The sequence below is a fragment of the Methyloversatilis universalis EHg5 genome (assembly GCF_000378945.1).
Taxonomy (GTDB): domain Bacteria; phylum Pseudomonadota; class Gammaproteobacteria; order Burkholderiales; family Rhodocyclaceae; genus Methyloversatilis; species Methyloversatilis universalis_A.
The window spans coordinates 1,042,383-1,098,354 of the sequence record NZ_KB900539.1 but is presented as its reverse complement, the minus strand read 5'-3'; the positions used below and the strand labels follow the sequence as shown (position 1 = coordinate 1,098,354).

Below are 55,972 nucleotides of genomic sequence, written 5' to 3'. Positions count from 1 at the left end.
CGATTTCGCCCGGCTTCCTGTTCGCCACCCTGCTCTGGCACGAAGTGCTGGCCGACTGGGAAAAGCGCAAGCAGGCGGGCGAAGCGGCGATTCCGGCGCTGTTCGACGCGATGGGCAGCGTGCTCGACCAGCAGGCGGAAAAGCTGGCCATCACGCGCCGCATCGCCACCGACATCAAAGACATCTGGCTGCTGCAGCCGCGCTTCGAACAGCGCGCCGGCAAACGCCCCTACCGGCTGCTCGAACTGCCGCGCTTCCGTGCCGCCTACGACTTCCTGCTGCTGCGTGCCGGCAGCGGCGAGGTGGAACAGGAACTGGCCGACTGGTGGACCGACTTCGCGGCCGCCGACGGCCCGCAGCGCGAAGCCATGCTGCGTCCCGAAGAAGCGCCGAAGAAGCGCCGTCGCACCCGCCGCAAGCCTTCGGGCGGCGGCAACGGCCCGGCTGACGCGGCATGACGCTGGCCCAGTTGCCGGCCTGGGTGCAGGCGGCCGGCCTGCTGGTGGCCTCCAACATTTTCATGACCTTCGCGTGGTACGCCCACCTGAAGGACATGAACCACAAGCCCTGGTGGTACGCGGCGATCTTCTCCTGGGGCATCGCGCTGTTCGAATACCTGCTGCAGGTGCCGGCCAACCGCATCGGTCACACGCAGCTGTCACTCGGCCAGCTCAAAATCATGCAGGAAGTGATCACGCTGGCCGTGTTCATCCCCTTCGCCGTGCTCTACATGAACCAGCCGTTCAAGCTTGACTACGTGTGGGCTGCGCTGTGTATGCTGGGCGCGGTGTACTTCATCTTCCGCTGAATTCTCGGCGAATTTCCCGACCGGACTGATCCATCGATGCTCGACAAGGCACGCTACATCGTCGTCGAAGGCCCCATAGGCGTGGGCAAGACCTCGCTGGCCCGGCGACTGGCCGATCACCTGCAGGCGCCGACGCTGTTCGAGAAGCCGGAAGAGAACCCCTTCCTGGCGCGCTTCTACCAGAACATGGAGCGCTACGCGCTGCAGACCCAGCTGTTCTTTCTGTTCCAGCGCATGGAACAGCTGCGTGAGGTGATGCAGGACGACCTGTTCTCCGGCCGGCTGGTGGCCGATTTTCTGATCGACAAGGACCCGCTTTTCGCGTCGATGAACCTGACCGACGACGAGTACGCGCTGTACCGGCAGATCTTCTCGTCGGTCAAGCTGCAGGCGCCGGCCCCCGATCTGGTCATCTATCTGCAGGCCGACGCCGACACGCTGGCCGAGCGCGTCCGCCGGCGCGGCATCGACGCCGAACGGCGCATCAGCGAAAGCTATCTCGCGCGGGTGGTCGAGCGCTACGCCCGCTTCTTCTACCAGTACGACGCCAGTCCGCTGTTCATCGTCAATGCAGAGGAACTGAACCCGGTCGACAGCGACGAGGACTTCGCGCTGCTGGTCGAACGTCTGGGCCAGATGCGCTCCTTCCGCGAATTCTTCGGTTACGCCTCATGACCTATATGCGCGACACCGACCCGGCTCGCCGCCCGGTCACGCTGAACACCCTGCTGCGCATGCGTGCGAACAGTGAGCCTGTCGCCATGCTCACCTGCTACGACTCGACCTTTGCCGCCGTCTGCGACGCGGCCGGCGCCGAAGTGCTGCTGGTGGGCGATTCGCTCGGCAACGTGCTGCAGGGCCACGACACCACGCTGCCGGTCACGCTGGACGACATGGCCTACCACACCGCCTGCGTGGCCCGAGGCCTTGCGAATGTCGGCGGCCGCGCCTTCCTGATCGCCGACCTGCCCTTCGGCAGCTACCAGGAAAGCCGCGAACAGGCGCTGCGTTCGTCGGTGAAGCTGATGACCGCCGGCGCACAGATGGTGAAGCTGGAAGGCGGCGCCCACATGGCCGACACCGTGCGCTTCCTGGTCGAACGCGGCGTGCCGGTGTGCGCCCACCTCGGGCTCACGCCGCAGTCGGTGCATCAGTTGGGCGGTTACCGCGCCCAGGGCGTGACCGACGAAGCCGCCGCCCAGCTGCTGCGCGACGCCGATCTGCTGGACCAGGCCGGCGCCACCATGATGGTGCTGGAAATGGTGCCGGCCCGGCTGGCGGCCGAAGTGACCGCCAACACCCGCCTCATCACCATAGGCATCGGCGCCGGCGTCGAATGCAGCGGCCAGGTGCTGGTGCTGCACGACGTGCTCGGCCTGTTCCCGGGCCGCCGCCCGCGCTTCGTGCGCAACTTCATGCCGGGCGCCGACGACGTGCATGACGCGCTGTCCCGCTATGTCGCCGCGGTCAAGGACCGCAGCTTCCCCGGCCCCGAACACTGCTACTGATTCCGCGAGCTTTCCCGATGCAGATCCACCCCACCGTCGCCGGCCTGCGCGCCGCGCTCGACGCCGAACGCGCGCGCGGCGCGCGCATCGCCTTCGTGCCCACCATGGGCAATCTGCACGAAGGCCACGCCTCGCTGATGCGCCAGGGCCACGACCACGCCGACGTGGTGGTGGCCAGCGTGTTCGTGAACCGGCTGCAGTTCGGCCCGAACGAGGATTTCGACCGCTACCCGCGCACCATGGAGGCCGACTGCGCCCGCATGCAGGCGGCCGGCGTGGCCCACGTGTTCGCGCCGGCCGAAACCGAGCTGTATCCGCAGCCGCAGACGATGAAGGTGGTGCCGGACCCGGTGCTGGCCGACATCCTGGAAGGCGCTTTCCGGCCCGGCTTCTTCACCGGCGTGGCCACCGTGGTGGCCAAGCTGTTCAACATCGTGCAGCCGCAGGTGGCGCTGTTCGGCAAGAAGGATTACCAGCAGCTCATGGTGATCCGCCAGCTGGTGAGCCAGCTGGCGCTGCCGATCGCCATCGTCGGCGGCGAGACCGAGCGCGCGGACGACGGCCTGGCGCTGTCCTCGCGCAATGGCTATCTCGCGCCGGCCGAGCGGGCGCAGGCGGTCCAGCTGTATCAGGCGCTGTCGGCCGCGCGCGACGCGCTGCGCGCCGGCGACCGCGATTTCGCCCGCATCGAAGCCGACGCCATGGCATTTCTTCAGGCTGGAGGCTGGTCTCCGCAATATATTGCGGTGCGACGACAAGCCGACTTACAATCGCCGGCCGCTCACGAATCCAGCCTGGTGATCGTGGCCGCCGCCCTGCTCGGGACGACGCGCCTGATCGACAATCTGGAAGTGTAGGTCGCCACGATGCGCTCAGGCCGGTGGCGTTCCAGTAGCGCACTGTCGTGCATGCCGTCGCGTGCACGTGTTGTCTGAACAGCGCGATATAGGAGCGCCCATATGCAACGCACCATGCTTCAGTCCAAGCTGCACCGTGTCACCACGACGCACTCCGAGCTGCATTACGAGGGCTCCTGTGCGATCGACCAGAACCTGCTCGACGCCGCGGACATCCGCGAATACCAGGCGATCGACATCTACAACGTGAGCAACGGCGAGCGCTTCTCGACCTATGCGATCAGCGCGGAGCGCGGTTCCGGCATCATTTCGGTCAATGGCGCCGCCGCCCGCAAGGCCGCGGCTGGCGATCTGCTCATCATCGCTGCCTACGCGCAATACACCGAACTGGAGCTGGCCCGTTACGAGCCCAAGCTGGTGTACGTCGATGGCAAGAACAACATCGTGAACCAGCGCGGTCACATTCCGGTACAGATGGCGGGCTGAGCACCACTCTGCTCCACCCCTGAAGGCCCGCCCCGTGCGGGCCTTTTTCATGGGCGCCGTTGTGGAACAATGCGTCATCCCCTGTCCTGCCGAACGCGATGAACCTGCACCTGCTGCGCATCTTCCATACCGTGGGCGAGCACGCGAGCTTTTCGCGTGCGGCCGAACACCTGGGCATCAGCCAGCCGGCCGTGTCCAAGGCGCTGCGCGAGCTCGAGGATCAGCTCGACGTGGTGCTGATCGAACGCGGTTCGCGCATCGTGTCGCTGACCGAAGCCGGCAAGGTGCTGTTCGAATACGCCGGCGGCATTTTCGCGATGGAACGCGCGGCGCTGGAAGCGCTGCAGGCCTATTCCAACCTCGAGCGCGGCCGGCTGCGCATCGGCGCCAGCATGACGGTGGCCGGCTACTGGCTGCCGGGCTATGTGGCAGATTTTTCGCAGGCCCACCCGGGCATAGCGCTCAGCCTGACCAGCGCCAACACCCAGGCCATCGCCGAACGGCTGCTGGCCTGCGAAATCGACATCGCGCTGGTGGAAGGCCCGGTCGAGGACGAACGGATCGAATCCCGCCCCTGGCGCGACGAAACGCTGCTCATCGTGGCGCCGCCGGACAGCGATCTGGCCCGCGCCGGCACGGTAAGCGCGGCCGATCTGTCGGCGGTGACCTGGGTGGTGCGCGAACACGGCTCGGGCACGCGCGAAGTGATGAACCGCTGGCTGGACAGGCTGGGCATCGTGCCGGCCCGCACGCTTGAAGCGGGCAGCACCGAAGCGGTGATCCAGACGGTGGCGGCCGGCGGCGGGGTATCGATGGTGCCGCGGGTCAGTTCGGCCGACCAGATCGCGCTCGGCAAGGTCGCCACGCTCACCCTGCCCGGCGTGCAGCTCACCCGCCAGCTCTACCGCCTGCGCCTGCCGCGCCGCCCGCTCAGCCCGGCCGCACTCGCCTTCGAGGCGATGATCGCGACCGACTGAGCAGGCGTACCGGTTCTCAGGCCAGCGCCCGGCCGACCACCTCGGCCACATCCGCCGACAGACCCGGCAGGTCGCGAATGCTCTCCAGCGCACGGCGCGCATGCGCCTGACGGCTGTCGTCGAAACGGCGCCAGCGGTCGAAGGCGCGCGCCACGCGTGACGCCACCTGCGGATTCACCGGATCCAGCTCGCGGATGACGCCGGCGGCATAGGCGTAGCCCGAACCGTCGGCGGCGTGGAAATGCAGCGGATTGGCGGCGCAGAAGGTGCGCACCAGCGCGTACACCTTGTTCGGGTTCTTCAGGTCGAACGCTGCGTGCACCATCAGTTCGCGCACCCGCGCGCGTGCATCGGACAGCGGCGACGTGGCCTGTACCGCCAGCCACTTGTCCACCACCAGCGCCTCGTCCTTCCAGCGCGCGTAGAACTCGTTCAGCGCCACTTCGCGCAGCGGCGTGTCGCTGTGCGCCAGCAGCGAGAAGGCGGCGAACTGGTCGGTCATGTTGTCGGCGTCGCGGAACTGGCTCAGCGCCTTCAGCTGCAGCGCGCTGTCGTCCAGCGTCATCAGATAGCCCAGCGCGAGATTGCGCAGCGCACGGCGGCCCATGGCGGCGGGCTCGGGCGCATAGGCGCCGGCCACGCTGAAGCGCGCCAGCAGCGCCTCGAACTGCGTACGCAGTCGCTCGGCCAGCGTGCGGCGGAACAGCGTGCGCACGCGGTGGATGGCGTCCGGATCGATCACCGCCATCTGATCGCCCAGCCAGGCTTCGGACGGCAGCGTCAGCGCCTCGGCAGCGAAGGCCGGATCGGCATCCGCCTTCGCCAGTACGGCGGCAAAGGCATCGACGAACAGGTCCGGCACCAGCGCGTCGCCCCCGGCCTGCACCTGCGCCACGCCGGCGAGCATGAGCCGGGTGGCCAGCCGCTGGCCGGCTTCCCAGCGGTTGAACTCGTCGCTGTCATGCGCCATCAGCGTGGCCAGATCGCTGTCGCCATATTCGTAGTCCAGCGCCACCGGCGCCGACAGATTGCGCAGCAGTGACGGCAGCGGCGCCGCCTTGAGGCCATGCGCCGACAGGTCGAATTCGAAACGGCCACTGACGTCGGTCAGCGACAGCACGGTGGTGGGCAGGATTTCGCGGCCGTCGGTATCGAGCAGACCCAGCGCGACCGGAATGTGCAGCGGTCCGCGCTCGAAGCGCAGGCCTTCTTCCTGCAGCCGCCTTTCGTAGGCGGTTTCCGGATTCGACTGTTCGAGCGTGAGCGTCCAGCGGCCGGTCGCGGCGTCGAAGGCGGTGCGCGCGCTCAGCCGCGGCGTGCCGGCCTGTTCGTACCAGCGGCGGAACTGCGTCAGATCGACGCCGGACGCGTCCTGCATGGCCGACACGAAGTCGTCGCAGGTGACCGCCTGACCGTCATGTCTCTCGAAATACAGATCCATGCCGCGGCGGAAACCGTCCTCACCCAGCAGGGTGTGGATCATGCGCACCACTTCGGCGCCCTTCTCATAGACGGTAGCGGTGTAGAAGTTGTTGATTTCCTCGTAACTGGCCGGCCGTATCGGGTGCGCCATCGGCCCTGCATCTTCCGGGAACTGCGCCGCCCGCAGGCCGCGCACTTCCTGGATGCGCTGCACCGCACGCGAGTATTCGTCGGACCCGTATTCCTGGTCGCGGAACACGGTCAGGCCTTCCTTCAGCGACAGCTGGAACCAGTCGCGGCAGGTGACCCGGTTGCCGGTCCAGTTGTGGAAATACTCGTGGGCGACCACCCGGTCGATGTTCATGTAATCGACATCGGTCGCGATGTCCGGCCGCGCCAGCACGTACTTCGTGTTGAAGATGTTGAGGCCCTTGTTCTCCATCGCCCCCATGTTGAAATCGCCGACGGCGACGATCATGTAGCGGTCGAGATCGAGTTCCAGACCGAAGCGCTGTTCGTCCCAGCGCATGGACTTCTTCAGCGCGTGCATCGCGAATCCGCACTGGTCCAGCTTGCCCGGCTCGACATAGATGGCCAGATCGACCGTGCGGCCGGAGGCGGTGGTGAAGGTGTCGTCCAGGCGGTCCAGCTTCGCGGCCACCATGGCGAACAGATAGCAGGGCTTGGGGAAAGGATCGACCCAGCGCGCCCAGTGCCGCCCGCCCTCCTCCTCACCCTCGGCGACCCGGTTGCCATTGGCCAGCAGGTCCGGGAAACGCTCCCTGTCCGCATGCAGGGTCACCGTGTAGCGTGCCATCACGTCCGGCCGGTCCGGAAACCAGGTGATGCGGCGGAAGCCTTCCGCCTCGCACTGCGTGAAGTAGCCATCCTTGGAGCGGTAGAAGCCGGACAGCGTGGTGTTCAGGTCAGGGCGGATGCGCACCCGGGTGCTCAGGCGGCAGCGCGCCGGCAGATCGACCAGTTCGAGCCGGCCGTCGCGCACGAAAGAGGCCGGCGCAGGCAGCGTGCGGCCATCCACCGCCAGAGAGAGCAGTTCGAGTTCTTCGCCATCCAGCTGCAGCGGTGCAGCCGCCACGGCTTCGTTGCGACGCAGCGCCAGCGTCGCGGCAACCTCGGTATGGCCGTCATCGGCGATGGACACATCCAGTTCCACCTCATCCACCCACCAGGCGGGCGCCTGGTAATCGCGCAGATGTATGGCCCGCGAAAAAGAATTCTTCATTTGTTAACTTCCGTGTCGATAACACCCAAGGTGCAGGTTCCGACCGCCCCGTTTCGACGGGATTCCCCGGAAACAGCACGTCCGGCGCGCCGCCGCAGCGGGTTTGCAGGAAAACCTCGAAGATAAGGCAGCGCGTCCGGATACAGGAACCCGGACCATCCGGATTAGGGGTAAACCCCTAGTCCGGGTGACCTAAGTTCCGAAGAATGACACATCGCAGCATTACCATCGAACCAACAACTCAAAAGGTATGCCATGGGTGCAAGTCTGAATGAAGGGGCTGCTGTCGCGCGCCACCCGCGTGCTGACGGCGATAACGCCCCCAGCCGCACGAGAGCCAGCTGGCCGCGCTTTTCCGCGAATGCCGCGCGCCACGACAGCACGAACGCGCAGCAGCAGCCGAAGGCTGCACCCGGCATGCGCAACTGGACAGCAGGCGATCTGTCCGCCCTGCTGTGCGAATTCCTGAAGCGCGAACACGCGGCACTTGCCGCCTGCCACGGACAGAATGTCGAAGCCGACTGGATTCCGCTGGCTCGCGCACTGGCCATCCGCCTGTCCGAAGCACCGGGCATGTCGCTGGCCACCAGCCCGCTGAAAACCCGTTTCCTGCTGCGCGAGCAGATCGGCGCATGGCTGGTCGGCACCGCACTCGAAGCCGATGCGGCCAGCACCGTCCACATCGCTCTGCCCGAAACCTGGAATACGCAGCGGGTACTGGCCTACCTGTTCCGCCACGAAATCGCGCCGATGCATCACGTCACCGCCGCGCTGCGCAGCCACAGCGTGCCGCTGGCGATCGGTGCGGAAGTCATGGTGAGCGAGGAGCGCCTGATCAACGGTTGAGACGGGCAGTCATCAGCCCGGATTCAAACGAAAAAGGCGGCCTTGGCCGCCTTTTTTCATTGTGTCGCCGCCGGTCGCATCCACATCGCTGCGGATGCCGGCGCCCTGCCGCGATGGCCGAGGCCACAAAAGCAAAAGGCCCGTTCCGGGGAACGGGCCTTCACTTGCATCCGGGTGGTGCCGCTGACCGGAATCGAACTGGTGACCTTCGCATTACGAATGCGCTGCTCTACCGACTGAGCTACAGCGGCAACAAAGAGCGCGCATGATAGCCGCTGAAACGGCCAAAATCAATGCAAAAGCACGCTTTCACTGCAGACCCGGGCGCATGCGCACGACGATGTCGATGCCATCGGCCACCATGCCCGGCGGCAGCTCAGGCATGCCCTCCACACGCAGCGTGTGATTGGGTATGTCGGTCAGACAGCCGGTGACCACGTCGTACAGATGATGGTGGGGCTCGGTGTTCGGATCGAAGAACACCTTGGTCGGATCGACGATCACCTCGCGGATCAGACCCGCCTCGCGCAACACTTTCAGCGTGTTGTACACGGTCGCCTTCGACGCCGACGGCGATGTTTCATTCACCATCGCCAGGATCTGGTCGGCCGACAGATGCTCCATGCGCGAAAACAGCACATGCGCGATGTCGATCCGCGGCTGGGTCAGGTTGATGTCGTGTGCGCGCAGCAGATCGATGGTCTGTTCGCGGTTGAGCGGTGATTTCATGGTTTCGAGTATATGAAAGGCCACGCAAGCGCGCAAAGACCTGGATCAAGTCTGTGCAAGTTCCTTCGGCAGCGGGAAGTTCACGTTTTCCGGCGTGCCGTCCAGCGTGCGCACCGAAGCGGCGCCCAGTTCGCGCAGTCGTGCGATCACCGCATCGACCAGCACCTCCGGCGCCGAAGCACCCGCGGTCACACCCACCCGCTTGCGCCCGTCGAGCCACGAAGGGTCGATCTGGCCGGCGTTGTCGATCAGATAGGCCGGCACGCCGAACTGTTCGGCCACTTCGCGCAGGCGGTTCGAATTCGAGCTGTTGGGCGAACCGACCACCAGCACCAGATCGCTGCGTGGTGCCATGAACTTGACCGCGTCCTGCCGGTTCTGGGTGGCGTAGCAGATGTCGTCGCGCTTAGGGCCGACGATGGTCGGAAAACGCGCACGCAGCGCGTCTACGATGGTCTGGGCGTCATCGACCGACAGCGTGGTCTGGGTGACATAGGCCAGCTTTTCCGGATCGCTCACCTGCAGCGTCTGCACGTCAGCCACGGTTTCGACCAGATGCATGCCGCCCTCGGACTGACCCATGGTGCCTTCGACTTCCGGGTGCCCCTTGTGGCCGATCATGACGATTTCGCGGCCAGCGTCGCGCATCTTGGCCACTTCGACATGCACCTTGGTCACCAGCGGGCAGGTGGCGTCGAACACGCGCAGGCCGCGCGAACCGGCGTCGTGGCGGACCGCCTGCGGCACGCCGTGCGCGCTGAAGATGAGGGTGGCGCCCGCCGGCACATCGGCCAGGTCGTCGATGAAGATGGCGCCCTTGGCACGCAGGCTGTCGACCACGAACTTGTTGTGGACGACTTCGTGACGCACGTAGATCGGCGCGCCGTACTGCTCCAGCGCGCGCTCGACGATGGCGATGGCGCGCTCCACGCCGGCACAGAAGCCGCGCGGATTGGCCAGCAGCACTTCCATGCTGTCCTGTTCAGGAGACACCGATCACCTCCACTTCGAAACGCACGGCGCGGCCGGCCAGCGGATGGTTGAAGTCGATCAGCGCGGACTGTTCGTCCAGTTCGCGCACCAGGCCCGGAAACTTGTTGCCGTCGTTGTCGGTGAATTCGATCACCGAATGCACGTCCAGTTCGATATCGGCCGGGATGTCGCGGCGCGCGAAGCGCTCGACCAGATCGGCCTTGTGCTCGCCGAACACCTCGCCCGGTCCGAGATCGAACACGTGGCGGCTGCCCACTTCCAGCCCGGCCAGCCGCGCTTCGAGCGCCGGAGCCAGTTCGCCGCTGCCCAGCTGCAGCGTGGCCGGCGTCGATTCGAAGGTGCTGATCAGCGCCTGGCCGCCTTCGGGCAGCGCCACGCGGAAATGCAGGGTGACCAGACTGTCGGCCTTGATCGTGTTGCTCATGATTCCGTCTCCGCACGGGTGGTGCGCGCCGCCAGACCGAACTGGTCCGCGAGCATCAGCACCACACCTGCCGTGATGGCCGAATCGGCCACGTTGAACGCCGGGAAGCCGCGGCTCCCGGCATGAAAATACAGGAAGTCGACCACCGCGCCGAGCAGCACCCGGTCGATCAGGTTGCCGATGGCGCCACCCAGGATGAGCGCCAGACCGAGCGGCAGCACCACTTCCTTCGCGTGCTTGCGCATCAGCAGGAAGAGCCAGACCGACACGCTGGAGGTGAGCACGATGAAGAACCAGCGCTGCCAGCCGTCATGGTCGGCCAGAAAGCTGAAGGCTGCACCGGGGTTGTACACCAGCACCAGATCGAAAAAGCGGGTGACCGACCAGCTCTGACCGTAGCTGAGCCAGTTCGAGATCAGGTATTTGGTGAGCTGGTCTGCCCCGACCACGAAGGCGGACAGGGCGAGCCAGCCGGCAAGGCGTGCATTCATCGTTTTCAGGCGTGTTCGCGGGCTTCGCCCGCACCGTGCAGATTGGCATCGCAACGGCCGCACAGTTCCGGGTGTTCGGCATTGCTGCCCACATCGGCACGGTAATGCCAGCAGCGGGCGCACTTGGCGTGCGCACTCGGACGCGCGGTCACGCCCTGCTCCGCCTCGCTGCCCACCCTGACCAGCGTGGCCGCCGACGTGATGAGCACGAAGCGCAGGTCGTCGCCCAGCGCAGCCAGATCGTCGTGCAGGTCGCCAGCGGCGCGCACGTCGACCTCGGCCTGCAGCGACGAACCGATACCGCCTTCCGAACGGAGGCTTTCCAGCACCCGCGCCGATTCTGCCCGCAGCGCACGGATGCGGCTCCAGCGGGCCATGAGCGCCGCTTCGCCAGCCTGTTCCGGCAGCGCGTGCCAGGTGGTGAGCATGACGCTGTCGGCCGACTTGTCGCCGAGCACGGTCCAGATTTCTTCGGCGGTGAAAGCCAGCACCGGCGCCATCAGGCGCACCAGGGTCTGGGTGATGTGCCACAGCGCCGACTGCGCCGAACGGCGGGCATGCGAACCCGGTGCGGTCGTGTACAGGCGGTCCTTCAGCACGTCGAGGTAGAAGGCGCCGAGATCTTCCGACGCGAAGTGCTGCAGCGCCTGCACCACGCGGTGGAATTCGTACTGGTCGTAATCGGCGGTTACGCGCGCCTGCAGGTCGCGGGTCAGCGCCAGCGCATAGCGGTCGATGGTGAGCCACTGGTCGGCCGGCAGCATGTCGGCCTGGGCGTCGAAATCGGCGATGTTGGCGAGCAGGAAGCGCACCGTATTGCGCAGCCGGCGGTAGGTTTCGACCACGCGGTCGAGAATTTCCTTCGAGATCGACAGTTCGCCCGAGTAGTCGGTCGAGGCCAGCCACAGGCGCAGGATTTCGATGCCCAGCTTGTTGCCGACTTCCTGCGGCTCGATGCCGTTGCCGAGTGACTTCGACATCTTGCGGCCCTGCGCATCGACCGTGAAGCCGTGGGTCAGCAGCGCGCGGTAAGGCGCCTGGCCGTCGATCGCGCAGCCGGTCAGCAGCGAGGAATGGAACCAGCCGCGGTGCTGGTCCGAACCTTCGAGGTAGAGGTCGGCCACCGGACCGCCGTCGGTGCGCGCCAGATCGGCGTGCGAGCCGCGCAGCACGTGCCAGTGGGTGGCGCCGGAATCGAACCACACGTCCAGCGTGTCGCTGATCTTCTCGTACTGCACCGCGTCGGCACCCAGCAGTTCGGCGGCATCCAGATTGAACCAGGCGTCGATGCCCTCGGCGTCGACGCGCTGCGCCACCGCATCCATCAGTTCGACCGTGCGCGGATGCAGCTCGCCGCTTTCGCGGTGGATGAAGAACGGAATCGGCACGCCCCAGTTGCGCTGGCGCGAGATGCACCAGTCCGGCCGGTTGGCGATCATCGCGGCCAGCCGCGCCTTGCCCCAGTCCGGATAGAAGGCGGTGTTCTCGATCGCGGCCAGCGCCGACTCACGCAGGCTGGGGCCGCCTTCGGGCTTCAGATCCATGCCGACGAACCACTGCGCGGTGGCGCGGTAGATCAGCGGCGTCTTGTGGCGCCAGCAGTGCATGTAGCTGTGCTGGATCTTCTCGTGCGAGAACAGCGCGCCGACCTCGGCCAGCTTGTCGACGATGACCGGGTTGGCCTTCCAGATATGCAGGCCGCCGAAGAAGGGCAGCGATTCGGCATACACGCCGTTGCTCTGCACCGGACTCAGCACGTCGGCCACGGTGAGGCCGTTCTTCATGCAGGAGTTGAAGTCATCCACACCATAGGCCGGCGCGCAGTGCACGACGCCGGTGCCTGCGTCGATGCCCACGTAGTCGGCCAGGAAGACCGGCGACTCACGCTCGTACAGCGGATGGTGGAAGGCGATGCGTTCAAGCTTGTCGCCAGTGGCGGTGGCCAGCACGCGGCCCTCGCGGCCGTAGCGCTTCAGGCTCTGTTCGACCAGCGCCTCGGCCAGCACCAGACAGCCGGCGTCGGTCTGCACCAGCGCATATACGTGCTCCGGGTGCATGTTCAGCGCCTGGTTGGCCGGAATGGTCCAGGGCGTGGTGGTCCAGATCACCGCATGCACGCTGCCGGCAGGCAGTTCGGCCAGGCCGAAGGCGGCGGCCAGCCGGCCGCGCTCGCGCTCAGAGATCGGGAAGCCGACGTCGACCGCCGGGCTGCCCTTGTCCTGGTACTCGACCTCTGCTTCGGCCAGCGCCGAACCGCAGTCGAAACACCAGTTCACCGGCTTCAGGCCGCGATACACCCAGCCCTTCTTCACCATTTCGGCCAGCGCGCGGATTTCGCCCGCCTCGTTGCCGAAATCCATTGTGCGGTAGGGGCGGTCCCAGTCGGCCAGCACGCCGAGGCGGATGAAGCCCTTCTTCTGGATCTCCACCTGTTCGCCGGCAAAGGCACGGCTCAGCTTGCGCACTTCAGAGGCCGGCAGGTTCTTGCCGTGCTTCTTCTCGATCTGGTGCTCGATCGGCAGACCGTGGCAGTCCCAGCCCGGCACGTAGGGCGCGTCGAAACCGGCCAGCGTCTTCGAGCGGACAATGATGTCCTTCAGGATCTTGTTCACCGCGTGGCCGAGGTGGATGTCGCCGTTCGCGTACGGCGGGCCGTCGTGCAGCACGAACTTCGGGCGGCCGGCGGCCTTTTCGCGGATGCGCTTGTAGAGCTGGCTCTGCTGCCACTGCTGAACCCAGCCGGGTTCGCGCTTGGGCAGGTCGCCGCGCATCGGGAAGGCGGTGTCGGGCAGGTTCAGCGTCGTGCGGTAATCAGCCATCTTGATCAGCCAGTTTCAGTCTTCGGAAATCGGGTTTTGCGCGAACCACGCGCGGGTGTTCACCACGTCCTGCGCGATCGCTTCGCGCAGTGCCTCCAGGCCTTCGTAGCGGGCCTCGTCGCGCAGCTTGCGACAGAAGCGCACCGACACGTGCTGGTCGTACAGATCCACGTCGCGGTCCAGTACATACACCTCGCAGGTCGGCTTCAGGCCGTCGGCGATGGTCGGGCGCACGCCCACACTGGCCGCGCCCGGCGCATCGACCAGGCCACCACCGGTCACGGTCACCGCGTAGATGCCGGCCAGCGGCAGCGAACGGTGCTTGAGCTGGATGTTGGCGGTCGGGAAGCCGAGCTGACGGCCGATCTTCTGGCCGTGTTCGACCCGGCCACTGATCGCGTACGGACGACCGAGCAGGCGTTCGGCCCGCGCCAGATCGCCCTGTTCCAGCGCCTCGCGCACGGCGGAACTGGAGGCGCGCTCGCCGCCGATTTCCACCGTATCCATGCTGGCCACGCCAAAACCGTGCAGTTCGCCAGCTTCGCACAGCCGCTGGAAATCGCCCTCGCGGCCACGGCCGAAGCGGAAATCGTCGCCGATGATGAGGTGACGCACCGCCAGCCCGCGCACCAGCAGGTCATCGACGAAAGCATGGGCGCTGAGCGCGGCGAAGCGGGCATTGAAGCGGCACACGTACACCCGCTCGACCCCGGCCTGCCGGAACAGCTCCAGCTTTTCGCGCAGGCTGGTCAGCCGGGTCGGCCGCTTTTCGTGCATGAAGAATTCACGCGGATGCGGCTCGAAGGTCATCACAGCGGCCGGCACGCCCAGCGCGCGCGCCTTCGCGGACAGCTGCGCCAGCAGCGCCCGGTGACCGAGGTGCACACCATCGAAATTGCCGATGGTCAGAACGACCGGCCTGTCAGCGACCGAAGGGATTGCGCGGAAAACCTGCACGGGATGAACGGAAGCGGGATGCGCGTGGGAAACGCGCAAGTATACCTGTGCGCGACAGGCACGCCGATAGAGCGCGGGGAATCCCGCGGGTAAATTGCGGGTAGCGACAGGCTAATTAATGATTGCTCGGCGTTCAAGTTTGGAACGCGACGCCGGAGATAAGCGCCTGATATTTCGCATTGTTTCGCGTTGCGCGAAACCGCAATAAACCCGAGTGGTGCCGGGAGGGGGACTCGAACCCCCACACCTTGCGGCGGCGGATTTTGAATCCGCTGCGTCTACCGATTCCGCCATCCCGGCCGGGAAGGAGGCGGATTATGCGGGCTGCCGCTGCGGTCCGGCAAGGCCGCCGGCGGTACAATGCGCGGTTTTTTCGCGCTTTTCCGCCCCGTTCTACGCCGTGCTCACGCTTTCTGACTTCGATTACACGCTGCCCGACGACCTGATCGCGCAGGCGCCACTGCCCGAGCGCAGCGCCAGCCGTCTGCTGGTACTGGGCGACCGCGCGCCGACTGACGCGCACATCCGCGACCTGCCGCAGTGGCTGAATCCGGGCGACCTGCTGGTGTTCAACGACACCCGGGTCATGCACGCGCGGCTGTACGGCCGCAAGGACAGCGGCGGCCAGGTCGAAGTGCTGGTCGAGCGGCTGACCGGCGAGCACGAGGCGCTGGCCCAGGTACGTGCCAGCAAGACGCCGAAGCCGGGCAGCCGGCTGACGCTGGAAGACGCATTCGAGGTCGAGGTACTCGGCCGCGAGGGCGAGTTCTTCATGCTGCGCAGCCTGAGCGCTGCGCCGCTGCTCGACCTGCTGGAACGCCACGGACGGCTGCCGCTGCCGCCCTACATCGACCGCGCGGCCGCGGAAGCGGACGAAAACCGCTACCAGACCGTGTTCGCGCGCGAAACCGGCTCGGTGGCCGCCCCGACGGCGGGGCTGCATTTCGACGACGCCCTGCTGGCCGCGGTGGAGACGCGCGGCGTCCGCACCGCCCGCGTCACGCTGCACGTGGGCGCCGGCACCTTCCAGCCGGTACGGGTCGAAAACCTGGCCGAACACCACATGCACAGCGAGCGCTTCCAGCTGTCGGCCGACACCGCGCAGGCCATCGCCGACACCCGCGCCACCGGCGGCCGGGTGATCGCTGTCGGCACCACCAGCCTGCGCTGCCTGGAATCGGCCGCGGCCGCCTGCGGCGACGGCCCGCTGACCGCCTGCAGCGGCGATACCCGACTGTTCATCACGCCCGGCTACAGCTTCCGGGTGATCGACGGCCTGCTCACCAATTTCCACCTGCCGAAGTCGACGCTGCTCATGCTGGTGTCGGCGCTGGCCGGACGGCGCCGCATGTTCGACGCCTACGCGCACGCGATCGCGCAGCGCTACCGCTTTTTCAGTTACGGCGACGCCATGTTCATTCCGGCGCGCATGAAGGATGACGATGAAGTTTGATCTGCTGGCCCGCGATGGCCTCGCCCGCCGCGGCCGGCTCACGCTGGCCCACGGCACCGTCGACACCCCGGTTTTCATGCCGGTCGGCACCTATGGCACGGTCAAGGGCATGGACCCGGTGGAGCTGGAAGACATGGGCGCGCGCATCGTGCTCGGCAACACCTTCCACCTGTGGCTGCGCCCGGGCACCGACATCGTCCGCAAGCACGGCGGCCTGCACCGCTTCATGGGCTGGGAGCGGCCCATCCTGACCGACTCCGGCGGCTTCCAGGTGTTCTCGCTCGGCGCGCTGCGCAAGATCACCGAAGAAGGCGTGCGCTTCGCCAGCCCGATCAACGGTGACAAGCTCATGCTGACGCCGGAGGAGTCGATGCGCATCCAGCACGACCTGAATTCCGACGTGGTGATGATTTTCGATGAGTGCACACCCTACCCGGCCGATCACCCGACCGCCGCCGAATCGATGCGGCTCAGCCTGCGCTGGGCGCGCCGCTCGCGCGACGCGCACGACAGTCTGGGCAACACGAATGCGCTGTTCGCCATCGTGCAGGGCGGCATGCATGAAGACCTGCGCGACGAGTCGCTGGCCGGACTGAAGGACATCGGCTTCGACGGCTACGCCATCGGCGGGCTGTCGGTCGGCGAACCGAAGGAGGACATGCAGCGCATCCTGGCCCACACCGGCCCGAAGCTGCCGGAAGGCGCGCCGCATTACCTGATGGGCGTGGGCACGCCGGAAGACATCGTGCACGCGATCGCGCACGGCATCGACATGTTCGACTGCGTCATGCCCACCCGCAACGCGCGCAATGGCTGGCTGTTCACCCGTTACGGCGACCTCAAGCTGAAGAACGCCCGCTACAAGGACGACACCGGCCCGGTGGACGCAAGCTGCGAATGCCACACCTGCAGCCGCTACACCCGCGCCTACCTGCACCATCTGCACCGCTGCAACGAAATGCTGGGCGCGCGGCTGAATACGCTGCACAACCTGCACTTCTACCAGCAGTTCACCCGCGAGGCGCGCGAGGCGATCGAGGGCGGACGCTACGCCGAATGGTCGGCCGCCTTCCTGGCAGAACGCCAGCGCGGCGTGTAATGCGAACCGCCCCCGGGAATTCCTCTGTCCCGGGGCTGTCGGACGCGGCTGATATACTCGCGCGCTTTCCAATAATTACCCGCGGAGACCCCTGTGCTCATTTCCCCCGCCTATGCCCAGGCTGCCGGCGCTGCTGCCGATCCGACCGGCGGCATCATGGGCTTTCTGCCCATCATCCTGATGTTCGTGGTGCTGTGGTTCCTGATGATCCGCCCGCAGATGAAGCGTGCCAAGGAACACAAGACCATGGTCGAAGCGCTGGCCAAGGGTGACGAAGTCGTCACCCAGGGTGGTGTGGCCGGTCGCATCGTCAAGGTCGGCGACAACTTCGTCAGCGTCGAAGTGGCGCCGAACGTCGAAATCACCCTCCAGCGTCAGGCCGTCTCCACCGTGCTGCCCAAGGGCACGCTGAAGGCGCTGTAAGCCCTCGTCGCCGGCGGCATCCATCCGCCGGCCTCCCTCCTCTTTCCGTTCCTGCCTCGCAATGAACCGCTACCCGCTCTGGAAAAACGCGCTGGTGATCGTGGCGCTGCTGCTCGGGCTGATCTACACGCTGCCCAATTTCTACGGCGAGGCCCCTGCAGTGCAGGTGTCGACCGCGCGCACCGGCGTCACGCTCGATGCGAACCTGATGTCCCAGGTCGAGAACACGCTGAAGGACGCCGCCATCGCCCACACCGGCATCACGCTGGACACCAGCGGTGTGCGCGTACGTCTGGCCGACCCCGACACCCAGCTCAAGACCCGCGACGTGCTCGAAAAGGCACTCAACCCGGACGCGGCCGATGCCAAGTACGTGGTGGCGCTGAACCTGCTGTCCAAGTCGCCGTCCTGGCTGTCGCATGCCGGCGCCAAGCCGATGTATCTGGGTCTGGATCTGCGCGGTGGCGTGCACTTCCTGCTGCAGGTGGACATGAAGGGCGCGATGACCAAGCGCCTCGATTCGATGGCCTCCGACCTGCGCATCCAGCTGCGCGAGAAGAACGTGCGCCACGGCGGCATCAACCGTGAAGGCGACACCATCACGCTGCACTTCCGCGACGCCGACGGCCGCGACGCGGCGCGCGGCAAGGTGGAAGACACGCTGCCCGACCTGGCATGGACGCTCAGCGAATCCGGCGCCGATTACGTGCTGACCGGCCGCATGAAGCCGATCGCCGAGAAGGACATCCGCGAATCGGCGATCAAGCAGAACATCCTGACGCTGCAGAAGCGCGTGAACGAACTGGGCGTGGCCGAACCCATCATCCAGCAGCAGGGCGCGGACCGCATCGTCGTTCAGCTGCCGGGCGTGCAGGACGTGGCCAAGGCCAAGGATCTGATCGGCCGCACCGCCACGCTGGAAGTGCGTCTGGTCGACCAGGAAGCCATGATCAGCGGCAACGCCGAAGGCCTCGAGGTCTATCCGGAGCGCGCGCGCAACGGTGTGGTGACCCAGGTGCCGGTGAAGAAGCAGGTCATCCTGACCGGCGAGCGCTTCGAAACCGCCCAGGCCTCGTTCGATGACGCCAACCGTCCGGCGGTCGCGGTGAAGCTGGATTCGACCGGCGGTCGCATCATGCGCACGGTCACCCGCGAAAACCTGAAGAAGATGATGGCCATTCTGCTGTTCGAGAAGGGCCGCGGCGAAGCCATTTCGGTCGCCACCATCCAGGGCGAATTCGGTGACCGCTTCCAGATCACCGGCCAGTTCAGCCCGCAGGAAACCAATACGCTGGCCATCCTGATCCGCTCCGGTGCGCTGGCCGCGCCGATGGACATCATCGAGGAACGCGTGATCGGCCCGTCGCTGGGTGCGGAGAACATCGACAAGGGCTTCCACTCGACGCTGTGGGGCTTCATCGCGATCGCGGTGTTCATGATCGGCTACTACATGGTGTTCGGCTTCATTTCGTCCGCCGCGCTGGCCGCCAACCTGCTGTTCCTGATCGCGCTGCTGTCGCTCCTGCAGGCCACGCTGACGCTGCCCGGCATCGCCGCCATCGCGCTCACGCTGGGCATGGCGATCGACGCCAACGTACTGATCAACGAGCGGGTGCGCGAAGAACTGCGCAATGGCGTGAGTCCGCAGGCGGCGATCTCCGCCGGCTACGACCGCGCCTGGGCCACCATTCTCGACTCCAACATCACCACGCTGATCGCCGGCCTGGCGCTGCTCATCTTCGGTTCCGGCCCGGTGCGCGGCTTCGCGGTGGTGCACTGCCTGGGCATCCTGACCTCGATGTTCAGCGCTGTGGTGGTGTCGCGTGCGCTGGTGAATCTGGTCTATGGCCGTGCCCGCAAGCTCGAGAAGGTGTCCATCGGCACCGTCTGGAAGCCGGGCACCGGCGCGTAACCGCATACAAGGAAAGCTGAACAGCCATGGAATTCTTCCGTATCCGGCGTGACATCCCCTTCATGCGCAATGCGCTGGTGTTCAACGCCATTTCGGTCATCACCTTCCTGCTGGCGGTGTTCTTCCTCGCCACCCGCGGGCTGCATCTGTCGGTGGAATTCACCGGCGGCACGCTGATGGAGGTGAACTACAGCGAAGCACCCAATCTCGAAACCGTCCGCAAGGCGCTGACCGACAGCGGCTTCAGCGATCCGCAGGTGCAGAACTTCGGCACCGCGCGCGACGTGATGATCCGCCTGCCGCTGGTCAAGGACACCGATTCGGCCAAGGTGAGCCAGCAGGTGATGGCCACGCTGGACAAGGCCGAGGGCCCGAAAGCCGAACTGCGCCGGGTCGAGTACGTCGGCCCGCAGGTGGGCAAGGAGCTGGCCGCCGACGGCTCGCTGGCGCTGATGCTGGTGATTTTCGGCATCGTGCTTTACCTGGCCATGCGTTTCGAGTGGCGCTTCGCGGTATCGGCCATCATCGCCAACCTGCACGACGTGGTCATCATCCTGGGCTTCTTCGCCGCCTTCCAGTGGGAGTTCTCGCTGCCGGTGCTGGCGGCGGTGCTGGCGGTGCTGGGCTATTCGGTGAACGAATCGGTAGTGGTGTTCGACCGGGTGCGCGAAGTGTTCCGCAACCCGCGCAAGCGCACGATGAGCGTGCCCGAAGTGCTGGATCACGCGATCACCAGCACCATTTCGCGCACCATCATCACCCACGGTTCGACCCAGATGATGGTGCTGTCCATGCTGCTGTTCGGCGGCCAGGCCCTGCACTACTTCGCGGTCGCGCTCACCATCGGCATCTGCTTCGGCATCTACTCGTCGGTGCTGGTGGCCAGCCCGCTGGTGATGTGGCTGGGCGTGAAGCGCGAACAGCTGGTGAAGCCGCCCAAGCAGAAGCAGGAAGCGGTGGTCTGAGGACCGCTTGCAGACAATAAAAAACCCGGCTTCGGCCGGGTTTTTTATTGGGCGCCCGCCTGGATCAGGGCTGGGCGAACACCTGCTTCACGCGCAGCGTCGTACCGCTGGCGATCAGGTCAATCAGGCGGTCGATGTTCGGATGCTTGCCCGGATTGGCCTGCGCGTCGGCGGTGTGCTCGCCGTAGATGTCCAGCCCCTGCTTGGCCGCGTCGGCATTGATCGCGCCGTGCAGCTGGGCCAGATGGTTGTACACCGCCAGCGAACCGGCCTGACCCGGCTTGTTCTCGATGGTGGCCACCACTTCGCCAGCGGCATCCAGCAGCTGGATAGCGGACAGATGGGACACGCCGGGCAGCGTTTTCAGGGTATCGGCAAAACTCATGAAAGGTCCTCGATGAATGCACCGGAGCGCTGTCCCGTCTCACCGGACGAGACAGCGCCCCGGCTGGATCAGATGGCGCGGGCGAGGCGGACGGCGTCGCCGATGTAGCTGGCCGGCGTCATCGCCAGCAGGCGTTCGCGCTCGGCTGCCGGAATGTCCAGCGTGGCGATGAAGGCGTGCAGGCCTTCGCGGTCGATGCCGCGGCCACGGGTCAGTTCCTTAAGCTGTTCGTACGGATTGGGCACGCCATAGCGGCGCATGACGGTCTGCACCGGCTCGGCCAGCACTTCCCAGCAGGCGTCGAGATCGGCCGCCAGCGCTTCCGGTGCAGCCAGCAGCTTGCCCAGGCCGCGCGACAGCGAATCCAGCGCCAGCACGCTGTAGCCGAAAGCCACGCCCATATTGCGCAGCACGGTCGAATCGGTCAGGTCACGCTGCATGCGCGACACCGGCAGCTTTTCCGACAGGTGGCGCAGCACCGCGTTGGCCAGACCGAGATTGCCTTCGGCGTTCTCGAAATCGATCGGATTCACCTTGTGCGGCATGGTAGAGCTGCCGATCTCGCCGGCCTTCAGCTTCTGCTTGAAGTAGCCGAGCGAGATGTACATCCAGAAATCACGCGCGGCGTCGAGCAGGATGGTGTTGGCGCGCGCCATCGCGTCGAACAGTTCGGCCATCGCGTCGTGCGGCTCGATCTGGATGGTGTAGGGATTGAATTCCAGCCCGAAGGATTCGATGAAGGCGCGGTTGAACTGCGGCCAATCAACTTCCGGGTAGGCCGACAGGTGGGCGTTGTAGTTGCCGACCGCGCCATTGAACTTGGCGGTCATGCTGACCGCGGCGATGCGGGCACGGGCGCGCATCAGGCGGGCGGCGATATTGGCCATTTCCTTGCCCAGCGTGGTCGGGCTGGCGGGCTGGCCGTGGGTGCGCGACAGCATGGGCAGCTCGGCCAGGTCATGCGCCAGACCGCGCAGCCGCTCGATGGCGGCGTCCAGCGCCGGCAGCAGCACGTCGCGACGGCCCTCTTCCAGCATCAGCGCGTGCGACACGTTGTTGATGTCTTCCGAGGTACAGGCGAAATGGATGAACTCGGACACACCGGTCACTTCGGCATTCTTCGCGAGGCGCTCCTTCAGCCAGTACTCCATCGCCTTCACGTCGTGATTGGTGCGCGCCTCAATGGTCTTGATCGCGGCCGCGTCCTCGACGCTGAATTCGCGGATCACCGCATCCAGCTCGTCCAGCGTGGCCTGCGAAAAGGCCTTCACTTCCGGAATCTGGGCGCTGGCGGCCAGCGCGCACAGCCAGGCGATCTCGACGCGGACGCGGTTGCGGATCAGGCCGTATTCGCTGAAATGGCCGCGCAGCGGATCGAGCTTGGCAGCGTAGCGACCGTCGAGCGGCGACAGCGCGGAAAGGGCGTGGGAACTCATGAGGAACCTGCTGGAAAGATGGACTGAAAAGGCGCAGGACGCAGTCGCGTCGTGCAACGCAACACGAATTTTATCATGTGCCCGCCAGGCGTCCGGTCCGGCTGCCGGCGACCCGGCGGTATAATTCCGGCGTCGTCAATCGGTGCTGTCCATGAAACTCGTCGGTTCGTATACCAGCCCCTACGTGCGCAAGACGCGCGTCGTGCTCGCGGAAAAGAAGATCGACTACGAATTCGTGATCGATTCGCCGTGGACCGACACCACCGGTGTGCCGGACATCAACCCGCTGGGCAAGATTCCGGTGCTGGTGCTGGACGACGACACCTGCCTGTTCGATTCCCGCGTGATCGTCGAATACCTCGACGGCGTGGCGCCCAACAACAAGCTGCTGCCCTCGCCGGCGCGCGAACGGGCGCTGGTCAAGCGCTGGGAAGCGCTGGCCGACGGTCTGATCGACGCCGCAGTGGCCATCCTGCTGGAAGGGCGCCGGGCCGACGGCGAACGCAGCGAAAGCTGGGCCGCCCGCCAGCAGCTGAAGATAGAGCGCGCGCTGACCACCCTGGCCGCCGACCTCGGCGACGACGCCTGGTGCCACGGCACCACCATTTCGCTGGCCGACATCGCGGTTGGCTGCGCGCTGGGCTATCTCGATTTCCGCCAGCCGGCGCTGGACTGGCGCAGCACGCACGCCAATCTGGCCCGTCTGCAGGACAAGCTGCAGCAGCGCGCCTCTTTCGCCGACACCGTTCCGCACGACTGAGCGGTCGCCATCGCTTTCCCGCGGACCGGCGCAGCGCGCCCGGTCCGCGGTCATCGGCAGGATTTCAGTCTGCCGATGACACGATGATGCCGCCGCCCAGACACACCTTGCTCTCGTACACCACCACGCTCTGACCAGGCGTGACCGCCCACTGTGGCTCGGCGAACACGACTTCGCAGCGGTCCGCATCGACCGCGTCGATGCTGCACGGCGCGTCCGGCTGGCGATAACGGCTTTTCGCGGCATAGACCCAGTGGGTGTGCGGCGCGTCGCCGGACACCCAGGACAGGTCCGCCGCCACCAGACGGCCAGACAGCAGCGCCGGATGGTCGTGACCGCGCACCACGTAGAGCACGTTCTTCTCCATGTCCTTGCGCGCCGCATACCAGGCGTCGTGCTCGCCGGCGTCATCCGCCATGCCCTTGAGGCCGCCGATGCGCAGCCCCTTGCGCTGGCCTATCGTGTGATACATCAGGCCGTCGTGCTGGCCGAGCACCCGCTCGCTGTCCAGATCGCGGATTTCGCCCGGCGTGACCGGCAGGTAGCGCTGCAGGAATTCGCGGAAAGGGCGCTCGCCGACGAAACAGATGCCGGTCGAGTCCTTCTTCGCCGCATTGGCCAGCCCGGCGTCGGCCGCGATGCGGCGCACGTCGCGCTTGTACAGGTGACCGACCGGAAACAGCGTGCGCGACAGCTGGGCCTGGTTCAGCCGGTGCAGGAAATAGCTCTGGTCCTTGGTGCCGTCCTCGCCCTTCATGAGCTGGAAGCGGCCTTCGAATTCCCCAACCTGAGCGCGCACCTGCGCGTAATGACCGGTGGCGATGCGGGTGGCGCCCAGCTGCATCGCGTGATCCAGAAAGGCGGCGAACTTGATTTCGGCATTGCACAGCACGTCCGGATTCGGCGTGCGGCCGGCCTGGTATTCGCGCAGGAAGCTGGCGAACACGCGGTCCTTGTACTCGGCCGAGAAATTGACCACTTCGAAGTCGATGCCGATCACGTCGGCCACCGCCGCCGCGTCGATCAGGTCCTGCCGGGTGGAACAGTAGTCATCGGTGTCGTCGTCTTCCCAGTTCTTCATGAACAGGCCGACCACCCTGTAGCCGGCCTGCTTCAGCAGCAGCGCCGACACTGAGGAATCGACGCCGCCGGACAGGCCGACGACCACTGTTTCGCCATTTCCGGGCGCGATGCCCGCGAGTGCTTCATTCATCCGGGTATCCCCCGTCCTTCCATCTGTTCAGATCCATCACGACCGCCGGTTCGGCGTGGTCGCGAAACCAGGTATCGACCGCGTAACGATGCCCCTCCGCATCTTCGATCGCCGCACTGAAGTGCTGCATGATGACCCAGCTGGTACGCCGCTGGATGTCGATCACGCGGTGGAATTTCAGCGCACCGACCGCCTGCAGCGCCCGCAGCATGCGGTCGGTCGTGTGGGCGTGGTCGATGCAGTCCATGCGCCCGTGTACTTCATCGTCGAGGAAGTCGCCGGCGCGATCCACATGTATCGGCGACTGTTCGCCCGCCCAGCGGTACATGCGGGCCAGCACGTACTGCAGGCGCCCGCGCTCGTCCGCCGCGTCCGCACTGCCGTCCAGTGCCCTGTGCAGGGACAGCATCTGCGCCGGCGCATAAACCACGGCCTGAGTGTTCTGGCAACCGTAGTTGAAGCACACCTCCAGCGTCTGTTCGCCCGAGCCCGCAGCCAGCAGCGGCAAAGCCGCCAGCAGGCTCGCCAACAACCCGCGCATCAGCCGAAATGCCGGAGCGCAGACAGCGGCAGCCGGATGCCGGCCAGCCAGTCCTGCACGCAGGCGCTGACCAGCGGGCTGCGGTGCCGGTGGCGGCTGGCTTCGATCTCGTCCGGCGTCATCCACACCGCACGGACGATACCCTCGTCCAGTGCGCGGCCGGCAATCTGCTCACCGGCTTCGCCGGCAAAGGCGAAGCGCAGATAGGTCACCTCGCCGTCCGGCCTGCGCCACTGGTAGATGCCCACCAGTTCGCGCGGTGTGAAGGGGTGGGCGGTTTCTTCCATCGCCTCGCGGGCGCAGGCCTCGACCAGCGATTCGCCCTCTTCCAGGTGACCGGCCGGCTGGTTCAGCATCAGACCGGCAGACGTGTGTTCCTCAACCAGCAGGAAGCGGCCCCTGTCCTCGATCAGCGCCGCCACCGTGACGTTGGGTTTCCAGATGCGTTCGCTCATGCGGGGATTTTAACGCGGCAAGCTCACGGCAGCCGCCGCCGGAGGGCCGGCTTCGGCTAAAATCACGGGTTTACCGCAATCTCTGGAGTGTTTCCCATGTCGATGGCCGACCGCGACGGTTTTATCTGGTACGACGGCAAGCTGGTGCCCTGGCGCGAGGCCACCACGCACGTACTGACGCATTCGCTGCATTACGGTCTGGCCGTCTTCGAAGGTGTGCGTGCCTACAACACCGAGATCGGCACCGCCATCTTCCGCCTCAAGGAACACACCGACCGGCTGTTCAACTCGGCGCACATCTACATGATGAAGATGCCGTACGGCCGCGAAGAACTGATGGAAGCGCAACTCGAAGTGGTGCGCGCCAACAAGCTGGAATCCTGCTACCTGCGCCCGATCGCCTTCTTCGGCTCGGAAAAGATGGGCATCTCGACCCGCGGCGCGTCGGTGCATGTCGCCATCGCCGCCTGGCCCTGGGGCGCCTACCTCGGCGAGGACGGCCTGAAGCGCGGCATCCGCGTGAAAACCTCGTCCTACTCGCGCCACCATGTGAACGTGTCCATGTGTCGTGCCAAGTACTCGGGCACCTACGCCAACTCCATCCTGGCGAACATGGAAGCGACCGAACAGGGCTACGACGAGGCGCTGCTGCTGGACGTCGATGGCTTCGTGGCCGAAGGCGCCGGCGAGAACCTGTTCGTGATCAAGGACAACAAGATCTACGAACCGGAAATCGCCTCCGCGCTGGTGGGCATCACCCGCGCCTCGGTGATCGACATCGCCGCCGAACTGGGCTACACCGTGGTGTCCAAGCGCCTCACCCGCGACGACATCTACACCGCGGACGAAGCCTTCTTCACCGGCACCGCGGCCGAAGTGACGCCGATCCGCGAACTGGACGGCCGCCTGATCGGTACCGGCAGCCGCGGCCCGATCACTGAAAAGATCCAGGCCCGCTTCTTCGATGCGGTGAACGGTCGCGCGCCGGAATATCACCACTGGCTCACGCGGATCTGAGGCAGATCCGCCGAACACGATCCGCTGAGACCCATCCGAGCTGTGCGCGGCGCACGCGCCGCACACATCCCTGATTCCGTGCGCGGCCGGTCCGCGCACCTTTCTGTCCGGAGCACACCATGACCCAAGCCGGTAACGATTCCAGCCGCGACCACGCACGCGAGATCGAAGTCAGCGCGAACGACCTTCCGCTGCATTGCCCGCTGCCCGGCGCACCGCTGTGGGCGCGCCACCCGCGCGTCTTTCTCGACGTGACCAAGACCGGACAGGCCGCCTGCCCCTACTGCGGCACCCGCTACAGCTACCACGGCCCGGCCATCGCCGGCCACTGAGCGGCGCGGCATGGAAAGCCAGCGCAAGACCTTTTTCGCCTCGCCGCAGGAGGCGGAAACCGCCTTCTATGACGCTCGCAACCGGGGCGACATAGAGGGCCTGATGGCGGTATGGGCGGACGAGGACGACATCATGTGCATCCTTGCCGGCTGCCCGCGCGCCAGCGGCTACGAAGCGGTACGCGAAGCCTGGCGCCGCATGTTCGCCGGCCCGCACGCCGATGTACGCATCAGCCACGCACTGGTCACGCAGGGCGCGCTGCAGGCGATACACAGCGTGCACGAAACCCTGTCCGCCCCGGGCGACCGCACACCGCGACCGGTGCTGGTGGTGACCAACGTCTATGTACGCGGCCCGCTGGGCTGGCACATGGTGCTGCACCACGCCTCGCCGCTGCCGGCCGAGCAGGACGGTCCCGACCTGCCGAAAATCCTGCACTGAAATGGTCCAGCCCTACCGTCCGGCGCCCTGGCTGCCCGGCGGCCACGCGCAGACCATCTGGCCGCGCTTCATTCCGCTGGCCCGCCCGGCGCTGAGTCGCGAGCGCATCGACACGCCGGACGGCGACTTCCTCGACCTCGACTGGCTACCGCTGCGCGTGCGGCAGCCGCTGGTCGTTCTGTTCCACGGGCTGGAAGGCAGTTCCGGCAGCCATTACGCCAAGGCGCTGATGCATGCGCTGGCCGCACGCGGCTGGAATGGCGTGGTGGTGCATGCGCGCGGCTGTTCCGGCGAATCGAACCGCCTGCTGCGCGCCTATCACTCGGGCGACAGCGCCGAACTCGAATGGCTGCTGCCGCGGCTGCATGCGCGGGCAGACGGTGCGCCGCTGTACGCGGTCGGTGTGTCGCTGGGCGGCAACGTGCTGTGCAAGTGGCTGGGCGAACAGGGCCAGGCGGCCTCGCGCTGGCTGGCGGCCGCGGCCTCGGTCTGCGCGCCGGTTGACCTCGGCGTGTCAGGCCGCGCGCTGGACCGCGGCTTCAACCGGGTCTATGCCCAGTACTTCCTGCGCACGATGAAGCCACGCACGCTGGACAAGGCGCGGCGCTTTCCCGGTCAGGTGGACGCCGCGACCATTGCGCACTGCTCCTCCATCCGCGGCTTCGACGATGCCTTCACCTCGCGGGTGCATGGTTTCCGCGATGCCGACGATTACTGGACGCGCTGCGCCTCGAAACCGCTGCTGAAATCGGTGCGCACGCCGCTGCTGCTGCTGCAGGCGCTGAACGACCCCATGGTGCCTGCGTGGTCGCTGGCCACGCCGGATCAGCTGTCGTCCGACGTGAAGCCGGACTACACCGCACAGGGGGGGCATGTCGGCTATGTCAGCGGCGCCCCCGGCGGCCATCTGGACTGGCTGCCGCAGCGGCTGCTCCACTTCTTCGAACACGGTCGCTGAATCGCCGCCGGCCGCTTGAGCGGGGCGCGGCGATCACGGCGGCGCAAGCGGACGCGGTGTGCCGGCGCCCCATCGCGGCGGGGGCGCCGCTCCCACGAAGCTCGATGGCCTGCGCCGGTCAGCGCGACGACACCATGCTCAGCGCCACCGCCTCGGCCACCTCGATGCCATCGACCGCCGCCGACAGGATGCCGCCGGCGTAGCCCGCGCCCTCGCCTGCCGGGTAAAGGCCGCGCGTGTTCAGGCTCTGATAGCTGTGCGGATCGCGCTTGATGCGGATCGGCGACGAGGTGCGCGTTTCCACACCGGTGAGCACCGCGTCGTGCCGACCAAAGCCCTTGATCTGACGGTCGAAGGCGGGGAAGGCCTCGCGCATCGCGGTAATCGCATACTCGGGCAGGGCCGTCGCCAGACTGCCCAGCGTCACGCCCGGCTTGTAGCTCGGCTCCACCTCGCCCAGCGCCTTCGACGGCCGGCCGGCGACAAAATCGCCCACCAGCTGGCCCGGCGCGTTGTAGTCGCCGCCGCCCAGTTCGAACGCGCGCGATTCCAGCGTGCGCTGCAGGTCGATGCCGGCCAGCGGATGACCCGGGTAATCCTGTTCCGGCGAAATGCCGACCACGATGCCGGCGTTCGCGTTGCGTTCGTTGCGCGAGTACTGGCTCATGCCGTTGGTCACCACGCGGCCCTCTTCCGAGGTCGCGGCCACCACGGTGCCGCCCGGGCACATGCAGAAGCTGTAGACCGAGCGGCCGTTCTTCGCGTGATGCACCAGCTTGTAGTCGGCCGCACCCAGCACCGGGTGACCGGCGAAGTCGCCGAAGCGCGCGCGGTCGATCAGGCTCTGCGGATGTTCCACCCGGAAGCCGACCGAAAACGGCTTGGCTTCGATGTACACGCCGCGCTCATGCAGCATGCGGAAGGTGTCGCGCGCGCTGTGACCGATGGCCAGCACCACGTGGTCGGTGACGATTTCGGTGCCGTCGGCCAGCTTCACTCCACGCACCGCGCCATCCTCGATCACGATGTCCTCGACCCGTGCCTGGAAGCGGATTTCGCCGCCCAGAGATTCGATCTCGGCGCGTATCTTCTCGACCATGCCGACCAGCCGGAAGGTGCCGACGTGCGGCTTGCTCACGTACAGGATTTCTTCCGGTGCGCCGGCCTTCACGAATTCGTTCAGCACCTTGCGGCCGTAGTGCTTCGGGTCCTTGATCTGGCTGTACAGCTTGCCGTCGGAAAAGGTGCCGGCGCCACCTTCGCCGAACTGCACGTTCGATTCCGGATCGAGCACCCGCTTGCGCCACAGGCCCCAGGTGTCCTGCGTGCGTTCGCGCACCGCGCGTCCGCGCTCCAGCACGATGGGACGGAAACCCATCTGCGCCAACAGCAGCGCCGCCATGAAACCGCAGGGGCCCATGCCGATCACCACCGGCCGGCTCGCGAGCCCGTCCGGCGCACGCGCGACGAATCGATAGGCGGTGTCCGGCGTCGGCTGCAGCTGCGGCGACGGCTTGTGCGCCTTCAGCACCGCCGCCTCGTCGCGCAGTTCGACGTCCAGCGTGTAGATCAGGTGGATGGCCGAGCGGCGGCGGGCGTCGTAGCCACGGCGGAACACGTGGAGGGCCAACAGGTCGGCGTCGGGAATGCGCAGCCGTTCGAGCACGGCGGCACGCAGGGCCGCTTCCGGATGGTCGAGCGGAAGCTTGATTTCGGTCAGTCTGAGCATGAGGCAGGGCCTTGTCTATAAGCCAGCCCGACAGTGTACCCGGTCAGGGCGGCCGACCGGAAACCGGCTGCGCTCAGACCCGGCCCGGCTCGCTGCGCAGGCCGCGCGCGCATTCGCGCACCTCGATGCGCCCGGCACGCAGGCGTTCGCCGATCAGCGTAGCGGCGGTCATCGCCTCGGCGTCGCCGCACATGAACACATCCACCGCGGCGTAGCCGTGTTCCGGCCAGGTGTGGATGCTGATGTGCGATTCGGCCAGCAGCAGCACACCGGTCACGCCCTGACCGGGGCCGAACGGATGCAGCTGCGTACCGAGCACGCGGGCACCGGCCATGCGCGCGGCCTCGGTCAGCGTCGCCTCGATCAGCGCAAGATCGGCCAGCGGCGCAGGCTCGATGCCGTACAGGTCAAGCAGCACATGGTGGCCCTGCGGCGGCAGCGTCATTTGTGGCCCGAACCCCAGGACGAACCGGAACCGGAGCCGGACGAGTAGGAACGCGAACGTCCGCCGCCATCGTCGTCGGCATTGATGGCAAGGCTGATCAGCAGCAGCACCAGGGCGTAGATGCCGTAGAACACCCGCATGGTCAGTCGGACTCCTTCACGTTCAGCGGCAGCCACAGCAGGTAGAGCGCAATGCCGGTCACCACCAGCGCATCGACGTTGAAGGGCAGGATGTAGCGCAGATTCAGCACCCCGATCAGACCGGTAAAGACCCAGGCCAGCGGCTTCAGCGTGGCCTTGCCCGCCGCATCGAGCAGCATAGGCTTGTCGATGCGCAGGCCGGCGGGCGCCGGTGCGATGGATGCCAGCCTGCGCCCCGCCCAGCTGGCCACCAGGTCGAGCGGCACCGGTTCGGCCAGCGACCAGCCCATCTCGTGCTCACTGCGCTCCAGATTGAGCACCCGGTCGCCCTGCACATACTCACCGATCTCGGTGCGGTCGCCGGCACGCGCCTGCCACGGAAAGGCGCCCACCACCTGACGCACCTCCGCCACATAGATGTAGCGACGCACAAAGGCCTTGCCGGCCAGCGTCGCCGCAGTGGCTGTGTGGCTCTCCGGCCAGGCATCCAGCACGCGGGCGCGCTGCCAGCCCTGACGGGTTTCCACCAGCCAGGAGAACCCGGCCTGCGGTGCGTACAGCAGGTATTCGAACCACTCGGGTTCGGAGGCGTCGGCCGGCACGCCGCAGCGCAACCAGCCCATCACCCGCCAGGCCAGACCTTCGATGGTGAGCGTTTCGCCCGCCTGCAGCGTGGCGCCGACCGCGCGATCGTCCACCGCCTGCCGGCTCACCACTTCGGCCTGACCGGCCGCCAGCGAAATCTGCGATCGGCAGGACGGGCAGGTCAGATGCTGGGTGGCGCCGGGCACCACCGCGGCGGACGCGCCACAGGCCGGGCAGATCAGCGTGCCCACGCCGCCCTTCAGCCGCCCGGCGCGCGCAGCCACGTCGTCCGCGTCGCGCAGGCGCTGGGCGTACAGGCCGGCCAGCGACACGGCGCGCCCGCGGTAACAGACCGGCGGCAGGTCAGAATAGTCCAGCGTCAGGAATTCGTCGCGGTGGCGGTAGTCGATCACCCGTGCCACCCAGCGCGCATCGACCGGAAACGGCAGTTCGCCCTCGGCGGCGACACATTCCGCCTTGCGGATGTCGGCCGCGTGCCAGAAGGTGCCGCCGAGCGACCAGCGGTTGCCCGGCTCGACCTTGTCGAACAGCGGCGGGCCGACCGCGTCGCCGTCTGGCCGGGTCAGCACGAACTGACCGGCGAAATCGCCCAGCCAGCCGCCGCTGCCGTCGTCGAACAGCAGATACCACTCGTTCCACACGCCGTGTTCGTAGCGCAGCTGGATGCGGCCGACCACGGTGAAGCCCTGACCGGCGTACTGGCCGGCGGTCATGATCTGTACCGGCGAGTGGTCCTCGATCAGCGCCGCCTGCTTGCCGATGTCGCGTACCGCGTCGGCGTCGCGCAGCAGCGTGGTGCGGCAGTAGCCGCACACCGCCATGCGTGACGCGGCCGAACGGAATTCGACCGGCGCCCCGCAGCCGGGGCAGGCCGCCTGATACATCACCGTTCCGCCTGCATCAAAGCATGCACTGAGCGAATTTCACTGATCAGGACGTGTGTCAGCGGCACCACTGCTTCTCGCACGGAACGCCGTCGTTGTTTCCATCCATCTGCGTGCCCGGACAATTCCGGAGGAAATAGGTCGCCTCGGCACAGGATGTCATTTGAGAACAATGGGTCCGGCCGTCGCACTTGAAAGACACGGAGACGGCCTCTTCCTGTGCAACGGCAGACATTTCGGACGGTTCGCCTCGATATGTCGAATTCGCGACGTACTTCCCGTATCCATGCCACGCCAGGCCGACAAGCACGCCTGCAATCAGCAACTTTTTCATAGGCTGTTCGAATGCGCTGAGGCTGGAAGATCAAATGCCGGTGATCTGCTTGATCACGTCCGCCTTGGCCGCGTCATAGTCGGCCTGGGTGATGAGGCCGCCGTCGAGCAGCGACTTCAGCTTGCCCAGCCGGGCCTCGGGGCTGTCGACGGCCGGGGCAGCAGCGGGTGCTGCAGCCGGCGTGCCGGCCTGAGCCGCACGCATCGCCTCGGTCATCACCTGCCCCATGGTCAGGCCGGCGCCCAGACTGGCGCCGACGCCGGCCAGCCCGCCCTCGTTCTGCGCGGCGAGCGGAATCGCATTCGCGGTCTGGTACTGGGTATAGGTGGCCATATTGCCGACCATGCCCATCGAGATGCGGGTGTCGAGCGCCTTCTGCAGTTCTTCCGGCAGCGAAATGCTTTCGACCGCGAAATTGTCGATCGCCACGCCATAGCGCTCGAACACCGGCGTCATCGCGGTCTTCACCGCGTCCGACATCACGCCCAGATTGGCCGCCATGTCGAGGAAGGGCGCGGCCGAATTGCCCAGCGTGCTGCTCATGGTCGACACGACCAGATTGCGCAGCTGCATTTCGAGGTCGTCGACCGTGTAGGTGTCGCGCGTGCCGCTAATTTCGGTGAAGAACTTCTTCGGGTCGGCCAGCTTGTACGAATACATGCCGAAGGCGCGCAGCCGCACCATGCCGAAATCCTTGTCGCGCACCGTCACCGGTTGCGGCGTGCCCCACTTGCGGCCCAGCTGCAGCCGGGTGCTGAAGAAATAGACGTCGCTCTTGAAGGGCGACTGGAACAGCTTGTCCCAGTTCTGCAGGTAGGTGAGCACCGGCAGGGTGTTCGTGTTCAGCGTGTGCAGGCCGGGGCCGAACACGTCGGCCACCTTGCCTTCATTGACGAACACCGCCATCTGCGATTCGCGCACGGTGAGCTTCGCGCCGTACTGGATTTCGAAGTCCTGCATCGGGTAGCGCCAGGCCAGCACGCCGTCGCCGTCCTCGTTCCACTGCAGTACGTCGATGAACTGCTTCTTGATGAAATCACCGATACCCATTGCAGACTCCTTCAGGAAAGACAGGCGGCGTTGACCACGCCGACCACCAGCGACACGGTGCCCATCAGCGCGCCCATCGCAATATTGTTCGCCTCGATCGCCGCCTTCATTTCCGGCAGGCTGCGCTCGATCAGCAGATAGGCCCCCATCTGCACCACCGCCGACAGCGTGCCCCAGACGATGAACATCAGGTAATGGTCGTTATGCAGGATGCTGGACGCCACGGTCAGCGAGAAGCCAGCGATGGCACCGGCCAGCGACAGCGCGGCGGCGGTGCAGCCGCGGCGGATCAGCGGCAGTTCGTGGAAGGGCGTGACCCGCACATAGACCGCGGCGAATGCCGTCACCATGACCAGACCGGACAGCAGATGCTTCAGATAGAGGTAGAACTGGTCCAGCGGCAGTTGCGGCATGATTGCGCGTCTCCAACCTTCTCTGTGGTCTGTGCGCACGCACTCTAGCCGCTGCCCCATGCCGCCGCAATCCCGCTCCACACCCGATCTGCATGACAGCGCGACGCCCGGCACGGATGCCGGCACGCACCACCCGGGACTCATTGTCGCGGTATTCGTGGTCGCCTCCTGCGGCCTGGCCTACGAACTGATCGCCGGTGCGCTCGCCAGCTATCTGCTGGGCGAATCGGTGCTGCGCTTTTCCACCATCATCGGCACCTATCTGTTCGCGATGGGCGTGGGCTCCCACCTGTCGAAGTATGTCGACGAGAAGGCGCTGCTGGCCCGCTTCATCGACATCGAACTGATGGTGGGCCTGCTCGGCGGCCTGTCGGCCTGCGCGCTGTTCCTGATTTACGCCTGGGCGGGTTCGCCGTTCCGCGTGTCGCTGTACGCGCTGGTACTGCTGATCGGCGTGCTGGTGGGCATGGAAATCCCGCTGGTGATGCGCCTGCTTCACCAGCGCAAGCAGGCTTTCGAAGCCCTGGTGAGCCGGGTGCTCACCTTTGATTACCTCGGGGCGCTGGCGGTATCGCTGCTGTTTCCGCTGGTGTTCGCACCGCTGCTCGGGCTGGCGCGTACCGCGGTGGTGTTCGGCCTGCTCAATGCCGGCATCGGCCTCTGGCTCACCCATCGTTACCGGGCCGAACTGCCGCAGGCACGCGCACTGAAGCTGCGCGGCCTGCTGGTGCTGGCGGTGCTGCTGGCGGCGCTGGCCTGGGCGCAGAAACTGACCGACGCGGCCGAAGCCGGTCTGTACGGCGACAGCGTGGTGCATCGCGAAACGACGCCTTTCCAGCGCATCGTACTCACCCGCTGGCAGGACGACACCCGGCTCTATCTGAACGGCAATCTGCAGTTCTCGACCCGCGACGAGCACCGCTATCACGAAGCGCTGGTGCATCCGGCGCTGGCCGCGCTGCCGCAGGCAAGGCGGGTGCTGGTGCTGGGCGGCGGCGACGGGCTGGCGGTGCGCGAAGTGCTGAAATACCCGCAGGTCGAACGGGTGACGCTGGTCGAACTCGACCCGGCGATGACCCGGCTGTTCCGCGACACCGACGATCTGGCTGCGCTCAACGCCCACGCGCTGCGCGATCCGCGGGTCACCACTGTGAACGCGGACGCGGCGCAATGGCTGGAAACGGCGGAAGGGCCGGGCTGGGACCTCATCGTCGCCGACTTCCCGGACCCGTCGCACTACGCGCTGGGCAAGCTGTACGCGGTGCCGATGTACCGGCTGATGGCGCGCCATCTGGCGCCCGGCGGCCTCATCGTCGTGCAGTCCACCTCACCCTGGTACGCACCGCGCGCCTACTGGTGCGTGGACGCCACGCTGCGCGAAGCCGGCCTGCACACCGCGCCCTATCACGCCAGCGTGCCCAGCTTCGGCGACTGGGGCTTCCTGATCGCCGCACGCGAAGCCGGTTACCGGCCACCGTCCGCACTGCCCGCCGGCCTGCGCCATCTCGACGCGCGCACGGTGGCGCAGATGTTCGACTTCCCGCCGGACATGCGTGCACCCGCAGTCGAGCCAAACCGGCTGAACACGCAGATGCTGGTGCATTACTTCGAAGAAGACTGGTCGCGGCAGATGCGATGAAGCGCCGCGACTTCATCGCCGGCACCGGCGCGCTGGCCGCCCTGCCCTGGCTGGCCGGCTGCACGCCGGCCGCACCGCTCGTCACCGTGCTGCGACCGGGACTGCGCGAGGGCCATGCGCTGCGCGAGGCGGCGGCCCTTCCGCCGCCCTCGGGCGAACTGCGCTGCGGTGTGGCCATCCTCGGCTCCGGCGTGGCGGGTCTGACCGCCGCCTGGCGGCTGGCGCGCGAGGGCCGGCGCGACGTCCTGCTGGTCGACGGCCCGGAGCCGGATGGCAATGCCGCCGGCAGCATGCTCGGCGGCATTGCCTGCCCGCGCGGCGCTCACTACCTGCCGCTGCCCGATCCGGGCCTGGTGCACGTGCGCGAACTGCTGGCCGACCTCGGCGTGCTCACCGGAGGCCTGCGCGACGACGCCCCCGAGTACGACGAACAGGCGCTGGTGCATCCGGCGGCCGAACGCACGCTGGCCGGCAACACCTGGCACGAAGGCCTGCTGCCGACCTCGACCGCAGCAGACGCCGCGGCCGCCGCCCGCTTCAATGCCGACATGGCCGCCTGGTCCGCCCGCCGCGGCGGCGACGGCCGCCCGGCGTTCGCGCTGCCGCTGGCCGCCAGTTCAGGCGACCCGACGCTGCGCGCGCTCGACCGCCAGACCTTCGCCCGCTGGCTGGAAGAAGCCGGCCACACCCATCCGCCGCTGCGCCACTACATCGACTACGCGATGCGCGACGACTACGGTGCGCGACCGGACGCGGTGTCCGCCTGGGCCGGGCTGCACTATTTCTGCTGCCGGCGCGGCCGCGCGCGCAATGCCGAGGCGGGCGCGGTAATGACCTGGCCGCAGGGCCTGTCGGCGCTGACCGCCGGCCTGCGGCGCGTGGCGGCGGTGCGCACGCTGTCCGGCCACGCGGTGGCGCTGAGCGAACGGCGCAGCACGGTCGAGGTCATGGTGCAGACCGCCGACCACCGTACCGTGACGCTGGTGGCCGACCGGGTCATCTGCGCCATGCCGCTGCACGTGGCGCGGCACATCGATCCCGCACTGGCCGATGCACTGCCGCGCACGGCGCTGCCGGAAACCGCCCCCTGGCTGGTCGCCAACCTGCTGCTGGACGGCTTTCCGCACGAGCGGCCGGGCGCCGATCTGGCCTGGGACAACGTGGTGCTCGGCGGCCAGGGTCTGGGCTATGTGGTGGCCACCCACCAGCTCACCCGGGTGGCGCGGCCGGCGGCCACCGTATTCACCGCCTATCGCGCCGGCTGGGGTGATGCCGGCGAGGCGCGCCGCTGGCTGGCTTCGGCCAGCGAGGCGGAACTGCTCGAATTCGCGCTGGCCGATCTGGACGCCGCTTACGACCACCGCTGGCACAACCGCCTGCGGCGCGCCGAGCTGGTGCTGCGCGGCCACGGCATGGCGATACCCGCTCCCGGCTTCCTCGACGCACCGGCGCGCGCACTGCGCGATCGCGGCGGCCGCGTGCTGCACGCGCACGCCGACCTCGGCGGCCTGTCGCTGTTCGAAGAAGCGTCGTGGTGGGGCGAGCGCGCGGCGCGCCAGCTGCTGGGCTAGGCGGGAATCGCGATATCGACCGGCGCCGGCAGCCACAGGTCGAGCCGGGTGCCGGCCACCCGGCCATCGGCCAGCGCGACCTCGGCAGCGCGTACCCAGCCCTGGTGCAGGGCCATGATTTCGCGGCACACCGCCAGTCCCAGGCCGATGTCCGGACCATTGCCGCGGAAAGCGCCCACCTGCTCGAACGGATCGAACAGACGCTCCAGACCGCCCTCACCAAGGGCACCGCCCTGGTCGGCCACGCTCACTCGCGCACCGCGACGCCCATCGCTGTTCTCCGCCGCCACCGTGACCACGACTTCACCGCCCTCGGGCGTGGCACGCAGCGCATGCGACAGCATGCGCGCCAGCACCTGCATCAGACGGGCACGATCGGCATCACCCGGCACCGGCTGGCCGGGGCCGTCCAGCCGCAGCGCAAGCCGGCGCTCCACCGCCGCGCCACGCAGGTCGCTCACCGCATCGGACACGATTTCGGCGATATCGCAGCTGCTGCGGTTCAGTACCAGCGCGCCTGACTGCAGGCGCGACAGGTCGAGCAGATCATCGACCCGCGCCAGCAGGCGCTCGCCGTTCTGGCGTATGGCGTCCAGCCGGTGGCGGGTGCCATCCGGCAGACGGTCGGCGTCGCGCAGCGCCAGTCGGGAAAAACCGAGAATGGCGTGGATCGGCGTGCGCAGCTCGTGCGAAACGCGGGCCAGGAATTCGTTACGGGCAGTGTGGGCACGCTCGGCCGACTGCTGCGCCGACAGGTTGTCGGACAGCTGCAGCTCAACCATCTGTGTCAGCCGGTCGCGGTGTCGCACCAGATCGGTTTCGGTGCGCTGACGCGCCCGCTCGCGCAGGCCGGCTTCAAGAATGAGGCTGAACGAACTGACCGCCACCTGCAGGTCGGCCAGCACCGGTTCGTCGAGCCGCCCTTCCGGCACACCCAAGCCGATCAGCCCGGTCAGCCGCGATTCCCGACTCACTGCCATGCAGATCAGGCCGCGTCCCCCCGGACCATCCCCGCCCGCCGCCACCAACTGACCCGACACACTGGGCGCCGCGTCGGCGCGCAGCGCGGCATCAATCAGGTCGGCGCGCTCGCCCAGCCAGTCGATATCGCGACATGCCAGCAGGTTGATCTGGGCGATACCGCCCGCATCGTGCGCCACTTCGGCCAGAAAGCCGTCGGAGCAGCCCGACAGTTCGCAGGCCAGATCGAGCAAAGAAGCGTACAGGCCGTCTTCCGGCTCACCGGCGATGAAACGGGCCTGCAGCCGGCCGATCTCGGCGAAACGGTCACGGCTGCGCGCAAGCGCGGCTTCCGCACGCTTGCGCCCGCCGATGTCACGCGTGTAACCCACCGTGCCCAGCAGCTCACCGTTATCGTCCAGCACCGGCGCGGACCACGATTCGTACCACTGCGCCTGCTCGCCATCGCCGATCCGCTTTTCTGAATAGTGCGGCGAACGGCTGGCCAGCACCTCCATGTCCTCGGCGCGGTAGGCCGCTGCGTCAGCCGACGTCCACAGGTCTTCGTCACCGAGCCCGCACGCTTCGTCCGGATCGCCCAGACCGCCTGCCTGAGCCAGTGGCCGGTTTACCGCCAGGAAACGCAGGTTGCGGTCTTTCAGCCACACCATGAAGGGAAAGTTGTCGAGCAGCGCACGCTGGTAGCGCGAGGCGCGGCGCAGCGCGCCTTCCATGCGGAACTGTTCGCTGGTGTCCTGAACGATGCCGGCCAGCCGCGGACCGCTGTCACCGATCTGTTCCAGCCTGCCTTCGAACAGCAGGCGGCGCTGCCCGCCCTCGCCGTCGTTCATGCTGAATTCCGCCCGGTGGCGGGCGCCGGCATTCGCGGTGCGCCAGGCGCGCTCCAGCCGGGCACGGTCTTCCGGCGCCACATGAGCGAGCAGCGCGGCGAAATCGGACGCCGCGTCCGCCGGCAGGCCGAGGATGGACAACGCACGCGGCGACCATTCGAAACGGCCGTCCGCGTGCGCCCAGGTACCGGTGCGACCCAGCAGTTGGGCGCGTTCGAGTTCGGCCCGTGCGCGCTCCAGATCCAGCCGCGCACGGTCGAGCGCGATGCCGACCGCGCACAGCACCACGCCCAGCAGCAGCACCGGCACCAGCTGCAGCGCGATGCCCGTGCGTGACACCCGTTCGTGCAGCGTGTCGCCGAACAGCGTGCCGAAATCGGCTACCAGCAAAGCCAGCCCGAGAGCGGACATCAGCCATGCCAGCCAGTGCAGCGCGAAATGACGACCGAGCCGGACAACGGAATTCATGCGGAAGACGTGGGAAAGCGGACGGAAGGCGATCCCGGTTGAACGGCCGGCGCGGCCGGTTCTTGAGTCCGGAGCGGGGTACAATCCACGCCGGAAGTCCGCCGGGCAACCGCGGCGCGCAAGCGCGGAGGAAAGTCCGGGCCCCGCAGAGCAGGATGCCGGCTAACGGCCGGGCGCAGCAAGCCGCGCGAAAGCGCGGCCCAAGGCGACGGAAAGTGGAACAGAAAACATACCGCCGATGGCCGCAAGGATCAGGCAAGGTTGAAATGGTGCGCCTTCGGGCGGGCGGCAACGCCGGGTAAGAGCCCACCGCGTACGTGGCAACACGTGCGGCATGCAAAACCCCATCCGGGGCAAGGCCAAATAGGGAAGCCATGACGCGGCTCGTGTCGCTTCCGGGTAGGCTGCTCGAGCGGCGTGGCAACACGCCGCCCAGATGAATGGTTGCCGGTGCGTTCGCGCACAACAGAACCCGGCTTACAGGCGGACTTCCACTCCCTGCCGGATGACCTGACGGCGCTGACCCGCCGCACCGCCCACGTTTCATCCCCTCCGCAGCACAAGCGCTCCACTTTCACCCACTTCGCGCCACGCCGCCGCATGGCGCGCACTTCTGTTCACACCCCACATTCAGTTCATTTTCTATCCCATTAAAAACAAAGGGTTTTTATTTTCAATACGTGACGAAATTCGCATCTAAGTCCTTGTTGCAGCAATGAATTTGCAGCGTTACGGCTATTGACCGGGGGCCGGCCGATGGCTAAAGTGGAGCAATATTGGATAAAAAGTGGAGTGATTGTGGGAAAGACGATTCTGACCGCCGCTCCAGTCCGCCGCTCCTGACCAGGCCTTTCCGGGCACGCGCATGTTCTACGGGACGACACGACTCACCATGGATGACAAGCACCGCATCGTCATCCCTGCTCGTCCGCGCAAAAAGCTGATGGACATGTGCGAGGGCGAAGTCGTCATGACCGCCCGCACCCGCGAACACATCCTGCTCTACCCGCTGCCCGAGTTCGAAGCGCTGCTGGCCCGTCTTGACCAGCTGCCGGATCTCGACCAGGCCAGCAACGATTTCAAGCTCAGCTTCACCGCCAATGCGCGCGACGAAACCATCGATCGCGCCGGCCGCCTGCTGCTCGGCGCCGATCTGCGCGAACGCGCCGGTCTGACCAAAGGCGTCATGCTGGTCGGCCGCGGCAACCGTTTCGAGTTGTGGGACGAAACACGCTGGAACGCCGAAGCCGCCGCCCGCGACGCTCGCGAAGGCGCGGTGCCGCTGCCGTCCGAAGTCACCGGTTCGTTCAGGTTCTGAAGATGGCTGCCCTGCACGCCTTCCCTGCGCACCGGACCGTCGATGCGTGGTCGTCCCGCACTGCGTTGCGCGGCACCGCGGCCCCACGACAGCCGACATCCGGGCGGGCCTGACATGACACATATCCCGGTTCTGCTCACCGAAGCGCTGGATGCGCTGGCGGTGCGCCCGGAGGGCGTCTACGTGGACGGCACCTTCGGTCGCGGCGGGCACAGCCGCGCACTGCTCGAACGGCTGGGCCCGAACGGGCGGCTGATCGCGCTCGACCGCGACCCGACGGCGATCGCCGCCGGTCAGGCCATCACCGACCCCCGCTTCACGCTGGTGCACGCGCGCTTCGCGGAAATGGGGGCAGTACTCGAACAACTGGGCGTGCACGACGTGGATGGCGTGCTGCTCGACATCGGCGTGTCCTCGCCCCAGCTGGACGAGGCGGCACGCGGCATGAGTTTCAGGCAGGACGCACCGCTGGACATGCGCATGGACACCAGCCGGGGTGAAACGGTGGCGCAGTGGCTTGCACGCGCCGAAGAAGCGCACATCAGGGAGGTCATCAGGGACTATGGCGAAGAACGGTTTGCTTCAGCGATTGCAAAGGCGATTGTTGCTGCTCGGAGCGAGCGGCCTGTCGACAGCACAACCCAGCTTGCCGCGATCGTGGCGTCCGCTGTCCGCACGCGCGAGGCGGGCCAGCATCCGGCGACGCGCAGCTTTCAAGCTCTACGGATTTTCATCAATCAGGAGCTTGAAGAGCTGTCGCTAGTGCTGCCGCAGGCACTGGCGGCCCTGAAGCCCGGCGGGCGGCTGGCGGTCATTTCCTTCCACTCGCTGGAAGACCGCATGGTCAAGCGCTTCATGGCTGACCAGGCTTCGCCACCGCAGCCGCCGCGCAATCTGCCGCTGCGCGCCGACCAGCTGCCGCAGCCGAAGATGAAGCTGATCGGCCGCGTCCGTGCCGGCGACGACGAACTGGCCCGCAACCCGCGGGCGCGCAGCGCCACGCTGCGGGTCGCGGAAAAGGTGGCCTGACGTGCTGCGCCTGAATCTGCTCCTGATCGCCGCACTGGTTATCAGCGCGGTGTCCATGGTGTCGTCGCAGCACCGCTCGCGCGCGCTGCACACCGAACTCGAACGTGAGCTCACCCGCATGCGGGTGCTCGAAACCGAGTGGGGCCAGCTGCAGATCGAGCAAGGAGCGCTGGCCGCGCATGCCCGGATTTCCGATCTGGCGGAAACCAAGCTGCGCATGCGTGCGCCCGACCCCAACCGCATCATCGTGATCGACTCCACCGAGGCCGGACAATGAAGTTCGCCCACAACCCGCTGCTCGCCGAACTGCTGCCCGCCTGGCGCGCCCGCCTGATGCTCATCGTCATGATGGCGCTGTTCGGCGGCCTGGTGGCCCGCGCCTTCTGGCTGCAGGTGGTCAATGACGAGTTCTATCAGCGCAAGGGCGAAGAGCGCTTCTCGCGCGTGCTGCCGACGCCGGCCTCACGCGGCCGGGTGCTCGACCGCAACGAGCAGGTGCTCGCGATGAGCACCCAGGTGTCGGCCATCGTCGCCGAGTCGCGCCCGACCCGGAGCGATGCCAAGGCCAATCCGAAAGACATCGGTGCCGAAAAGCTGTCGCCGGCGCAGATCCGTCAGCTGGCCGAACTGCTGGGCATGGACCACCGCGAAATCGCCCGCAAGATTCCGGAAAACCGCGGTCGCAGCTATCTGAAACGCCAGGTGCAGCCTGAAATCGCCAAGCAGATCCTGGCCCTCAAGCTGCCGGGCATCCGCGCCGAACCGGAGTACCGCCGCTACTACCCGCACGGCGAAGTAAGTGCGCACGTGGTCGGTTTCACCGGCATGGACGACAACGGGCTGGAAGGCATCGAACTGGCGATGAACCGGCCGCTGACCGGCCAGGTCGGCCAGCGCCGCGTCATCACCGACGCCCGCCGCAACGTGGTCGAGGACATCGAGGTGCTGGCCCCGCCGCGCGACGGCGGCGACGTACGCCTCGCCATCGACGCACGTCTGCAGTTCCTGGTGCACAGCAAGCTCAAGCAGGCGGTGACCGATCACAAGGCACGTGCCGGCAGCGCTGTGGTGCTGGACACCCGCACCGGCGAAGTGCTGGCACTGGCCAACTGGCCCACTTACAACCCGAACAACCGCGATCAGCTGAGCGGCCCGCCGCTGCGCAATCGCGCCTTCACCGACACCTACGAGCCGGGCTCGACCATCAAGCCCATCATCGCGGCGATGGCGCTGGAAAGTGGTCGCTACACCTTCGACACGCCGGTGGACTGCGCCGGCAAGCTGTTCTTCGGCCGGGCGTCGATCGGCGACGCGCACTCGCACGGCACGCTGTCGCTGGCCGAGGTGATCCAGAAGTCGTCCAACGTCGGTGTGGCCAAGATCGCCGGCACCTTCAAGCCGTCGGACATGTGGCATGTGTATGACCAGATGGGTTTCGGCTCGCCGCTGCGCCTGGGCTTCCCGGGCGAGGCCGGCGGCCGCCTGCGTCCGGCCGCGAGCTGGAAGCCGGTGGAACAGGCCACCATGTCCTACGGCCACGGCATGTCGGTCACGCTGATGCAGATGGCGCGCGCCTACATGGTGTTCGCGCGCGACGGCGACCTGATTCCGCTGTCGCTCACGCGGGTCGACGCGCCCCAGGTCAACGGCATGCAGGTGTTCTCGGCACAGACCGCACGCGAAGTGCGTCGCATGCTCGAAATGGCGGCCGGCCCCGGCGGCACTGCGCCCAAGGCACAGATTCCCGGCTACCGCGTAGCCGGCAAGACCGGTACCGCACACAAGCTCGAAGGCGGCGCCTACGCGAACAAGTACATCGCTTCCTTCGTCGGCTTCGCGCCGGTGTCCGACCCGCGCTACATCGTCGCGGTGATGATCGACGAGCCGTCGAACGGCGTGCATTACGGCGGCCAGGTCGCCGCCCCGGTGTTCTCCGACATCATGAATGCCACGCTGCGCGCCACCGGCGTACCGCCGGATGCGCCGGTACCCGTGCTGCAGATGGCGAAGAATTCGGTCACCGGCAAGGAGGGCTGGTGAGCGCCGCCGACGCCGGACAGACCGTGGCCCGCGTACGCGAGACGCTGGCCCGCCAGAGCATCGCGCCGCGCGCGGTGCGTGCGGATTCGCGCCGTGTACAGCCAGGCGACCTGTTTTTCGCGCTGCCCGGTCAGCGCACCGACGGTCGCCGCTTCATCGACGCCGCCATCGCGGCCGGTGCCTGCGCGGTGCTGTGCGAAGCCGGCGGCGCACCTGCAGGCGCGGCGGTGCCGGTGATCGAGGTCGCCGATCTGCATGCCCATGCCGGCGCGCTGGCGGACGCACTGCTCGACCACCCGTCGGCCGCGCTGCACGTGATCGGCGTCACCGGTACCAATGGCAAAACCTCGGTCAGTCAGTGGATCGCCCAGGCGATGGGCACGCTCGGCACCCGCTGCGGCGTGATCGGCACGCTGGGCTGCGGCCTGCCGGGCCAGCTCGCCGAATCCGCCAACACCACGCCGGATGTGGTGAGCGTGCATCAGACGCTGGCCGACCTGCGCGCTGCCGGCGCCACCGCCTGCGCGATGGAGGTTTCGTCGATCGGCCTGGACCAGGGTCGCATCGACGGCGTGCGCATCCACACCGCGGCCTTCACCAACCTCACCCGCGACCACCTCGACTACCACCCGGACATGCAGCATTACGGCGCCGCCAAGGCCGCGCTGTTCTCCCACCCGGGCCTGCAGGCCGCAGTGATCAATACCGACGACGCCTTCGGCCGCATGCTCGCCACCGTCACTGCGGCCCGCCTGCCGGTGACCGGCTGCGCACTGGACGCCGACCTGCCGCCGGGCGTGACCGGTCTGCGCGCCCGCAACGTCGATCCGGCACACGGCCTGCACTTCGACATCGAACGCGGCGACGAATGTGCGAAGGTGGACGCGGCCCTGGTCGGCCGTTTCAACGTGCAGAACCTGCTGGCAGTCACAGGCTGCCTGCTGCATGCCGGCATTACGCTGGCCGACGCCGCGCGCGTGGCCGGCACGCTGGTGCCGCCGCCCGGTCGCATGCAGCGCCTCGGTGGTCGCGGCGAACCGCTGGTGGTGGTCGATTACGCCCACACGCCTGACGCGCTGGAGCAGGCGCTGCGCGCGCTGCAGCCGGTGGCGGCGGCGCGCGGCGGACGCCTTCTGTGCGTATTCGGCTGCGGCGGCGACCGCGACCCGGGCAAGCGGCCGCTGATGGGTGCGGTCGCCTACGAACACGCCACGCGCACCTGGATCACTTCGGACAACCCGCGCGGCGAAGAACCGGACGCCATCCTCGAAGACATCGCCGCCGGCCTGCCCGCCTGTGCCGACGTGCAGCGCGAACGGGACCGCGGGATCGCCATCCGCGCCGCTGTAACCGGCGCAGATCCGCGTGACGTGGTGCTGATCGCCGGCAAGGGACACGAGCCCTATCAGGAGGTGGCCGGTGTACGCACGCCGTGGTCGGACGCCGATCAGGCCGCCGCCGCACTCGCCGCCCGCGGAGGCGTGCAATGAACGCGCTGTGGACAGCTTCGGACATCGCCGCAGCGTGCGGCGGCACGCTGAGCGGGCCGGATGTCGACATCTGCGGTTTCTCGACCGACAGTCGCGCGGTGAAGGCCGGCGACCTGTTCGTCGCGCTGCGTGGCGAGCGCTTCGATGCGCATGACTTCATCGCCGACGTGCAGGCGGCTGGCGCCTCGGTCGCGCTCATCGCCCACGACTGCGCGCACGCCGTCGGCACGCTGATCCGCGTCGCCGACACCCGCATCGCGCTGGGCGACATCGCGCGCGCCTGGCGCAGCCGCTTCACGCTGCCGCTGATCGGCGTCACCGGCAGCAACGGCAAGACCACGGTCAAGGAAATGATCGCCGCCATCCTGCGTGCCCACGCCGCCAGCGTCGGCTGGCAGCCGGACAGCGCGGTACTGGCCACGCGCGGCAACCTGAACAACGACATCGGCGTGCCGCTGATGCTGTTCGGCCTGCGCGACACGCACCGCATGGCGGTGATCGAGATGGGCATGAACCATCCGGGCGAAATCGCCTGGCTGGCCGGCATGGCGAAACCAACCGTGGCGCTGGTGAACAATGCCCAGCGCGAACACCTCGAATTCATGAACAGCGTGGCCGAAGTCGCGCGCGAGAACGGCGACGTGTTCGACGCGCTCGGCGGCGACGGCATCGCCGTGGTCAATGGCGACGACGAGTTCGCCGATTACTGGTGCGGCCGCAACGCCGGCCGCAAGGTACTGCGCTTCAGCCTCGGCCACGCGGCCGAAGTGGTCGCAGACACCACGTCCGAAGGGCTGGGCTACCGTCTCGACCTGCGCGGCGCCTTCGGCACCGCGCGCATCACGCTGCGCGTGCCCGGCCTGCACAACGCCCGCAACGCGCTGTGCGCCGCCACGGCCGCACTCGCCGCCGGCGCCGACATGGCCGCCGTCGTGTGGGCGCTGAGCCGCTTCGAAGGCGTCAAGGGTCGCCAGCAGGTGCGCGCTGGCCTGGCTGGCAGCGTCGTGATCGACGATACCTACAACGCCAATCCGGATTCGGTGCGCGCCGCCATCGACGTGCTGGCATCCGCATCTGGCCGCCGCATCCTGGTGCTGGGCGACATGGGCGAAGTCGGCGACCAGGGCCCTGAATTCCACCGCGAAGCCGGCGCCTACGCGCTCGAACGCGGCATCGACGCGCTGCTCGCCACCGGCGAGGCCGCACGCGCGGCGGTCGCCGCCTTCGGCAGCGGCGCCCTCCACTACCCCGATCACGCGGCCATCGCCGACGTTCTGCGCCCGCAGCTCGACGCCTCCACCACGGTGCTGGTGAAGGGCTCGCGCTTCATGCGCATGGAGCGCGTCGCCGACGCGCTGATCGCACACTCCGGACACGACACCCATGCTTCTTGAACTTGCCCGCTGGCTGGCGCAGGACATCCGCGCCTTCAATGTGCTGAACTACATCACGCTGCGGGCGGTGCTGGCGATGATGAGTTCGCTGGCCATCTGCTGGATGTTCGGCCCCATGCTCATCCGCAAGCTGACCGAGTACAAGATCGGTCAGGCGGTGCGCGACGACGGCCCGAAGTCGCACCTGACCAAGGCCGGCACGCCCACCATGGGCGGCGCCCTCATCCTGATCGCGCTCGGCGTCACCACACTGCTGTGGGCCGACCTGTCCAACCGCTACGTCTGGGTGGTGCTCATCGTCACGCTGGGTTTCGGCGCGGTGGGCTGGGTGGATGACTGGCGCAAGGTAGTGCATCGCAACCCGAAGGGTCTGCCGGCGAAGCCGAAATTCTTCTGGTCCTCGGTGTTCGCCGCCGGTGCCGCGGTCTACCTCGGCCTGACCGCGCAGGAGCCGGCCCAGCTCGAACTGATCGTGCCCTTCTTCAAGACCGTGGCCTACCCGCTGGGCGCCATCGGCTTCATGGTGCTCACCTATTTCGTCATCGTCGGCACCAGCCACGCGGTCAACCTGACCGACGGCCTCGACGGCCTGGCCACCATGCCGGCCGTGATGGTGAGCGGCGCGCTGGCCATCTTCGCCTACGTCGCCGGCAACGCAGTGTTCTCGCGCTATCTCGGTGTGCCCTTCATCCCGGGCGCCGGCGAACTGGCCATCTTCTGCGGCGCGCTGTGCGGCGCCGGCCTCGGCTTCCTTTGGTTCAACGCCTATCCGGCGGAAGTATTCATGGGCGACGTCGGCGCGCTGGCGCTGGGCGCCGCGCTCGGCACCGTCGCCGTGGTGGTCCGGCAGGAAATCGTGCTGTTCATCATGGGCGGCCTGTTCGTCGCCGAAACGCTGTCGGTCATGATCCAGGTGCTCTATTTCAAGTGGTCCGGCGGCAAGCGCATCTTCCGCATGGCGCCGCTGCACCACCACTACGAACTGGGCGGCTGGAAGGAAACCCAGGTGGTGGTGCGCTTCTGGATCATCACGCTGATGCTGGTGCTGTTCGGCCTGTCGACGCTGAAGCTGCGCTGATGAGCCTCCTCGGAACCCACGTCCTCGTCCTCGGCCTCGGCGAATCCGGCCTGGGAGTGACGGCCCCCACGCTCACTTCGTTCGCTGCCCCCCGAGGGGGCTGCGCTCGTCCTTGGGGCGGCCCGGCGGACGGCGCGGTGTCCCCCACGCTCACTTCGTTCGCTGCCCCCCGAGGGGGCTGCGCTCGTCCTTGGGGCGGCCCGGCGGACGGCGCGGTGGAGGAGCGGAAGTGAGTCTCCTCAGCACCCACGTCCTCGTTCTTGGCCTCGGCGAATCCGGCCTGGCGATGGCCCGCTGGTGCGGGCGTCAGGGCGCGGTGCTGCGCGTGGCGGACAGCCGCGTGGCGCCGCCGGGGCTGGACGCGCTGGCGCGCGACATTCCGGCGGCCGAACTGCGCTGCGGTCAGTTCGACGACAGCCTGCTGGACGGCGTCGCGCTGCTCGCGCTGTCACCGGGCCTCGCGCCGCACGAGCCGCTGGTGCAGGAAGCGAAACGCCGCGGCATCGAGGTGGTGGGCGAGATCGAACTGTTCGCACGCGCGCTGCGCGATCTGGGCTGGCGCGAACGCACGAAGGTGATCGCCATCACCGGCACCAATGGCAAGACCACCACCACCACGCTGACCGGCGCGCTGTGCCGCGCCTGCGGTCTGAGCACCGAAGTGGCGGGCAACATTTCGCCCGCTGCGCTCGACGCACTGATGCGCGTACTCGACGAGGGCCGCGTACCCGATGCCTGGGTGCTGGAACTGTCCAGCTTCCAGCTCGAAACCACCGACACGCTGGACGCCGATGCGGCCACCGTACTCAATGTGACCCAGGACCACCTGGACCGCCACCCGGGCGGCATGCCGGCCTATGCAGCCGAAAAAGCGCGCATTTTCGGCACGCACACGGTACAGGTGCTGAACCGCGACGACCGCTGGGTAAGCGCAATGCGCCGGGACGGCACGCGCGTGATCCGCTTCGGCGACGACGCGCCGTCGGGCGATGACTACGGTCTGCACACGGTCGATGGCCGCATTCATCTGATGCGCGGCGGCCAGCCCCTGCTGGCGCTGGACGACATGAAACTGGCCGGCCGGCACAACGCCCACAACGCGCTCGCCGCACTGGCGCTGTGCGAAGCGGTCGGCCTGCCGCAGGACCGCTGCATTGCGGCGCTGCGCGATTTCGCCGGCCTGCCGCACCGGGTCGAAACCGTGCTGGAACACGCCGGCGTCCGTTTCATCGACGATTCCAAGGGCACCAATGTCGGCGCCACGGTGGCGGCCATCGAAGGCCTTGGCCGGCCGCTCGCTCTCATCCTCGGCGGCGACGGCAAGGGGCAGGACTTCGCGCCGCTCGGCCCGGTATGTTCGCGTCACGCGCGCTTCTGTGCGCTGATCGGCCGCGACGCGCCGGCCATCGCCGAAGTGCTGTCGGCACACGGCGTCAGCCACCAGAGCTGTGCCACGCTGGAAGACGCCACCCGCGCCGCCTTTGCCGCCGCACAGCCGGGCGACGCAGTGCTGCTGTCGCCGGCCTGCGCCAGCCTGGACATGTTCCGCAACTATGCTCACCGCGCCGACGTGTTCATCGCCGAGGCACGGCGTATTGCCACCGAAGGAGTGCGCCCATGAGTGGCAGCATGCGTCTCGACTCCCCGCGTTTCGGCGATTCCGCCAAGACTGCGGAACTCGATCCCTGGCTGCTGTGGCCGGCGGTCGCCCTGCTGCTTATTGGCGTCGTGATGGTGTACTCCGCATCGATTGCGGTGGCCGACATGAGCCGCTTCACCGGCAACCGGCAGGAGTTCTTCCTGATCCGCCAGGCGGTGTTTCTCGCCATCGGCGGCGTCGCCGGCCTGATGGCCTTTCAGGTGCCGGTGCGCACCTGGCAGGCGTGGTCGATGTGGCTGTTTCTCGGCGGCATCGTGCTGCTGCTGCTGGTGCTGATACCGGGCATCGGCTCGGTGGTGAACAACTCGCGCCGCTGGATCAACCTCGGTCCGGTGAACCTTCAGCCGTCCGAACTGGTGAAGCTGTTCACCGTGCTGTACGCGGCCAGCTACATCGTGCGCCGGCTGCCTGAAATGCACTCCTTCCGTCGCGCCTTCGTGCCGATGGCGCTGGTCATCCTGTTCGTCGGCGCGCTGCTGGTGGCCGAGCCGGACTACGGCGCTTTCGTGGTCATCGTGCTGATCGCCTTCGGCATGCTTTTCCTCGGCGGCATCAACGGCAAGCTGTTCTTCTCGCTGGGTGTGGTCGCGCTGGCTGGCTTCGCGGTCATCATCCGATTCAACGAACTGCGCTGGGGGCGCTTCATCGCCTTCCTCGACCCGTTCAACAACGATCCGCTGGGCAAGGGCTACCAGCTCACCCATTCGCTGATCGCCTTCGGCCGCGGCGAATGGTTCGGCGTCGGCCTCGGCGGCAGCGTGGAAAAGCTGCTTTACCTGCCTGAAGCGCACACCGATTTCCTGCTCGCGGTGATCGGCGAGGAACTGGGCCTGTTCGGCGTAGCCAGCGTGATCGGCCTGTTCGCGCTGGTGGTGCACCGCTGCTTCGCCATCGGCCGTCGCGCGCTGCTGCTGGAGCGCGCCTATGCCGGTCTGGTCGCGCAAGGCGTAGGCATCTGGTTCGGCGTGCAGGCCTTCATCAATATGGGCGTGAACGTGGGCATCCTGCCGACCAAGGGCCTCACGCTGCCGCTGATGAGCTACGGCGGCTCCGGCATCCTGGTCAATTGCATCGCGCTCGCCATCATCCTGCGCATCGACTGGGAGAACCGCCGGTGAGCACTGCGCTCATCATGGCCGGCGGCACCGGCGGTCACATCTACCCGGGACTGGCGGTGGCCGACGAGCTGCGCACGCGCGGCTGGCACATCGTCTGGCTGGGCAACGACCAGGGCATGGAAGCCCGCATCGTGCCGCCGCGTGGCTACGAACTGCAGTCCATCCGCTTCGGCGCACTGCGTGGCAAGGGGCTGCTGCGCAAGCTCCTGCTGCCGCTCAATCTGATGCGCGGATTCTGGCAGGCGCTGGGCGTGCTCGGCCGGGTCAAGCCGGACGTGGTGCTGGGCCTGGGCGGTTACGTCACCTTCCCCGGCGGCATGATGGCCGCGCTGCGCGGCACGCCGCTGGTGCTGCACGAACAGAATTCGATCGCCGGGCTGGCCAATCGCGTGCTGGCCGGCGTCGCCGACCGGGTACTCGGCGGCTTCCCCGACGCGCTGCCGAAGGCGCACTGGACCGGCAACCCGGTACGCGCCGACATCGCGGCACTGCCGGACCCGGCTGCACGCAGCGCCGGTCGCAGCGGCCCGCTGCGCATTCTGGTGGTCGGCGGCAGCCTGGGCGCGCAGGTGCTGAACGACACGGTGCCGCAGGCCCTGGCGAAGATTCCCGAAGGCGAGCGCCCGCAGGTGATTCATCAGGCCGGCGAACGCAATATGCCGGCGCTGCAGACAGCGTATGCCGCCGCCGGCGTAGACGGCACGCTGCAGCCTTTCATCCAGGACATGGCTGGCGCCTATGCGCAGGCCGATCTGGTCATCTGCCGTGCCGGCGCGCTCACCGTGGCCGAACTGGCCGCTGCCGGCGTCGCCTCGGTGCTGGTGCCGCTGCCGCACGCGGTCGACGATCACCAGACCGGCAACGCGCGCTTCCTGTCCGACGCCGGCGCTGCGGTGCTGATGCCTCAGCCCTCGCTGAACGCCGACGCGCTGGCCACCCTCATCCGCTCGCTCGACCGCACCCGCCTGCTCGACATGGCACAGCGTGCCCGTGCGCTGGCCCGCCCCGGCGCAACCGCCGAAGTGGCCGACATCTGCGCAGCTCTCGCGCGAGGAAAACAGATATGAAGCACAAGATCAGCCACATCCATTTCATCGGTATCGGCGGCGCCGGCATGAGCGGCATCGCCGAAGTGCTGTTGAACCAGGGCTACGCGGTCAGCGGCTCCGATCTCGCGGACAACGCGGTCACCCGCCGGCTAGCCGCACTCGGCGCGCGCGTGGTGCAGGGCCACAGCGCCGACAACATCGCCGACGCCGACGCGGTGGTCACGTCGACTGCGGTCAGCGCAGACAACCCGGAAGTGGTGCGTGCGCGCGAACGGCGCATCCCCGTCGTGCCGCGTGCCCAGATGCTGGCCGAACTGATGCGCATCAAGCAGGGCGTCGCAGTGGCCGGCACCCACGGCAAGACCACCACCACCTCGCTGATCGCCAGCTGCCTGGCCGAAGGCGGGCTGGACCCGACCTTCGTGATCGGCGGCCGGCTCAATTCGGCCGGTGCCAACGCGCGGCTGGGCAGTGGCGAATTCCTGGTGGCGGAAGCGGACGAGTCGGACGCGTCCTTCCTCTTCCTGTCGCCGGTGGTGTCGGTGGTGACCAATATCGACGCCGACCACATGGACACCTATGGCCACGACTTCGGCAGGCTCAAGCAGGCCTTCGTCGACTTCCTGAACCGTCTGCCCTTCTACGGCGTGGCGGTGCTGTGTACCGACGACGCCAATGTGCGCGAAATCATGCCGCAGGTACCGAAGCAGATCATCCGCTACGGCCTGAACGCCGATGCCCAGGTGCGCGCCGAAAACGTGCGGGCCGACGGCCCGCGCATGATCTTCGACGCGGTGCGCGTAAACGGCACCACCACCCGCATCCCGGTCGAGCTCAACCTGCCCGGCCTGCACAACGTACGCAACGCACTGGCCGCGATCGCGGTGGCCAACGAAGTCGGCGTGCCGGACGACGCCATCGTGCGCGCGCTGGCCGAATTCAAGGGCGTGGGCCGCCGTTTCACCCGGCACGGCGAAGTCACGCTGCCATCCGGCGGCAGTTTCACGCTGGTCGACGACTACGGCCATCACCCGGTCGAAATGGCCGCCACGCTCGAAGCCGCACGCGGCGCCTATCCCGGCCGCCGCATCGTGCTGGCCTTCCAGCCGCACCGCTACACCCGCACCCGCGACTGTTTCGAGGACTTCGTACGCGTGCTGTCGGGCGCCGACGCGGTGGTACTGACCGAGGTGTATGCCGCCGGCGAATCCCCCATCGTCGCGGCCGACGGCCGTGCTCTGGCCCGTGCGCTGCGCGTGGCCGGCAAGGTTGAACCGGTGTTCGTCGAAGACATCAACGAACTGCCGCAGACCCTGCTCGACACGGTACGCGACGGCGACGTGGTGGTCGGCATGGGCGCAGGTTCCATCGGACAGCTGCCCTCCAAATTCGCACAGGACATCCAGAAATGAGTACCCACGATACCGCCGCACTCGGCAAGGTTGCCGTGCTGTTCGGCGGCGCCTCCGCCGAACGCGAAATTTCCATCATGTCCGGCAGCGCGGTGCTCGCCGCGCTGAAGGAACAGGGCGTCGATGCCCACGCCTTCGATCCGGCCGAACGCGATCTGTGGGAGCTGAAGCGCGACGGCTACGACCGCGCCTTCATCGCGCTGCACGGCCGCGGCGGCGAAGACGGCACGCTGCAGGGCGCGCTCGAATGCATGGGCATTCCCTACACCGGCAGCGGCGTGATGGCGTCGGCAATCGGCATGGACAAGTGGCGCACCAAGATGGTCTGGCTGTCCGCCGGCCTGCCGACGCCGCGCTACAGGCTGCTGCACGCCGGCAGCGATTTTGCCGCCGTGGCAACGGATCTCGGCCTGCCGCTGTTCGTGAAGCCGGCACGCGAAGGATCGAGCGTGGGCGCTACCAAGGTCACCCGCGCGGAAGACCTGGCGGCCGCCTACGAAAAGGCCGCCCGCTGCGATCCGCTGGTGCTGGCCGAACAGTTCATCGCCGGCCGCGAACTGACCGCGCCCTTCCTCGGCGACATGGCGCTGCCGCTGATCCGCATCGAAGCGCCCCAGGGCAACTACGACTACCAGAACAAGTACTTCACCGACGATGTGAAGTACCACTGCCCGAGCGGTCTGGACGCAGACCTCGAACAGGAGATACAGGAACTGGTCATGCGCGCCGCGCGCCTGATCGACTGTCGTGGCTGGGGCCGCGCAGACCTGATGCTGGACGACGCTGGCCGGCCGTGGCTGCTGGAAATCAACACCTCGCCCGGCATGACTTCGCACTCGCTGGTGCCGATGGCCGCACGCGCGGTCGGCATCGAGTTCGGCGAACTGTGCCTGCGCATCCTGGAGTCGGCCCGCCTTGGCTAAACGCCCCTCAGCCCGCAAGAAGGCACCGCAGCGCCGCGAAGACGGCCTGTGGGACAGCCCGCGCGCGCTGAACATGATCGCCGACGCCATCCTGCTGCTGGCGAGTGCGGCCATCGGCTACGCACTGGTCATTCTGTTTACCCGGATGCCGGTGCTCCCGCTGCAGGCCATCACGCTGACCCATGCACCGGCCAACCTGAGCAGCGCCCAGATCGAGGACGCCGCACGCCGCGCGGTGACCGGCAGTTTCCTGACCACCGATATCGAACGTGCCCGCACAGTTTTCGAAAGCCTGCCCTGGGTGCGCCACGCCACGGTACGTCGGGTGTGGCCCGGCTCGCTCGAGATCGAACTGGAAGAGCACGTCGCGGTGGCGCGCTGGTGGGCACCGGAAAACGCGCCGGCGCGCATGGTGAATGCACAGGGCGAACTGTTCCCCGCCGATCACCAGGGCGCACTGCCGCTGTTTGTCGGGCCGGACGAAAGCGCCGCCACCATGCTGTCGCGCCAGCTCGAATGGAGCGATCTGCTCGCGCCCACCGGCCGACAGATCCAGAAGCTGGTGCTGTCGCGCCGCGAAGCCTGGCAGCTGGTGCTGGACGACGGCACCCGGCTGGAACTGGGTCGCGAAGACGACAAGCAGCCGATTACCGGGCGTCTCGCCCGCTACGTGAATACCCAGCCGGAAGTGATGCGGCGCGGCGTGCAGAAGGTGATCTACGCCGACCTCCGCTACCCCAACGGCTACGCAATACGCATGAGCAGCACTGAACACCAGGACAAACCATGACCAGAGACAGCAAGGACCTCATCGTCGGCCTCGACATCGGCACGTCAAAGATTTCCGCGGTCGTCGCCCAGCTCACGCCCGAGGGCAGGCTCGACATCCTCGGCCTCGCGGCGCAGGAGTCGCAGGGTCTGAAGAAGGGCGTGGTGGTCAATATCGACGCCACCGTGGACTCGATCTCCCGCGTGATCCAGGAAGTCGAGCTGATGGCCAACTGCAAGGTGCGCGAAGTGTTCACCGGCATCGCCGGCAGCCACATCCGCAGCTTCAACTCGAACGGCGTGGTCGCGATCAAGGACAAGGAAGTCACCCGGCTCGACCTGGAACGCGTGGTCGAAACCGCGCGCGCCATGCCCATTCCGGCCGACCAGGAAATCCTGCATACGCTGACCCAGGAATTCATCATTGACGGCCAGGACGGCGTGCGCGAGCCGATAGGCATGAGCGGCAAGCGGCTGGAAGTGCGGGTGCACATCGTGACCGGCGCGGTGTCGGCGGCGCAGAACATCATCAAGTGCGTGCGCCGCTGCGGCCTTGAAGTGGTCGACCTGGTGCTGCAGCCGCTGGCCTCCAGCCAGGCCACGCTGTCCGAGGACGAGAAGGATCTGGGCGTCTGCCTGATCGACATCGGCGGCGGCACCACCGACATCGCCATCTTCACCCAGGGCGCGATCCGTCACACCGCGGTCATCCCGATCGCCGGTGACCAGATCACAAACGACATCGCGATGGCGCTGCGCACGCCGACCGCCGAGGCGGAAGACATCAAGCTGCGCTACGGCGTGGCGATGTCGGCGCTGGCCGACGCCGAAGACATGATCGAAGTGCCGGGCATCGGCGATCGCGGTCCGCGCCGCATGTCACGTCAGGCGCTGGCCGACGTGATCGAGCCGCGCGTGTCCGAACTGTTCGAACTGGTGCAGGCCGAACTGCGCCGCAGCGGCTACGAGGAACTGCTGTCGTCCGGTGTGGTGCTGACCGGCGGCAGCGCCATCATGCGCGGCATGGCCGATCTGGCAGAAGACGTGTTCCACCTGCCCTCGCGCGTGGGCCTGCCCGACTACAGCGGCAACCTCTCTGATGTGGTGCGTCACCCGCGTTACGCCACCTCGATCGGCCTGATCATGGAAGGCGCCGCACAGCGCCGCCGGGGCCAGGTTGCGCGCGAAACACGCAACGTCCGTCAGGTGCTCGCCAACATGCGGTCGTGGTTCGAAAGAAATTTCTGAAATTCGGGACGCAAACAGCATCAACGGCATGCGTTGCACTAAGTTTAGTCGTATACTTGCGCGCGATCACTAAATCTAGTGGTAGCGCGTGATTTGTAGCCAAAGGGGTCTTCCGGCCCCGAGGCGTTCGTGGAAAACAGGAGGGCGGGTAATGTTCGAGATTCTCGACAAGGAGCCGGTGGGCGCTGTGATCAAGGTGATCGGCGTCGGTGGAGCCGGTGGCAATGCAGTCGATCACATGATCCGTGAAGGTGTGCATGGCGTGGAATTCATCGCCGCCAACACCGACGGCATGGCACTGAACCGCAATCTCGCCCCGGTCAAGATCCAGCTCGGCAAGAACGGCCGTGGCGCCGGCGCCAAGCCGGAAGTGGGCCGCACCGCCGCAGAGGAATACCGCGAAC

Annotated in this window: 55 protein-coding genes, 2 tRNA genes and 1 other RNA gene (2 of these 58 only partly in view); 36 read left to right on the top strand and 22 right to left on the bottom strand. The window is 67.2% G+C overall.

The features are described 5' to 3' along the window. From pcnB to METUNV2_RS0105020, 7 genes are all read left to right on the top strand, one after another. On the top strand, positions 1-458 hold the 3' portion of the coding sequence (gene pcnB / locus METUNV2_RS0105050; protein WP_026187881.1) for a polynucleotide adenylyltransferase PcnB. The gene continues 889 nt to the left of window position 1, outside the view; the window shows 458 of its 1,347 coding nt (coding positions 890-1,347); its start codon lies beyond the left edge, outside the window; its stop codon occupies positions 456-458. Continuing rightward, positions 455-808 carry a DMT family protein gene (locus tag METUNV2_RS0105045; RefSeq protein ID WP_018228406.1) on the top strand — a complete coding sequence of 118 codons (354 nt, stop codon included), beginning with the start codon at positions 455-457 and terminating at the stop codon, positions 806-808. Before pcnB ends, METUNV2_RS0105045 begins: the two co-directional genes overlap by 4 nt. Before the next feature lie 36 nt (positions 809-844). Beyond that, complete coding sequence (locus METUNV2_RS0105040) at positions 845-1,483, top strand: deoxynucleoside kinase (protein WP_018228405.1); 639 nt, start codon at positions 845-847, stop codon at positions 1,481-1,483. Beyond that, entirely contained in the window at positions 1,480-2,316 is an 837-nt protein-coding gene (gene panB / locus METUNV2_RS0105035) for a 3-methyl-2-oxobutanoate hydroxymethyltransferase (protein WP_026187879.1), read from the top strand. The genes METUNV2_RS0105040 and panB overlap by 4 nt, the downstream gene beginning before the upstream one ends. Positions 2,317-2,333: 17 nt before the next feature. Further along, positions 2,334-3,173: a pantoate--beta-alanine ligase gene (gene panC, locus METUNV2_RS0105030; protein WP_018228403.1), complete on the top strand. Its 840-nt coding sequence runs from the start codon at positions 2,334-2,336 to the stop codon at positions 3,171-3,173. 102 nt (positions 3,174-3,275) lie between these two features. Further along, positions 3,276-3,659 carry an aspartate 1-decarboxylase gene (gene panD, locus METUNV2_RS0105025; protein WP_018228402.1) on the top strand — a complete coding sequence of 128 codons (384 nt, stop codon included), beginning with the start codon at positions 3,276-3,278 and terminating at the stop codon, positions 3,657-3,659. Positions 3,660-3,757: 98 nt separating this feature from the next. Continuing rightward, complete coding sequence (locus METUNV2_RS0105020; protein WP_018228401.1) at positions 3,758-4,636, top strand: LysR family transcriptional regulator; 879 nt, start codon at positions 3,758-3,760, stop codon at positions 4,634-4,636. A gap of 16 nt (positions 4,637-4,652) precedes the next feature. Here METUNV2_RS0105020 and pepN read toward each other — a convergent pair whose 3' ends face one another. Beyond that, positions 4,653-7,301, bottom strand: a complete 2,649-nt coding sequence (gene pepN / locus METUNV2_RS0105015) for an aminopeptidase N (protein WP_018228400.1) — start codon at positions 7,299-7,301, stop codon at positions 4,653-4,655. A gap of 255 nt (positions 7,302-7,556) precedes the next feature. Here pepN and METUNV2_RS0105010 point away from each other — a divergent pair, with 255 nt between their 5' ends. Beyond that, positions 7,557-8,147 (top strand): hypothetical protein, encoded by a 591-nt coding sequence (locus tag METUNV2_RS0105010; protein ID WP_018228399.1) that lies wholly within the window; start codon positions 7,557-7,559, stop codon positions 8,145-8,147. Between the two features lie 175 nt (positions 8,148-8,322). On the opposite strand, the gene METUNV2_RS0105005 is transcribed toward METUNV2_RS0105010, so the two are convergent. The 8 genes from METUNV2_RS0105005 to METUNV2_RS0104970 all read right to left on the bottom strand — a co-directional run bounded on the left by METUNV2_RS0105005 (position 8,323) and on the right by METUNV2_RS0104970 (position 14,860). After that, positions 8,323-8,398, bottom strand: a tRNA-Thr gene (locus METUNV2_RS0105005). A gap of 58 nt (positions 8,399-8,456) precedes the next feature. Further along, the gene (locus METUNV2_RS0105000) at positions 8,457-8,876 is read right to left on the bottom strand and encodes a Fur family transcriptional regulator (protein ID WP_051081890.1); all 420 of its coding nucleotides are present in this window, start codon (positions 8,874-8,876) and stop codon (positions 8,457-8,459) included. A 45-nt stretch (positions 8,877-8,921) separates the two neighbouring features. After that, positions 8,922-9,848 carry a 4-hydroxy-3-methylbut-2-enyl diphosphate reductase gene (ispH, locus tag METUNV2_RS0104995; protein WP_018228397.1) on the bottom strand — a complete coding sequence of 309 codons (927 nt, stop codon included), beginning with the start codon at positions 9,846-9,848 and terminating at the stop codon, positions 8,922-8,924. A gap of 10 nt (positions 9,849-9,858) precedes the next feature. After that, positions 9,859-10,293, bottom strand: a complete 435-nt coding sequence (locus tag METUNV2_RS0104990) for an FKBP-type peptidyl-prolyl cis-trans isomerase (RefSeq protein WP_018228396.1) — start codon at positions 10,291-10,293, stop codon at positions 9,859-9,861. After that, positions 10,290-10,784 carry a signal peptidase II gene (gene lspA, locus METUNV2_RS0104985; RefSeq protein ID WP_018228395.1) on the bottom strand — a complete coding sequence of 165 codons (495 nt, stop codon included), beginning with the start codon at positions 10,782-10,784 and terminating at the stop codon, positions 10,290-10,292. The genes METUNV2_RS0104990 and lspA overlap by 4 nt, the downstream gene beginning before the upstream one ends. Before the next feature lie 5 nt (positions 10,785-10,789). Next, positions 10,790-13,603, bottom strand: coding sequence for an isoleucine--tRNA ligase (ileS, locus tag METUNV2_RS0104980; RefSeq protein ID WP_018228394.1), 2,814 nt, complete (start codon positions 13,601-13,603; stop codon positions 10,790-10,792). A 15-nt stretch (positions 13,604-13,618) separates the two neighbouring features. Then, positions 13,619-14,560: a bifunctional riboflavin kinase/FAD synthetase gene (locus METUNV2_RS0104975; protein WP_018228393.1), complete on the bottom strand. Its 942-nt coding sequence runs from the start codon at positions 14,558-14,560 to the stop codon at positions 13,619-13,621. A gap of 215 nt (positions 14,561-14,775) precedes the next feature. Next, positions 14,776-14,860: transfer RNA gene (locus METUNV2_RS0104970), tRNA-Leu, on the bottom strand. A gap of 100 nt (positions 14,861-14,960) precedes the next feature. Between METUNV2_RS0104970 and queA the strand changes: the two genes are divergently transcribed. The 5 genes from queA (at position 14,961) to secF (ending at position 20,412) form a co-directional block, all read left to right on the top strand. Beyond that, positions 14,961-16,013 carry a tRNA preQ1(34) S-adenosylmethionine ribosyltransferase-isomerase QueA gene (gene queA / locus METUNV2_RS0104965; protein WP_018228392.1) on the top strand — a complete coding sequence of 351 codons (1,053 nt, stop codon included), beginning with the start codon at positions 14,961-14,963 and terminating at the stop codon, positions 16,011-16,013. Further along, positions 16,003-17,112, top strand: coding sequence for a tRNA guanosine(34) transglycosylase Tgt (gene tgt / locus METUNV2_RS0104960; RefSeq protein WP_018228391.1), 1,110 nt, complete (start codon positions 16,003-16,005; stop codon positions 17,110-17,112). The genes queA and tgt overlap by 11 nt, the downstream gene beginning before the upstream one ends. Before the next feature lie 93 nt (positions 17,113-17,205). Beyond that, positions 17,206-17,535: a preprotein translocase subunit YajC gene (yajC, locus tag METUNV2_RS0104955; RefSeq protein WP_018228390.1), complete on the top strand. Its 330-nt coding sequence runs from the start codon at positions 17,206-17,208 to the stop codon at positions 17,533-17,535. A gap of 61 nt (positions 17,536-17,596) precedes the next feature. Next, positions 17,597-19,447 carry a protein translocase subunit SecD gene (secD, locus tag METUNV2_RS0104950; RefSeq protein ID WP_018228389.1) on the top strand — a complete coding sequence of 617 codons (1,851 nt, stop codon included), beginning with the start codon at positions 17,597-17,599 and terminating at the stop codon, positions 19,445-19,447. Between the two features lie 26 nt (positions 19,448-19,473). After that, entirely contained in the window at positions 19,474-20,412 is a 939-nt protein-coding gene (gene secF, locus METUNV2_RS0104945; RefSeq protein WP_018228388.1) for a protein translocase subunit SecF, read from the top strand. A 64-nt stretch (positions 20,413-20,476) separates the two neighbouring features. Here the strand turns inward: secF and METUNV2_RS0104940 are convergent, their stop codons facing one another. Next, positions 20,477-20,797 (bottom strand): DUF2322 family protein, encoded by a 321-nt coding sequence (locus tag METUNV2_RS0104940; RefSeq protein WP_018228387.1) that lies wholly within the window; start codon positions 20,795-20,797, stop codon positions 20,477-20,479. Positions 20,798-20,865: 68 nt separating this feature from the next. After that, positions 20,866-22,233, bottom strand: coding sequence for an adenylosuccinate lyase (gene purB, locus METUNV2_RS0104935; RefSeq protein WP_018228386.1), 1,368 nt, complete (start codon positions 22,231-22,233; stop codon positions 20,866-20,868). Positions 22,234-22,384: 151 nt separating this feature from the next. On the opposite strand from purB, the gene METUNV2_RS0104930 reads away from it, so the two are divergent. Then, complete coding sequence (locus METUNV2_RS0104930; protein WP_026187877.1) at positions 22,385-22,993, top strand: glutathione S-transferase; 609 nt, start codon at positions 22,385-22,387, stop codon at positions 22,991-22,993. A 64-nt stretch (positions 22,994-23,057) separates the two neighbouring features. Here METUNV2_RS0104930 and mnmA read toward each other — a convergent pair whose 3' ends face one another. The 3 genes from mnmA to METUNV2_RS0104915 are packed head-to-tail and all read right to left on the bottom strand — an operon-like array spanning position 23,058 to position 25,202. Beyond that, positions 23,058-24,206 carry a tRNA 2-thiouridine(34) synthase MnmA gene (gene mnmA / locus METUNV2_RS0104925; RefSeq protein ID WP_018228384.1) on the bottom strand — a complete coding sequence of 383 codons (1,149 nt, stop codon included), beginning with the start codon at positions 24,204-24,206 and terminating at the stop codon, positions 23,058-23,060. Further along, on the bottom strand, positions 24,199-24,747 hold the full coding sequence (locus tag METUNV2_RS0104920) for a hypothetical protein (protein WP_026187875.1): 549 nt from the start codon (positions 24,745-24,747) through the stop codon (positions 24,199-24,201). The genes mnmA and METUNV2_RS0104920 overlap by 8 nt, the downstream gene beginning before the upstream one ends. Beyond that, a complete protein-coding gene (locus tag METUNV2_RS0104915; RefSeq protein ID WP_018228382.1) occupies positions 24,747-25,202 on the bottom strand; it encodes an NUDIX hydrolase in 456 nt (151 codons plus the stop codon). Before METUNV2_RS0104915 ends, METUNV2_RS0104920 begins: the two co-directional genes overlap by 1 nt. A 96-nt stretch (positions 25,203-25,298) precedes the next feature. On the opposite strand from METUNV2_RS0104915, the gene METUNV2_RS0104910 reads away from it, so the two are divergent. From METUNV2_RS0104910 to METUNV2_RS0104895, 4 genes are all read left to right on the top strand, one after another. After that, a complete protein-coding gene (locus METUNV2_RS0104910) occupies positions 25,299-26,219 on the top strand; it encodes a branched-chain amino acid transaminase (RefSeq protein WP_018228381.1) in 921 nt (306 codons plus the stop codon). 119 nt (positions 26,220-26,338) lie between these two features. Continuing rightward, positions 26,339-26,551 (top strand): zinc-finger domain-containing protein, encoded by a 213-nt coding sequence (locus METUNV2_RS0104905; protein WP_018228380.1) that lies wholly within the window; start codon positions 26,339-26,341, stop codon positions 26,549-26,551. Between the two features lie 10 nt (positions 26,552-26,561). Next, positions 26,562-26,993, top strand: coding sequence for a YybH family protein (locus METUNV2_RS0104900; RefSeq protein ID WP_018228379.1), 432 nt, complete (start codon positions 26,562-26,564; stop codon positions 26,991-26,993). 1 nt (position 26,994) lies between these two features. After that, positions 26,995-27,951, top strand: a complete 957-nt coding sequence (locus tag METUNV2_RS0104895) for a hydrolase (protein ID WP_018228378.1) — start codon at positions 26,995-26,997, stop codon at positions 27,949-27,951. 118 nt (positions 27,952-28,069) lie between these two features. On the opposite strand, the gene METUNV2_RS0104890 is transcribed toward METUNV2_RS0104895, so the two are convergent. The 7 genes from METUNV2_RS0104890 to METUNV2_RS0104860 form a co-directional block, all read right to left on the bottom strand. Continuing rightward, the gene (locus METUNV2_RS0104890) at positions 28,070-29,680 is read right to left on the bottom strand and encodes an NAD(P)/FAD-dependent oxidoreductase (protein WP_018228377.1); all 1,611 of its coding nucleotides are present in this window, start codon (positions 29,678-29,680) and stop codon (positions 28,070-28,072) included. Between the two features lie 73 nt (positions 29,681-29,753). Next, entirely contained in the window at positions 29,754-30,125 is a 372-nt protein-coding gene (speD, locus tag METUNV2_RS0104885; protein WP_018228376.1) for an adenosylmethionine decarboxylase, read from the bottom strand. After that, entirely contained in the window at positions 30,122-30,265 is a 144-nt protein-coding gene (locus tag METUNV2_RS19970; RefSeq protein ID WP_018228375.1) for a hypothetical protein, read from the bottom strand. Before METUNV2_RS19970 ends, speD begins: the two co-directional genes overlap by 4 nt. A 2-nt stretch (positions 30,266-30,267) precedes the next feature. Continuing rightward, entirely contained in the window at positions 30,268-31,755 is a 1,488-nt protein-coding gene (locus tag METUNV2_RS0104875) for a DUF4178 domain-containing protein (protein ID WP_018228374.1), read from the bottom strand. A gap of 58 nt (positions 31,756-31,813) precedes the next feature. Further along, positions 31,814-31,990 carry an excalibur calcium-binding domain-containing protein gene (locus tag METUNV2_RS20265; protein ID WP_332309787.1) on the bottom strand — a complete coding sequence of 59 codons (177 nt, stop codon included), beginning with the start codon at positions 31,988-31,990 and terminating at the stop codon, positions 31,814-31,816. Between the two features lie 129 nt (positions 31,991-32,119). After that, positions 32,120-33,139, bottom strand: a complete 1,020-nt coding sequence (locus METUNV2_RS0104865) for an SPFH domain-containing protein (RefSeq protein ID WP_018228373.1) — start codon at positions 33,137-33,139, stop codon at positions 32,120-32,122. Positions 33,140-33,150: 11 nt separating this feature from the next. Then, positions 33,151-33,552 carry a DUF350 domain-containing protein gene (locus tag METUNV2_RS0104860; RefSeq protein WP_018228372.1) on the bottom strand — a complete coding sequence of 134 codons (402 nt, stop codon included), beginning with the start codon at positions 33,550-33,552 and terminating at the stop codon, positions 33,151-33,153. A gap of 58 nt (positions 33,553-33,610) precedes the next feature. On the opposite strand from METUNV2_RS0104860, the gene METUNV2_RS0104855 reads away from it, so the two are divergent. Both METUNV2_RS0104855 and METUNV2_RS0104850 read left to right on the top strand, forming a co-directional pair. Beyond that, a complete protein-coding gene (locus METUNV2_RS0104855; RefSeq protein ID WP_018228371.1) occupies positions 33,611-35,191 on the top strand; it encodes a polyamine aminopropyltransferase in 1,581 nt (526 codons plus the stop codon). Then, a complete protein-coding gene (locus METUNV2_RS0104850) occupies positions 35,188-36,762 on the top strand; it encodes an NAD(P)/FAD-dependent oxidoreductase (RefSeq protein ID WP_018228370.1) in 1,575 nt (524 codons plus the stop codon). Before METUNV2_RS0104855 ends, METUNV2_RS0104850 begins: the two co-directional genes overlap by 4 nt. Here METUNV2_RS0104850 and METUNV2_RS0104845 read toward each other — a convergent pair. Then, entirely contained in the window at positions 36,759-39,041 is a 2,283-nt protein-coding gene (locus METUNV2_RS0104845) for a sensor histidine kinase (protein ID WP_018228369.1), read from the bottom strand. The genes METUNV2_RS0104850 and METUNV2_RS0104845 overlap by 4 nt on opposite strands. Before the next feature lie 93 nt (positions 39,042-39,134). On the opposite strand from METUNV2_RS0104845, the gene rnpB reads away from it, so the two are divergent. From rnpB to ftsZ, 16 genes are all read left to right on the top strand, one after another. Continuing rightward, positions 39,135-39,537: RNase P RNA component class A (gene rnpB, locus METUNV2_RS19415), an RNA gene on the top strand. 369 nt (positions 39,538-39,906) lie between these two features. Next, complete coding sequence (mraZ, locus tag METUNV2_RS0104840; RefSeq protein WP_026187872.1) at positions 39,907-40,359, top strand: division/cell wall cluster transcriptional repressor MraZ; 453 nt, start codon at positions 39,907-39,909, stop codon at positions 40,357-40,359. Between the two features lie 114 nt (positions 40,360-40,473). Beyond that, positions 40,474-41,388: a 16S rRNA (cytosine(1402)-N(4))-methyltransferase RsmH gene (gene rsmH / locus METUNV2_RS0104835; RefSeq protein WP_018228367.1), complete on the top strand. Its 915-nt coding sequence runs from the start codon at positions 40,474-40,476 to the stop codon at positions 41,386-41,388. Position 41,389: 1 nt separating this feature from the next. After that, positions 41,390-41,665: a cell division protein FtsL gene (gene ftsL, locus METUNV2_RS0104830; protein WP_018228366.1), complete on the top strand. Its 276-nt coding sequence runs from the start codon at positions 41,390-41,392 to the stop codon at positions 41,663-41,665. Beyond that, on the top strand, positions 41,662-43,428 hold the full coding sequence (locus METUNV2_RS0104825; RefSeq protein ID WP_018228365.1) for a peptidoglycan D,D-transpeptidase FtsI family protein: 1,767 nt from the start codon (positions 41,662-41,664) through the stop codon (positions 43,426-43,428). Before ftsL ends, METUNV2_RS0104825 begins: the two co-directional genes overlap by 4 nt. Next, a complete protein-coding gene (locus METUNV2_RS0104820) occupies positions 43,425-44,918 on the top strand; it encodes a UDP-N-acetylmuramoyl-L-alanyl-D-glutamate--2,6-diaminopimelate ligase (RefSeq protein WP_018228364.1) in 1,494 nt (497 codons plus the stop codon). Before METUNV2_RS0104825 ends, METUNV2_RS0104820 begins: the two co-directional genes overlap by 4 nt. After that, the gene (locus METUNV2_RS0104815; RefSeq protein ID WP_018228363.1) at positions 44,915-46,312 is read left to right on the top strand and encodes a UDP-N-acetylmuramoyl-tripeptide--D-alanyl-D-alanine ligase; all 1,398 of its coding nucleotides are present in this window, start codon (positions 44,915-44,917) and stop codon (positions 46,310-46,312) included. Before METUNV2_RS0104820 ends, METUNV2_RS0104815 begins: the two co-directional genes overlap by 4 nt. Then, a complete protein-coding gene (mraY, locus tag METUNV2_RS0104810) occupies positions 46,302-47,390 on the top strand; it encodes a phospho-N-acetylmuramoyl-pentapeptide-transferase (protein ID WP_018228362.1) in 1,089 nt (362 codons plus the stop codon). Before METUNV2_RS0104815 ends, mraY begins: the two co-directional genes overlap by 11 nt. Before the next feature lie 229 nt (positions 47,391-47,619). Further along, the gene (gene murD, locus METUNV2_RS0104805) at positions 47,620-49,011 is read left to right on the top strand and encodes a UDP-N-acetylmuramoyl-L-alanine--D-glutamate ligase (protein WP_026187871.1); all 1,392 of its coding nucleotides are present in this window, start codon (positions 47,620-47,622) and stop codon (positions 49,009-49,011) included. Beyond that, the gene (gene ftsW / locus METUNV2_RS0104800; protein ID WP_018228360.1) at positions 49,008-50,168 is read left to right on the top strand and encodes a putative lipid II flippase FtsW; all 1,161 of its coding nucleotides are present in this window, start codon (positions 49,008-49,010) and stop codon (positions 50,166-50,168) included. Before murD ends, ftsW begins: the two co-directional genes overlap by 4 nt. Continuing rightward, on the top strand, positions 50,165-51,235 hold the full coding sequence (gene murG, locus METUNV2_RS0104795) for an undecaprenyldiphospho-muramoylpentapeptide beta-N-acetylglucosaminyltransferase (RefSeq protein ID WP_018228359.1): 1,071 nt from the start codon (positions 50,165-50,167) through the stop codon (positions 51,233-51,235). Before ftsW ends, murG begins: the two co-directional genes overlap by 4 nt. After that, a complete protein-coding gene (murC, locus tag METUNV2_RS0104790; protein ID WP_018228358.1) occupies positions 51,232-52,629 on the top strand; it encodes a UDP-N-acetylmuramate--L-alanine ligase in 1,398 nt (465 codons plus the stop codon). Before murG ends, murC begins: the two co-directional genes overlap by 4 nt. Further along, a complete protein-coding gene (locus METUNV2_RS0104785) occupies positions 52,626-53,552 on the top strand; it encodes a D-alanine--D-alanine ligase (protein ID WP_018228357.1) in 927 nt (308 codons plus the stop codon). Before murC ends, METUNV2_RS0104785 begins: the two co-directional genes overlap by 4 nt. Beyond that, the gene (locus METUNV2_RS0104780) at positions 53,545-54,342 is read left to right on the top strand and encodes a cell division protein FtsQ/DivIB (protein WP_018228356.1); all 798 of its coding nucleotides are present in this window, start codon (positions 53,545-53,547) and stop codon (positions 54,340-54,342) included. Before METUNV2_RS0104785 ends, METUNV2_RS0104780 begins: the two co-directional genes overlap by 8 nt. Then, positions 54,339-55,568 carry a cell division protein FtsA gene (gene ftsA / locus METUNV2_RS0104775; protein ID WP_018228355.1) on the top strand — a complete coding sequence of 410 codons (1,230 nt, stop codon included), beginning with the start codon at positions 54,339-54,341 and terminating at the stop codon, positions 55,566-55,568. The genes METUNV2_RS0104780 and ftsA overlap by 4 nt, the downstream gene beginning before the upstream one ends. A gap of 151 nt (positions 55,569-55,719) precedes the next feature. Continuing rightward, positions 55,720-55,972, top strand: partial view of a cell division protein FtsZ gene (ftsZ, locus tag METUNV2_RS0104770; protein WP_018228354.1) — the 5' portion only. The gene runs 911 nt beyond the window's last position; only the first 253 of its 1,164 coding nucleotides appear in the window; its start codon is at positions 55,720-55,722; its stop codon lies off the right edge, out of view.

Bases quoted from the DNA above. Each gene is read 5' to 3' on its own strand.
- METUNV2_RS0104930 (WP_026187877.1), top strand. From the start codon at position 22,385: ATGAAACTCGTCGGTTCGTATACCAGCCCCTACGTGCGCAAGACGCGC.
- METUNV2_RS0104910 (WP_018228381.1), top strand. From the start codon at position 25,299: ATGTCGATGGCCGACCGCGACGGTTTTATCTGGTACGACGGCAAGCTG.
- METUNV2_RS20265 (WP_332309787.1), bottom strand. From the start codon at position 31,990: ATGTCTGCCGTTGCACAGGAAGAGGCCGTCTCCGTGTCTTTCAAGTGC.
- METUNV2_RS0104920 (WP_026187875.1), bottom strand. From the start codon at position 24,747: ATGCGCGGGTTGTTGGCGAGCCTGCTGGCGGCTTTGCCGCTGCTGGCT.
- METUNV2_RS0104940 (WP_018228387.1), bottom strand. From the start codon at position 20,797: ATGAGTTTTGCCGATACCCTGAAAACGCTGCCCGGCGTGTCCCATCTG.
- METUNV2_RS0104855 (WP_018228371.1), top strand. From the start codon at position 33,611: ATGCCGCCGCAATCCCGCTCCACACCCGATCTGCATGACAGCGCGACG.
- panB (WP_026187879.1), top strand. From the start codon at position 1,480: ATGACCTATATGCGCGACACCGACCCGGCTCGCCGCCCGGTCACGCTG.
- METUNV2_RS0104890 (WP_018228377.1), bottom strand. From the start codon at position 29,680: ATGCTCAGACTGACCGAAATCAAGCTTCCGCTCGACCATCCGGAAGCG.
- METUNV2_RS0104825 (WP_018228365.1), top strand. From the start codon at position 41,662: ATGAAGTTCGCCCACAACCCGCTGCTCGCCGAACTGCTGCCCGCCTGG.
- ispH (WP_018228397.1), bottom strand. From the start codon at position 9,848: ATGGAAGTGCTGCTGGCCAATCCGCGCGGCTTCTGTGCCGGCGTGGAG.
- METUNV2_RS0104815 (WP_018228363.1), top strand. From the start codon at position 44,915: ATGAACGCGCTGTGGACAGCTTCGGACATCGCCGCAGCGTGCGGCGGC.
- lspA (WP_018228395.1), bottom strand. From the start codon at position 10,784: ATGAATGCACGCCTTGCCGGCTGGCTCGCCCTGTCCGCCTTCGTGGTC.
- tgt (WP_018228391.1), top strand. From the start codon at position 16,003: ATGAAGTTTGATCTGCTGGCCCGCGATGGCCTCGCCCGCCGCGGCCGG.
- ileS (WP_018228394.1), bottom strand. From the start codon at position 13,603: ATGGCTGATTACCGCACGACGCTGAACCTGCCCGACACCGCCTTCCCG.
- ftsA (WP_018228355.1), top strand. From the start codon at position 54,339: ATGACCAGAGACAGCAAGGACCTCATCGTCGGCCTCGACATCGGCACG.
- mraY (WP_018228362.1), top strand. From the start codon at position 46,302: ATGCTTCTTGAACTTGCCCGCTGGCTGGCGCAGGACATCCGCGCCTTC.
- METUNV2_RS0104895 (WP_018228378.1), top strand. From the start codon at position 26,995: ATGGTCCAGCCCTACCGTCCGGCGCCCTGGCTGCCCGGCGGCCACGCG.
- METUNV2_RS0104865 (WP_018228373.1), bottom strand. From the start codon at position 33,139: ATGGGTATCGGTGATTTCATCAAGAAGCAGTTCATCGACGTACTGCAG.
- METUNV2_RS0105040 (WP_018228405.1), top strand. From the start codon at position 845: ATGCTCGACAAGGCACGCTACATCGTCGTCGAAGGCCCCATAGGCGTG.
- rsmH (WP_018228367.1), top strand. From the start codon at position 40,474: ATGACACATATCCCGGTTCTGCTCACCGAAGCGCTGGATGCGCTGGCG.
- METUNV2_RS0104845 (WP_018228369.1), bottom strand. From the start codon at position 39,041: ATGAATTCCGTTGTCCGGCTCGGTCGTCATTTCGCGCTGCACTGGCTG.
- mraZ (WP_026187872.1), top strand. From the start codon at position 39,907: ATGTTCTACGGGACGACACGACTCACCATGGATGACAAGCACCGCATC.
- pepN (WP_018228400.1), bottom strand. From the start codon at position 7,301: ATGAAGAATTCTTTTTCGCGGGCCATACATCTGCGCGATTACCAGGCG.
- mnmA (WP_018228384.1), bottom strand. From the start codon at position 24,206: ATGAATGAAGCACTCGCGGGCATCGCGCCCGGAAATGGCGAAACAGTG.
- METUNV2_RS0105010 (WP_018228399.1), top strand. From the start codon at position 7,557: ATGGGTGCAAGTCTGAATGAAGGGGCTGCTGTCGCGCGCCACCCGCGT.
- METUNV2_RS0104785 (WP_018228357.1), top strand. From the start codon at position 52,626: ATGAGTACCCACGATACCGCCGCACTCGGCAAGGTTGCCGTGCTGTTC.
- METUNV2_RS0105045 (WP_018228406.1), top strand. From the start codon at position 455: ATGACGCTGGCCCAGTTGCCGGCCTGGGTGCAGGCGGCCGGCCTGCTG.
- METUNV2_RS0104915 (WP_018228382.1), bottom strand. From the start codon at position 25,202: ATGAGCGAACGCATCTGGAAACCCAACGTCACGGTGGCGGCGCTGATC.
- METUNV2_RS0104900 (WP_018228379.1), top strand. From the start codon at position 26,562: ATGGAAAGCCAGCGCAAGACCTTTTTCGCCTCGCCGCAGGAGGCGGAA.
- purB (WP_018228386.1), bottom strand. From the start codon at position 22,233: ATGAGTTCCCACGCCCTTTCCGCGCTGTCGCCGCTCGACGGTCGCTAC.
- METUNV2_RS0104905 (WP_018228380.1), top strand. From the start codon at position 26,339: ATGACCCAAGCCGGTAACGATTCCAGCCGCGACCACGCACGCGAGATC.
- speD (WP_018228376.1), bottom strand. From the start codon at position 30,125: ATGACGCTGCCGCCGCAGGGCCACCATGTGCTGCTTGACCTGTACGGC.
- secD (WP_018228389.1), top strand. From the start codon at position 17,597: ATGAACCGCTACCCGCTCTGGAAAAACGCGCTGGTGATCGTGGCGCTG.
- METUNV2_RS0105000 (WP_051081890.1), bottom strand. From the start codon at position 8,876: ATGAAATCACCGCTCAACCGCGAACAGACCATCGATCTGCTGCGCGCA.
- METUNV2_RS0105020 (WP_018228401.1), top strand. From the start codon at position 3,758: ATGAACCTGCACCTGCTGCGCATCTTCCATACCGTGGGCGAGCACGCG.
- panD (WP_018228402.1), top strand. From the start codon at position 3,276: ATGCAACGCACCATGCTTCAGTCCAAGCTGCACCGTGTCACCACGACG.
- METUNV2_RS19970 (WP_018228375.1), bottom strand. From the start codon at position 30,265: ATGCGGGTGTTCTACGGCATCTACGCCCTGGTGCTGCTGCTGATCAGC.
- METUNV2_RS0104990 (WP_018228396.1), bottom strand. From the start codon at position 10,293: ATGAGCAACACGATCAAGGCCGACAGTCTGGTCACCCTGCATTTCCGC.
- METUNV2_RS0104875 (WP_018228374.1), bottom strand. From the start codon at position 31,755: ATGTATCAGGCGGCCTGCCCCGGCTGCGGGGCGCCGGTCGAATTCCGT.
- ftsW (WP_018228360.1), top strand. From the start codon at position 49,008: ATGAGTGGCAGCATGCGTCTCGACTCCCCGCGTTTCGGCGATTCCGCC.
- secF (WP_018228388.1), top strand. From the start codon at position 19,474: ATGGAATTCTTCCGTATCCGGCGTGACATCCCCTTCATGCGCAATGCG.
- METUNV2_RS0104860 (WP_018228372.1), bottom strand. From the start codon at position 33,552: ATGCCGCAACTGCCGCTGGACCAGTTCTACCTCTATCTGAAGCATCTG.
- METUNV2_RS0104850 (WP_018228370.1), top strand. From the start codon at position 35,188: ATGAAGCGCCGCGACTTCATCGCCGGCACCGGCGCGCTGGCCGCCCTG.
- murC (WP_018228358.1), top strand. From the start codon at position 51,232: ATGAAGCACAAGATCAGCCACATCCATTTCATCGGTATCGGCGGCGCC.
- panC (WP_018228403.1), top strand. From the start codon at position 2,334: ATGCAGATCCACCCCACCGTCGCCGGCCTGCGCGCCGCGCTCGACGCC.